The 56,461-nt window shown below is 71.4% G+C and carries 52 protein-coding genes (2 of these 52 only partly in view); 23 read left to right on the top strand and 29 right to left on the bottom strand.

Annotated elements, in window-relative coordinates:
• The 3 genes in view from ACGFNU_RS43080 to ACGFNU_RS43070 are tightly spaced (at most 13 nt apart) and all read left to right on the top strand, a layout consistent with a single transcriptional unit that may run on beyond the window.
• Nucleotides 1-5,324 carry the 3' portion of an SDR family NAD(P)-dependent oxidoreductase gene (locus ACGFNU_RS43080; RefSeq protein WP_392602422.1) on the top strand. It extends 517 nt beyond the left edge of the window, so the window shows 5,324 of its 5,841 coding nt (coding positions 518-5,841); its start codon lies off the left edge, out of view; its stop codon occupies nt 5,322-5,324.
• Complete coding sequence (locus tag ACGFNU_RS43075) at nt 5,321-5,755, top strand: acyl-CoA thioesterase (protein WP_392602421.1); 435 nt, start codon at nt 5,321-5,323, stop codon at nt 5,753-5,755. The genes ACGFNU_RS43080 and ACGFNU_RS43075 overlap by 4 nt, the downstream gene beginning before the upstream one ends.
• A 13-nt stretch (nt 5,756-5,768) precedes the next feature.
• Nucleotides 5,769-6,572, top strand: a complete 804-nt coding sequence (locus ACGFNU_RS43070) for a class I SAM-dependent methyltransferase (protein WP_392602420.1) — start codon at nt 5,769-5,771, stop codon at nt 6,570-6,572.
• Nucleotides 6,573-6,660: 88 nt separating this feature from the next.
• On the opposite strand, the gene ACGFNU_RS43065 is transcribed toward ACGFNU_RS43070, so the two are convergent.
• Together ACGFNU_RS43065 and ACGFNU_RS43060 are read right to left on the bottom strand one after the other, a co-directional pair.
• The gene (locus tag ACGFNU_RS43065) at nt 6,661-7,800 is read right to left on the bottom strand and encodes a hypothetical protein (RefSeq protein ID WP_392602418.1); all 1,140 of its coding nucleotides are present in this window, start codon (nt 7,798-7,800) and stop codon (nt 6,661-6,663) included.
• Nucleotides 7,797-8,333: a SigE family RNA polymerase sigma factor gene (locus tag ACGFNU_RS43060; protein ID WP_392602417.1), complete on the bottom strand. Its 537-nt coding sequence runs from the start codon at nt 8,331-8,333 to the stop codon at nt 7,797-7,799. Before ACGFNU_RS43060 ends, ACGFNU_RS43065 begins: the two co-directional genes overlap by 4 nt.
• A gap of 217 nt (nt 8,334-8,550) precedes the next feature.
• On the opposite strand from ACGFNU_RS43060, the gene ACGFNU_RS43055 reads away from it, so the two are divergent.
• Nucleotides 8,551-8,913 (top strand): cupin domain-containing protein, encoded by a 363-nt coding sequence (locus ACGFNU_RS43055; RefSeq protein ID WP_392602416.1) that lies wholly within the window; start codon nt 8,551-8,553, stop codon nt 8,911-8,913.
• A gap of 27 nt (nt 8,914-8,940) precedes the next feature.
• Here the strand turns inward: ACGFNU_RS43055 and ACGFNU_RS43050 are convergent, their stop codons facing one another.
• From ACGFNU_RS43050 to ACGFNU_RS43015, 8 genes are all read right to left on the bottom strand, one after another.
• Nucleotides 8,941-9,753 (bottom strand): SAM-dependent methyltransferase, encoded by an 813-nt coding sequence (locus ACGFNU_RS43050; RefSeq protein WP_392602415.1) that lies wholly within the window; start codon nt 9,751-9,753, stop codon nt 8,941-8,943.
• A gap of 97 nt (nt 9,754-9,850) precedes the next feature.
• Nucleotides 9,851-10,276: a DUF1330 domain-containing protein gene (locus tag ACGFNU_RS43045; RefSeq protein ID WP_392602458.1), complete on the bottom strand. Its 426-nt coding sequence runs from the start codon at nt 10,274-10,276 to the stop codon at nt 9,851-9,853.
• A gap of 193 nt (nt 10,277-10,469) precedes the next feature.
• Nucleotides 10,470-11,333: an acyl-CoA thioesterase II gene (tesB, locus tag ACGFNU_RS43040; protein ID WP_392602414.1), complete on the bottom strand. Its 864-nt coding sequence runs from the start codon at nt 11,331-11,333 to the stop codon at nt 10,470-10,472.
• Between the two features lie 52 nt (nt 11,334-11,385).
• The gene (locus tag ACGFNU_RS43035) at nt 11,386-13,461 is read right to left on the bottom strand and encodes an ATP-dependent DNA helicase UvrD2 (protein WP_392602413.1); all 2,076 of its coding nucleotides are present in this window, start codon (nt 13,459-13,461) and stop codon (nt 11,386-11,388) included.
• Nucleotides 13,462-13,639: 178 nt separating this feature from the next.
• The gene (locus tag ACGFNU_RS43030; RefSeq protein ID WP_392602412.1) at nt 13,640-14,422 is read right to left on the bottom strand and encodes a class I SAM-dependent methyltransferase; all 783 of its coding nucleotides are present in this window, start codon (nt 14,420-14,422) and stop codon (nt 13,640-13,642) included.
• Complete coding sequence (locus tag ACGFNU_RS43025) at nt 14,419-14,700, bottom strand: acyl carrier protein (RefSeq protein WP_392602411.1); 282 nt, start codon at nt 14,698-14,700, stop codon at nt 14,419-14,421. Before ACGFNU_RS43025 ends, ACGFNU_RS43030 begins: the two co-directional genes overlap by 4 nt.
• Nucleotides 14,701-14,707: 7 nt before the next feature.
• Nucleotides 14,708-15,721 carry an NAD(P)-binding domain-containing protein gene (locus ACGFNU_RS43020; protein WP_392602410.1) on the bottom strand — a complete coding sequence of 338 codons (1,014 nt, stop codon included), beginning with the start codon at nt 15,719-15,721 and terminating at the stop codon, nt 14,708-14,710.
• Between the two features lie 12 nt (nt 15,722-15,733).
• Nucleotides 15,734-16,321: an acyl-CoA desaturase gene (locus tag ACGFNU_RS43015; RefSeq protein ID WP_392602457.1), complete on the bottom strand. Its 588-nt coding sequence runs from the start codon at nt 16,319-16,321 to the stop codon at nt 15,734-15,736.
• 741 nt (nt 16,322-17,062) lie between these two features.
• On the opposite strand from ACGFNU_RS43015, the gene ACGFNU_RS43010 reads away from it, so the two are divergent.
• Nucleotides 17,063-17,350, top strand: coding sequence for a glutaredoxin domain-containing protein (locus ACGFNU_RS43010; RefSeq protein ID WP_392602409.1), 288 nt, complete (start codon nt 17,063-17,065; stop codon nt 17,348-17,350).
• Nucleotides 17,351-17,401: 51 nt separating this feature from the next.
• Here ACGFNU_RS43010 and nudC read toward each other — a convergent pair whose 3' ends face one another.
• Nucleotides 17,402-18,310 (bottom strand): NAD(+) diphosphatase, encoded by a 909-nt coding sequence (gene nudC / locus ACGFNU_RS43005; protein WP_392602408.1) that lies wholly within the window; start codon nt 18,308-18,310, stop codon nt 17,402-17,404.
• A gap of 9 nt (nt 18,311-18,319) precedes the next feature.
• Nucleotides 18,320-19,702, bottom strand: coding sequence for a dipeptidase (locus ACGFNU_RS43000; RefSeq protein WP_392602407.1), 1,383 nt, complete (start codon nt 19,700-19,702; stop codon nt 18,320-18,322).
• A gap of 75 nt (nt 19,703-19,777) precedes the next feature.
• Between ACGFNU_RS43000 and ACGFNU_RS42995 the strand changes: the two genes are divergently transcribed.
• Nucleotides 19,778-20,104 (top strand): DUF4031 domain-containing protein, encoded by a 327-nt coding sequence (locus ACGFNU_RS42995; RefSeq protein WP_392602406.1) that lies wholly within the window; start codon nt 19,778-19,780, stop codon nt 20,102-20,104.
• Here the strand turns inward: ACGFNU_RS42995 and ACGFNU_RS42990 are convergent.
• Nucleotides 20,085-20,693, bottom strand: coding sequence for a metal-dependent phosphohydrolase (locus tag ACGFNU_RS42990; RefSeq protein WP_392602405.1), 609 nt, complete (start codon nt 20,691-20,693; stop codon nt 20,085-20,087). The genes ACGFNU_RS42995 and ACGFNU_RS42990 overlap by 20 nt on opposite strands.
• 144 nt (nt 20,694-20,837) lie before the next feature.
• On the opposite strand from ACGFNU_RS42990, the gene ACGFNU_RS42985 reads away from it, so the two are divergent.
• The 4 genes from ACGFNU_RS42985 to ACGFNU_RS42970 all read left to right on the top strand — a co-directional run bounded on the left by ACGFNU_RS42985 (nt 20,838) and on the right by ACGFNU_RS42970 (nt 26,963).
• The gene (locus tag ACGFNU_RS42985; RefSeq protein ID WP_392602456.1) at nt 20,838-22,070 is read left to right on the top strand and encodes an acetyl-CoA carboxylase biotin carboxylase subunit family protein; all 1,233 of its coding nucleotides are present in this window, start codon (nt 20,838-20,840) and stop codon (nt 22,068-22,070) included.
• A complete protein-coding gene (locus ACGFNU_RS42980; protein ID WP_392602404.1) occupies nt 22,067-23,674 on the top strand; it encodes an IucA/IucC family protein in 1,608 nt (535 codons plus the stop codon). The genes ACGFNU_RS42985 and ACGFNU_RS42980 overlap by 4 nt, the downstream gene beginning before the upstream one ends.
• Nucleotides 23,665-25,299: an IucA/IucC family protein gene (locus ACGFNU_RS42975; protein ID WP_392602403.1), complete on the top strand. Its 1,635-nt coding sequence runs from the start codon at nt 23,665-23,667 to the stop codon at nt 25,297-25,299. Before ACGFNU_RS42980 ends, ACGFNU_RS42975 begins: the two co-directional genes overlap by 10 nt.
• A 65-nt stretch (nt 25,300-25,364) precedes the next feature.
• The gene (locus ACGFNU_RS42970) at nt 25,365-26,963 is read left to right on the top strand and encodes an AMP-binding protein (RefSeq protein ID WP_392602402.1); all 1,599 of its coding nucleotides are present in this window, start codon (nt 25,365-25,367) and stop codon (nt 26,961-26,963) included.
• 56 nt (nt 26,964-27,019) lie between these two features.
• Here ACGFNU_RS42970 and ACGFNU_RS42965 read toward each other — a convergent pair whose 3' ends face one another.
• The 11 genes from ACGFNU_RS42965 to ACGFNU_RS42915 all read right to left on the bottom strand — a co-directional run bounded on the left by ACGFNU_RS42965 (nt 27,020) and on the right by ACGFNU_RS42915 (nt 41,728).
• Nucleotides 27,020-27,409, bottom strand: coding sequence for a hypothetical protein (locus ACGFNU_RS42965; RefSeq protein WP_392602401.1), 390 nt, complete (start codon nt 27,407-27,409; stop codon nt 27,020-27,022).
• A gap of 52 nt (nt 27,410-27,461) precedes the next feature.
• Nucleotides 27,462-28,235, bottom strand: a complete 774-nt coding sequence (locus ACGFNU_RS42960) for a class I SAM-dependent methyltransferase (RefSeq protein WP_392602400.1) — start codon at nt 28,233-28,235, stop codon at nt 27,462-27,464.
• Nucleotides 28,236-28,323: 88 nt separating this feature from the next.
• Entirely contained in the window at nt 28,324-31,728 is a 3,405-nt protein-coding gene (locus tag ACGFNU_RS42955; protein ID WP_392602399.1) for an ATP-dependent helicase, read from the bottom strand.
• On the bottom strand, nt 31,725-34,850 hold the full coding sequence (locus ACGFNU_RS42950; protein ID WP_392602455.1) for an ATP-dependent helicase: 3,126 nt from the start codon (nt 34,848-34,850) through the stop codon (nt 31,725-31,727). Before ACGFNU_RS42950 ends, ACGFNU_RS42955 begins: the two co-directional genes overlap by 4 nt.
• A 182-nt stretch (nt 34,851-35,032) precedes the next feature.
• Complete coding sequence (locus ACGFNU_RS42945; protein ID WP_392602398.1) at nt 35,033-35,341, bottom strand: MGMT family protein; 309 nt, start codon at nt 35,339-35,341, stop codon at nt 35,033-35,035.
• Nucleotides 35,325-36,560, bottom strand: a complete 1,236-nt coding sequence (locus tag ACGFNU_RS42940; RefSeq protein WP_392602397.1) for a S8 family serine peptidase — start codon at nt 36,558-36,560, stop codon at nt 35,325-35,327. The genes ACGFNU_RS42945 and ACGFNU_RS42940 overlap by 17 nt, the downstream gene beginning before the upstream one ends.
• Nucleotides 36,554-37,273 (bottom strand): hypothetical protein, encoded by a 720-nt coding sequence (locus ACGFNU_RS42935; protein WP_392602396.1) that lies wholly within the window; start codon nt 37,271-37,273, stop codon nt 36,554-36,556. The genes ACGFNU_RS42940 and ACGFNU_RS42935 overlap by 7 nt, the downstream gene beginning before the upstream one ends.
• A 158-nt stretch (nt 37,274-37,431) precedes the next feature.
• Nucleotides 37,432-38,607, bottom strand: a complete 1,176-nt coding sequence (locus ACGFNU_RS42930; protein ID WP_392602395.1) for a S8 family serine peptidase — start codon at nt 38,605-38,607, stop codon at nt 37,432-37,434.
• Nucleotides 38,601-39,374 carry a hypothetical protein gene (locus tag ACGFNU_RS42925; protein WP_392602394.1) on the bottom strand — a complete coding sequence of 258 codons (774 nt, stop codon included), beginning with the start codon at nt 39,372-39,374 and terminating at the stop codon, nt 38,601-38,603. Before ACGFNU_RS42925 ends, ACGFNU_RS42930 begins: the two co-directional genes overlap by 7 nt.
• Before the next feature lie 111 nt (nt 39,375-39,485).
• Complete coding sequence (locus tag ACGFNU_RS42920) at nt 39,486-40,889, bottom strand: S8 family serine peptidase (protein WP_392602393.1); 1,404 nt, start codon at nt 40,887-40,889, stop codon at nt 39,486-39,488.
• Nucleotides 40,889-41,728 (bottom strand): hypothetical protein, encoded by an 840-nt coding sequence (locus tag ACGFNU_RS42915; RefSeq protein WP_392602392.1) that lies wholly within the window; start codon nt 41,726-41,728, stop codon nt 40,889-40,891. The genes ACGFNU_RS42920 and ACGFNU_RS42915 overlap by 1 nt, the downstream gene beginning before the upstream one ends.
• 243 nt (nt 41,729-41,971) lie before the next feature.
• Here ACGFNU_RS42915 and moeZ point away from each other — a divergent pair, with 243 nt between their 5' ends.
• The gene (moeZ, locus tag ACGFNU_RS42910; RefSeq protein ID WP_392602391.1) at nt 41,972-43,153 is read left to right on the top strand and encodes an adenylyltransferase/sulfurtransferase MoeZ; all 1,182 of its coding nucleotides are present in this window, start codon (nt 41,972-41,974) and stop codon (nt 43,151-43,153) included.
• Nucleotides 43,154-43,252: 99 nt separating this feature from the next.
• On the opposite strand, the gene ACGFNU_RS42905 is transcribed toward moeZ, so the two are convergent.
• Entirely contained in the window at nt 43,253-43,981 is a 729-nt protein-coding gene (locus tag ACGFNU_RS42905; protein WP_392602390.1) for a TetR/AcrR family transcriptional regulator, read from the bottom strand.
• Between the two features lie 148 nt (nt 43,982-44,129).
• Here ACGFNU_RS42905 and ACGFNU_RS42900 point away from each other — a divergent pair, with 148 nt between their 5' ends.
• Entirely contained in the window at nt 44,130-45,056 is a 927-nt protein-coding gene (locus ACGFNU_RS42900; RefSeq protein WP_392602389.1) for an MMPL family transporter, read from the top strand.
• Between the two features lie 28 nt (nt 45,057-45,084).
• Nucleotides 45,085-46,281, top strand: a complete 1,197-nt coding sequence (locus ACGFNU_RS42895) for an MMPL family transporter (RefSeq protein ID WP_392602388.1) — start codon at nt 45,085-45,087, stop codon at nt 46,279-46,281.
• A 43-nt stretch (nt 46,282-46,324) separates the two neighbouring features.
• On the opposite strand, the gene ACGFNU_RS42890 is transcribed toward ACGFNU_RS42895, so the two are convergent.
• Complete coding sequence (locus ACGFNU_RS42890) at nt 46,325-46,684, bottom strand: ATP-binding protein (protein WP_392602387.1); 360 nt, start codon at nt 46,682-46,684, stop codon at nt 46,325-46,327.
• Nucleotides 46,685-46,786: 102 nt separating this feature from the next.
• Here ACGFNU_RS42890 and ACGFNU_RS42885 point away from each other — a divergent pair, with 102 nt between their 5' ends.
• Both ACGFNU_RS42885 and ACGFNU_RS42880 read left to right on the top strand, forming a co-directional pair.
• Nucleotides 46,787-47,593, top strand: a complete 807-nt coding sequence (locus tag ACGFNU_RS42885) for a Scr1 family TA system antitoxin-like transcriptional regulator (RefSeq protein WP_392602386.1) — start codon at nt 46,787-46,789, stop codon at nt 47,591-47,593.
• Nucleotides 47,590-47,781 carry a DUF397 domain-containing protein gene (locus ACGFNU_RS42880; RefSeq protein WP_392602385.1) on the top strand — a complete coding sequence of 64 codons (192 nt, stop codon included), beginning with the start codon at nt 47,590-47,592 and terminating at the stop codon, nt 47,779-47,781. The genes ACGFNU_RS42885 and ACGFNU_RS42880 overlap by 4 nt, the downstream gene beginning before the upstream one ends.
• Before the next feature lie 13 nt (nt 47,782-47,794).
• Here the strand turns inward: ACGFNU_RS42880 and ACGFNU_RS42875 are convergent, their stop codons facing one another.
• Nucleotides 47,795-48,403: a SigE family RNA polymerase sigma factor gene (locus tag ACGFNU_RS42875; RefSeq protein ID WP_392602384.1), complete on the bottom strand. Its 609-nt coding sequence runs from the start codon at nt 48,401-48,403 to the stop codon at nt 47,795-47,797.
• Between the two features lie 120 nt (nt 48,404-48,523).
• Between ACGFNU_RS42875 and ACGFNU_RS42870 the strand changes: the two genes are divergently transcribed.
• From ACGFNU_RS42870 to ACGFNU_RS42855, 4 genes are all read left to right on the top strand, one after another.
• Nucleotides 48,524-49,234, top strand: a complete 711-nt coding sequence (locus tag ACGFNU_RS42870; RefSeq protein ID WP_392602383.1) for a DNA polymerase beta superfamily protein — start codon at nt 48,524-48,526, stop codon at nt 49,232-49,234.
• 98 nt (nt 49,235-49,332) lie between these two features.
• Entirely contained in the window at nt 49,333-50,829 is a 1,497-nt protein-coding gene (locus tag ACGFNU_RS42865; protein ID WP_392602382.1) for an MFS transporter, read from the top strand.
• Between the two features lie 289 nt (nt 50,830-51,118).
• The gene (locus tag ACGFNU_RS42860; protein ID WP_392602381.1) at nt 51,119-51,997 is read left to right on the top strand and encodes a helix-turn-helix domain-containing protein; all 879 of its coding nucleotides are present in this window, start codon (nt 51,119-51,121) and stop codon (nt 51,995-51,997) included.
• Nucleotides 51,994-52,182, top strand: a complete 189-nt coding sequence (locus ACGFNU_RS42855; protein ID WP_392602380.1) for a DUF397 domain-containing protein — start codon at nt 51,994-51,996, stop codon at nt 52,180-52,182. Before ACGFNU_RS42860 ends, ACGFNU_RS42855 begins: the two co-directional genes overlap by 4 nt.
• Before the next feature lie 361 nt (nt 52,183-52,543).
• On the opposite strand, the gene ACGFNU_RS42850 is transcribed toward ACGFNU_RS42855, so the two are convergent.
• Nucleotides 52,544-53,245, bottom strand: a complete 702-nt coding sequence (locus ACGFNU_RS42850; RefSeq protein WP_392602379.1) for an NAD(P)-dependent oxidoreductase — start codon at nt 53,243-53,245, stop codon at nt 52,544-52,546.
• 66 nt (nt 53,246-53,311) lie between these two features.
• On the opposite strand from ACGFNU_RS42850, the gene ACGFNU_RS42845 reads away from it, so the two are divergent.
• The 3 genes from ACGFNU_RS42845 (at nt 53,312) to ACGFNU_RS42835 (ending at nt 55,374) form a co-directional block, all read left to right on the top strand.
• Nucleotides 53,312-53,914, top strand: a complete 603-nt coding sequence (locus ACGFNU_RS42845; protein ID WP_392602378.1) for a TetR/AcrR family transcriptional regulator — start codon at nt 53,312-53,314, stop codon at nt 53,912-53,914.
• A gap of 84 nt (nt 53,915-53,998) precedes the next feature.
• On the top strand, nt 53,999-54,769 hold the full coding sequence (locus ACGFNU_RS42840) for an SGNH/GDSL hydrolase family protein (protein WP_392602377.1): 771 nt from the start codon (nt 53,999-54,001) through the stop codon (nt 54,767-54,769).
• An 89-nt stretch (nt 54,770-54,858) separates the two neighbouring features.
• A complete protein-coding gene (locus tag ACGFNU_RS42835) occupies nt 54,859-55,374 on the top strand; it encodes a superoxide dismutase family protein (protein ID WP_392602376.1) in 516 nt (171 codons plus the stop codon).
• Here the strand turns inward: ACGFNU_RS42835 and ACGFNU_RS42830 are convergent.
• The gene (locus ACGFNU_RS42830; protein ID WP_392602375.1) at nt 55,371-56,264 is read right to left on the bottom strand and encodes a Ku protein; all 894 of its coding nucleotides are present in this window, start codon (nt 56,262-56,264) and stop codon (nt 55,371-55,373) included. The genes ACGFNU_RS42835 and ACGFNU_RS42830 overlap by 4 nt on opposite strands.
• Nucleotides 56,265-56,376: 112 nt before the next feature.
• On the opposite strand from ACGFNU_RS42830, the gene ligD reads away from it, so the two are divergent.
• Nucleotides 56,377-56,461, top strand: the beginning of a protein-coding gene (gene ligD / locus ACGFNU_RS42825; protein ID WP_392602374.1) for a non-homologous end-joining DNA ligase. It continues 890 nt past the right edge of the window; only the first 85 of its 975 coding nucleotides appear in the window; the start codon lies at nt 56,377-56,379; the stop codon falls past the right edge of the window.

Genomic DNA, 56,461 nt, shown 5'->3' with positions numbered 1-56,461 from the left:
CGTTCCCGGTGCCGGACGGCGACTCGCTGGCGGGCGGGCTGTCCAACACGATCGCGGGCCGCATCTGCAACCACTTCGACTTCAACGGCGGCGGCTACGTCGTGGACGGCGCGTGCGCCTCGTCCCTGCTGTCGGTGATCACGGCCTGCAACGCGCTGCTGTCCGGCGACATGGACCTCGCGGTGGCGGGCGGCGTGGACATCAGCGTGGACGCCACCGAGCTGATCGGCTTCTCCCGCGCGGGCGCGCTCGCGATCGAGGAGATGCGGGTGTACGACCAGCGCTCGGCGGGATTCTGGCCCGGCGAGGGCTGCGGCATGGTGGTCCTGATGCGCGAGGAGGACGCGGTGGCCCGCGGGCATCGCGTCCACGGGTTCATCGACGGCTGGGGCGTCTCGTCGGACGGCGCGGGCGGCATCACGCGTCCGGAGACCGACGGGCAGCGGCTCGCGCTGGACCGCGCGTACCGCCGCGCCGGGTTCGGCCCGGGCGACGTCGCCTACTTCGAGGGGCACGGCACGGGCACCGCCGTCGGCGACGCCGCGGAGCTGGAGACGCTGATCGAGGCGCGCCGCGCCGCCGGCGCGGACACCCCGCCCGCGGTCGTCGGCTCGATCAAGGCCAACATCGGGCACACCAAGGCCGCGGCGGGCGTCGCGGGCCTGATCAAGTCGGTGAAGGCGGTCGGCGCGGGCGTGCTGCCGCCGACCACCGGCTGCGAGCGCCCGCATCAGCTGCTGAACGAGGGCGCGGACGCGCTGCGCGTGCTGCGCAAGGGCGAGCCCTGGCCGGACGGGGCGCCGCTGCGCGCGGGCGTCAGCGCGATGGGCTTCGGCGGCATCAACACGCACGTGGTCGTGGAGGCGCCGAGGGCGGGCCGCCGGACGCGCGTCGACAACCGCACCCGGTCGGTACTGAACTCCCCGCAGGACGCGGAGCTGTTCGTCCTGGACGCCGACTCCCCCGCCGCGCTCGCCGAGCGAGCCACCGCGCTCGTTCCCGCCGCGGCGGCCGCGGCACGCTCCGAGCTGCCCGACCTCGCCGCTCACCTGGCCGGACGCCTCGCCCGCCGCCCGTGGCGCGCGGCCATCGTGGCCGACGCCCCGGCGAAGCTGGCCGAGTCGCTCCGCCGCGTCGCCGAACTGGCCACCGGCGAACTCGCCGAGGACGCGAACGCGACCGGGCCGTGGCGGCACATCGACCCGGCGGCCGGCGTCTTCGTCGGCGGGCCGGGCGAGCTGCCGCGGATCGTCTACCTGTTCCCGGGCCAGGGCTCGGGCACCCGGTCGGACGGCGGGGCGCTGCGCCGCCGTTTCGAGGCCGTGGACGAGCTGTACGAGACGGCCGCGCTGCCGGCCGGCGGCGACCAGGTGGAGACGGCGGTGGCGCAGCCCCGCATCGCGACCGCCTCCGTCGCCGGGCTGCGGGTGCTCACCGAACTGGGCGTCGAGGCGCGGGCCGCCGTCGGCCACAGCCTCGGCGAGATCACCGCGCTGCACTGGGCGGACGCCCTCGACGAGGCGGCGCTGCTGCGGATCACGGCGGCGCGCGGCGCGACGATGAGCGCGCTGGCCGAGGACGGCGGCGCGATGGCGGGGATCTCCGCCGACGCCGCGACGGTCGCGGACCTGCTCGCCGAGCAGGACGACGGCGTCGTCATCGCGGGCCACAACGGGCCGCGGCAGACCGTGGTGTCCGGCCCGTCCGCCGGGCTGCTCAAGGTCATCGGCCGCGCCACCCGGGCGGGGCTCCAGGCGGTGCGGCTGCCGGTGTCGCACGCGTTCCACTCGCCGCTGGTCGCCCCGGCCGCCGAGGCGTTCGCCGGGCACCTGGAGGGCGAGGCGCTGGCGCCGGTCCGCCGCCGGGTGGTCTCCACGGTGACGGGCGAGCCGGTCGCGACCGGCACCGCCGCGGAGCTGCGGGAGCTGCTGCGCGCGCAGATCACCGCGCCGGTCCTGTTCGCCGGCGCGCTCGCCGCGGCGGCGCGGGACGCGGACCTGCTGATCGAGGTCGGCCCCGGCCAGGTCCTCACCCATCTCGCCCGCGAGATCACCGGCGTGCCCGCCGTCGCCACCCGCACCGACGAGGACACCCTCACCGGCCTGCTGGGCGCGCTCGGCGCCGCGTTCGCCGCGGGCGCGGGCGTCGAGGTCGCCGAGCTGTTCGCCGACCGGCTGATCCGGCCGTTCGACCCGGACGCCGAGCCTGGCTTCATCGCCAACTTCTGCGAGATCGGTCCCGAGGTGGACGCCGGGCTGCTGGCCGACGCGTCCGCGCGGGCGGCCGGCGCCGCGGGCGGCGCGCCCGCCGTCGAAGCGGTGGACACCGCGGACATCGACGACCCGCTGCTGCTCATGCGCACGCTCGTCGCCCGCCGTGCCGAGTTCCCGCTGGAGGCCGTCCAGGCCGACAGCAAGTTCCTCGACGACCTGCACCTCAGCTCCATCGTCGTGTCGGAGCTGGTCGGCGAGGCGATGCGCACGCTCGACCTGAACGAGCCCGCCGCGCCGACCGGCTACGCGACCGCGACGCTCGGCCAGGTCGCCGAGACCCTGCAGGAGCTCGTCGCGACGGGCGGCACGGGGACGGAGGACGCCGAGACGGCGGCCGCGCGCATCGTTCCCCCGGGCGTGGGCCCGTGGGTCCGCGCGTTCGCGCTCGACCGCCGCACGGCGCCCGCGCCCGCCCGGACCGCGCCGCGCGCCGAGGGCGCCTGGCAGGTCGTCGGTGATCACCCCGCCGCCGGGGCGCTGCGCGAGGCGCTGGAGTCGGCGCGGCTCGGCGAGGGCGTCCTGGTGATCGTTCCGTCCGGACGGGACGAGCGGCTCGCGACGCTGCGGTCCGGCGCCGACGCCGTCCTGGCCGCCAAGGACGTGAAGCACTGCGTCCTCGTCCAGGAGGAGCCGGGTGCCGCCGGGTTCGCCAAGACGCTGCACCTCGAGGCGCCGTGGGTGGCCACGACCGTGGTCACCGCCGCCCTGGACGACCCGGCGACACCGGAGCTGGTCGCCGCCGAGGCCGCCGCGACCGACCGGTTCCGCGAGGTGGAGCACGCAGGCGGCGTCCGCCGTGAGCCCGTCCTCGCGCCCGTCGAGCTGGACGGCATCGACCTGCCCCTCGGCGCCGACGACGTGCTCCTCGTCACCGGCGGCGGCAAGGGCATCTCCGCCGAGTGCGCCCTGTCACTGGCCAAGGAGAGCGGCACCCGGCTCGTCCTGCTCGGCCGGTCGGCACCGGACGGGGACGCCGAGCTGACCGCCAACCTCGAACGCATGGCGGCCGCCGGGGTCACCGCCCGCTACCTGCGCGCCGACGTCACCGACGCGGCCCAGGTCATCGCGGCCGTCACGGCGGCGGAGGCGGAGTTCGGGCCGGTCACCGCCGTCCTGCACGGCGCGGGCGGCAACGTCCCCAAGCTGCTGGAGGAGCTGACCGACGAGGACTACGCCCGCACGATCGACCCGAAGGTCGCCGGCCTGGAGGCGGTGCTCGCCGCCGTCGACACCGCGCGGCTGCGGCTCGTCGTCACGTTCGGCAGCATGACCGGGCGCGCCGGGCTGCGCGGCGAGGCGCACTACGCAATCGCGAACGAATGGCAGAGCGACCTCGTCGAACGGCTCGCCGCCGAGCTGCCGCACTGCCGCTTCCGCGCGGTCGAGTGGTCGCTGTGGTCCGGCGTGGGCATGGGCGAGCGGCTCGGCTCGGTCGAGAACCTGGCCCGCGCGGGCGTCACCACGATCACCCCGGACCAGGGCGTGAAGATACTGCGCGATCTGGTCGCCGACCCGACCGCCCCGGTCGTCGCCGTCGTCACCGGGCGGTTCGGCGAGATGCCCACCGTGTCGTTCGGCGCGGGCGAGCTGCCGCTGCTGCGGTTCCTCGAACGGCCCCGCGTCGGCTACCCCGGCATCGAGCTGGTCGCCGACGCCGAGGTCGGCTGGGACAGCGACCCGTACCTCGCCGAGCACGTCTTCGGCGGCGGGACCGAGGCCGTCCTGCCCGGCACCGTCGGCATGGAGATCATGGCGCAGGCCGCGGCGGCGCTGCTCGGCCTCGACACCGACGCCGGGGCGGACGCGGCGCCCGTGCTGACCGGCGTGGAGTTCCTGCGGGCGATCGCCGTCCCCGCGGACGCCACGGTCACCGTGCGGGTCGCCGCCCTGCGCACCGCTCCGGACCGCGTCACCACCGTCGTCCGGTGCAGCACGACCAACTTCCAGGTCGAGCACTTCCGCGCCGTCTGCGAGCCGCCCGCCGCCAAGCCCAAGGGCGCCGGGCTCGTCCGGCAGGAGAACGCGGCGCTGCCGCCCATGGCGATCGACCCGCAGACCGAGCTGTACGGGCCGATGTTGTTCCACGGCCCGCGGTTCCGGCTGATGGGCGACATCCGCCGGGCGGACGCCCAGCACGTCACGGCGCGGCTGCTGCCCGACACCCGGGTGGACTGGTTCGGCCGCTACCTGCCGGGACAGCTGCTGCTCGGCGACCCGGCGGCCCGCGACTCCTACATGCAGCCGCTCGCCCTGTGCGCCCCGACAGTCCTCGCGATCCCGGCGGGCGTCGACCGGCTCGTCCCGGGCCCGCACGCCGGCGCGACGCCCGCGTTCGTCCACGCCCGCTACCGGCGCGACGACACCTGCTGGGACATGGAGATCACCGACGAGGACGGCCAGCTGATCGAGACCTGGGAGGGGTTCCGGACCCGGATCGTCGAGAAGTTCCCGCTGCCCGGCGGCTGGGTGCCCGCCCTGCTCGGCCCGTACGTCGAGCACGCGCTCGTCGAGTTCGGCCTGGCCGGGCGGGCGACGCTGGACACCGACCCGGACGGCGCGTCCCGCCGCGAGGCAGCCGAGCTGGCCGTCCGGCGGCTGCTCGGCGGGGACGTCGAGCTGCGCCACCGCCCGGACGGCAAGCCCGAGCCGAGCACCGGCGGCACCGTGTCGATCGCGCACAGCGCCGGGATCACCCTCGCGACCACCACGCCCGGCTGCGACCTGGAGATCGTCGCCAACCGGGACCGCGACACCTGGGCCGGGCTCCTCGGAGCCGACGGGATCGCCCTCGCCGGAGCCATCGTCGAGGCCACGGAGGAGGACTTCGACACGGCCGCGACCCGCGTCTGGACCGCCGCCGAGTCCGCGGTCAAGGCCGGGCTGCCCGCCGGCACCCCGTTCACGCTCGACTCCGTCCACGAGGACGGCTGGGCGGTGCTCGCCGCCGGCGACGCGCGCGTGGCCACGCTCGCGGCCGGGATGCGGGGCGTCGCCGAGCCCGTCGTGCTGGGCGTCCTGACGCGGACGGCCGGCGAAGGGGCCACGGCGTGAGGGGCTACGAGTACCGGCACATCGTCACGATCGAGGACACCGACCTGCTGGGCAACGTCAACTACGTCAACTACATCCGGTGGCAGGGCCGCGCCCGCGAGCTGTGCATCCGGGAGTACTCGCCGGACGTGGTGGCGGGGTTCGGCGACGGCGTCCGGCTGCTGACCGTGAGCTGCCAGTGCGAGTACCTGCGGGAGCTGACGGTCTTCGACGAGGTCATCGTGCGGATGTTCCTCGGCGAGCTGGGCCAGACGCAGATGACCATGACGTTCGAGTACTGGCGGCAGCGGCCCGAGGGCGAGGAGCTGGTCGCGACCGGCGAGCAGCGCGTCGCCTGCGTCCGCGCCGACGAGCGCGGCCACATGAAGCCCGCCCGGATCCCCGAGTCGATGCGGCGTCTCATGGACGCCGCGACGGCCGGCCGCCGATGAAGGAGAGGACCACATGAACGGTGTTTCAGCGACGGCCCGCTGGACGGCGGCGGCGCGCGCCGACGAGACGCGCCGCGACGACGCCCTGTTCACCGACGCGCTGGCCGGGGACCTCGCGGGACCGGAGGGCGTCGCGCGGTACGAGCGCTACGCCAACCCCGGGACGACCGAGTTCCTCGCCATCCGCACCCGTTACCTGGACGAGGTCATCGGCCGATCGTCCCTCACCCAGGTCGTGCTGGTCGCGGCGGGCCTGGACACCCGGTCGGTCCGGCTGGCCTGGCCGTCCGGGACCGTCCTGTACGAGCTGGACCAGGCCGGCCTCATCGACGAGAAGGAGAAGCGGCTCGCCGAGCTGGGCGCCCGGCACGCCTGCGAGCGGCACGCCATCGGCACGGACCTGACCGGCCCGTGGGACGAGCCGCTCCGCGCCGCGGGCTGGGACCCGTCCGTCCCCACCCTGTGGATCGTCGAGGGCCTGCTGTTCTACCTGCCCGAGAACGACGCCCGGACGCTCCTGGCGCACCTGGAGTCCCTCTCCGCGCCGGGCAGCGTGCTGGCCGGCGATCTGCTGAGCCACCAGTCCATGGTCAGCGAGTTCAGCCAGGAGGGCCTGCGGCGGCTGCGTGAGGACGGCTGCCCGTGGCTGTGGGGCACCGACCAGCCGGAGGACGTCCTGACCGAGGCCGGCTGGACAGTGCGGGAGGTCAAGGTTCCCGGCGAGGAGGGCGCCTCGTTCGACCGCTGGCCCTGGCCGCCGCTCCCCCGCGGCACCGAGGGTTTCCCGATGAACTTCCTGTTCACGGCCTCAGCCTGAAAGCGGACGCGGCGAAGACAGCGGACGCGGCGGACGCGGCCCCAGGAAAGCCCTTGGGGCCGCGTCCCGGCACGCCGGGTCGTTCCGTTCAGCAGCCGACGGTCTGGCCGTCGAGCCCGTCCGGCTGGACCCGTGAGTCGATCTTTCTGGTCTGCAGGTCGAACCACTCCAGCTTGTCGCCGCTGAGCAGGACGTGCCGCGCATCAGCGGACCTGCAGCGGACACTGAAGGCGGGCCGGTGCCCCCCCAAGCCCGCGGTGGGCGGGCCATCGTCCGGGATCGACGGGTCAGCCAGGGGCGTGCGCCGCAGCAGGGTGGCGGTGACCTTGCCGGTGCCGGACGTGGCGAGGAGCCTTGTCTCGGTTCCCGCGGAGACCACGTAGAGGCCGTTTCGCCCCAGCCATGGATCGCGCACCTCGCCGGGCCGGCCGAACCGGAAAGCGATCCGGCGGCTGTGGCGGAGGACGTCGCCGGCCGGGGCACGAGTGTTCAGCGTCCGGACGCCGTCAGGGCTGTCGGCGGAGCCCATCCAGAGGAACGCCAGCCGGCGGCCGTCGGGGCTCAGGGACAGCTGCTCGGCCATGCCGTTCCCGCTCCAGGCCGTCCACCTTCCCGTCGACACGGTCAGCATGCGGATCTGGCTGACGGGCCGGCCGGGATTGGCGCTTGAGTCGACCACCACCGCGAGCGTGGCACCGTCCGCGGAGGCCACCAGCGAGTCGCTGGAATTTCCGGGCACGTCGCCGCCGGGCAGTCGCGCCAGCTCGACCACGCGCCCCGTGGGGTCGATGCGCAGCCGGTAGACGCGAGCACCGTCCGCGGCTTTGCCGAGGAGGAAGAACGCGCGGTTGCCGGCGGTGCCGGCCACGTCCAGCCAGTGATCGACCCCGCTGGGAACGGGCACCCGCCGGATCACCTGGCCGGAGAGCAGGTCACGTATCGCCGGAGGCTCGTCCGCACCGGGGGCCCCCTTCTCCTGGGGCGGCAACGTGAGGAGGTAGCGGCCGCTGCCCGCCAGCGAGCCGGCGTCGCCCTCCCCGCCGCGCAGGGCGTTCACCAGCACACCACCGGCCACGATCACGGCGATCGCGAGGGCCGCGATGGCGGGCGTCCACCGGCGGCGGCGGGCAGGGCGGACGGGGACCGTGAGCGGCGTCAGATCCTCGGGCCGCACCGTCGCGGCCGCGGTGCCGAACGCGCCGGCGAGCCGTTCCTCGACCTCGTTCATGAGTCCTCCAGCTTCTTGGCCAGCGCGGTGAGCGCTCGGGACATGGTCGACTTGACGGTGCCGGCGGACACTCCCATGACCTCGGCGATCTCGGCGTCGCTCAGGTTGAGGTAGTAGCGCAGGACCAGCACCTCCCGTCTGCGCCGCGGCAGGCCTCGGAGCGCTTCGAACACCTCGCGGCAGTCCTCGCCGAGCATGGCCGCCGCCTCGGCCGACCAGACCGGCGGCTCGTGGTGCTGATGCAGACGGCCGGCCAGCTTGCGGCGGCGCAGCACGGTCCGGCACCTGTTGATGACGGCCGTGCGGGCGTACGGCAGCATCGCGTGATGCTCGCGCAGCCGGTCCAGCCTGCCGTGCATGGCGGTGAACACGTCCTGGACGACGTCCTCGGCCGACGGCCGGTCGCCGACGATGAGCAGCGCCATGCGGACGAGCTCCAGCTGATGGTCGCGGAACAACCCGGTGAGCATGGCCACCGGATCGGAGGCGACCTCGGGTCCGCCCACGCCGTTGAACACCTCTTCAGTTCTCACACCTATGACACAAACGATGCGGGGCCGGGGTTGCTCACCACCGCCGGAAACCTCGGACCGCCTGATCGCAGCGGTAGGCAAAATATGCTGCTGACCTGCTGTTCAGCCATTGAAAGGGCATTTGTCCCAGTCGTAGGCTTGTCGACATCGGCAGGGCGCCCCGCACGCTCTCGATCCCGGCGACATGGCCACGGTAGGTAGATCGGGGGGAACCAGCATGGCTCAGCTTGAGATCAAGAACTTCCGGCATCCCGACGAAACGCGCGAGTTCCAGGGCAACGGCAAGGCCGACATGGTGACGCTGGCCGGCCAGACGGTGGGCCGGGCGGTCTTCGAGCCCGGATGGCGCTGGTCGAAGAACGTCAAGCCGATCGCCGGCACCGACCGGTGCGAGGTGTCGCACATGGGCTACTGCCTCGCGGGACGTATGCGGATCCTCATGGCCGACGGCACCCAGCGGGAGGTCGGCGCGGGCGACGCCGTCGCCATCCCGCCCGGCCACGACGCCGAGGTACTGGGCGACGAGGCGTGCGTCATGGTCGACTTCGGAGAGATCTCCGACTACGCCAAGCGCACCTGAGGCCGGCGAGCAGCGAGGGCCAAACCGCTAGCGGCCCGGGCTCGGCGTTCCCTGGCGGCGCCCGACTCCCGCGTACATCCACCGGGTGCCTTTGCCCGGGTGGACGGGCCGCCACTCCGGCACCCACACCACCCCGGGCTCCAGGAGGTCGAATCCCTCGAACAGCGCCGTGACCTCGTCGCGGGTTCGGCTGTGGATCTGAACGGTCGCGTTCTTCCAGGCCTTCGCGACCTCGGCGCCGCTCTCCGGATGCCCTTCGACGGTGCTGTGCGACATGATCAGGAGGCTGCCGGGCACGACGGCGTCGTGGAAGGCCGCGATGGTGTTCCGCGCCTCCTCGTCCTCGGCGAAGTGCAGGACCGCCAGCATGAGAACGGCCACCGGCCGGTCGAAGTCGATGAGCGCGCGGACGCGCGGGTTGTCGAGGATCTCCGCCGGTCTCCGGGCGTCGGCCTGGATGACGATCGTCGTGTCGGACGGCGGCAGCAGGGCCCGCGCGTGCACCAGCACGATCGGGTCGTTGTCGACGTAGACCACCCGGGCGTCGGGTTCGAGGGCCTGCGCGACCTCGTGCACGTTGCCCTGCGTGGGCAGCCCGGTCCCGAGATCGATGAACTGGGTGATCCCGGACTCCACGGCGAACCGCACGGCCCGTCCGAGATAGGCCCGGTTCTCCCGCGCCGCCCGCGGCACGTCCGGCCCCGCGTCCATCGCCACCTGCGCCGCCGCGCGGTCGACCGCGAAGTTGTCCTTCCCCCCGAGGAAGACGTCGTAGATGCGAGCGGGACTGGGGCTGCTCACGTCGATCCCGGGTGGCGCGTACTCCTCGTTCTTCTCCACCCCATGATCATGCCCGAGCAACACCCCGCAGGGGGACGAATTGGACCACGAACCGCCCCCGCCAAGCAGCTGACGAACGAACCCATACCCGCCGGCGTCAAGGTAGGGGTGGCGAGAGGATGAGGCGCTGTTCACGCATCGCCGCGCGGCGGTGCCGGTAAGCGGCCAGGTAGAGCGGGTCACGGAACAGTTCCAGCACCGCCGCCCCCGTCGGGTACTGGGCGACGACGACCAGATCCCAGCGTTCTGCCCGGCCCCAGATGGCATGTCCGCCAAAGCCGCGGTGCACGAAGCGCCCGCCGGCGGCCGCGAGCCGTGTCTCACTGACGGCCGAATAGCGCAACATCGCCTCGACCCCGCTGCAAGGCTTGTCGCGATCGTCGTCGTATTCGGCCTGGTCGCGCAGGGCGAACAGGTTCACCACGACCACCGGCCCGTCCATGTCCGCGACACGTTCCAACGCCTCGACGTCCTCGGCGTTCAGGCGCAACTCCGCCGCCCACTCATCCATCCCGGCCTCCATGATCACGGCATCTCCCCGCTCCGGGATACAGGCCCTCCACCCGGTCGCGGAGGGCGACTCCTCCTATTCGCGGCCGGACGTCGGCTGGATGAGATGAGTGACAGGAGCTCGCGACAAGGCACCCTTAGAGCCACCGGGCAGTTCAGTGGATCATGCCGGGCCCCTGAGGCGACCCTGGCCGTGTTTGGGCTGGTCAGGCGTCGGTTACGCGGACGAGCCCCTCTTGCATTACTGAGACGACCAGGTCGCCGTTGCGGGTGTAGACCTGGCCTCGGGCTAGGCCTCTGGCGCCGCCGGCGAAGGGGGTTTCTTGGTAGTAGAGGAGCCAGTCGTCGGCCCTGAAGGGCTTGTGGAACCACATCGCGTGGTCGAGGCTGGCGCCCATGGTGCGCTTGTCGCCCCAGGCCAGGCCGTGGTTGAGGAGGACGGTGTCCAGGAGGGTCATGTCCGACGCGTAGGTCATGAGGCAGACGTGCAGGAGGGGGTCGTCGGGGAGTTCGCCGTCGACCTTGAGCCAGACCTTGGACTCCGGGGTGGCGAGGGACGGGTCCTTCGCGGCCTCCCAGGTGAGGGGGGTCGCGTGCCTCACGTCGAAGGGGCGGCGGGCGACGAACTCGGTGGCGAAGCGTTCGCCGAAGAGGGGGGTCAGGCGGTCCTGGGCGAGGGGGATGCTCTCCGGGTCGGGGGCGTCGGGCATGGAAGCGTGGTGGGCAGGGCCGTCTTCCACGATCTGGAACGAGGCGGAGAGGCTGAAGATCGCCTTGCCGTGCTGAATGGCCAGGACGCGGCGGGTCGTGAAGGAGCGGCCGTCGCGGACGCGGTCGACGGTGTAGACGATCGGGACCGAGGGGTCGCCGGGCCGGATGAAGTAGGCGTGGAGGGAGTGCACCGGGCGGTGGGGCGGCACGGTACGGCCGGCGGCGACGAGCGCCTGGCCCGCCACCTGGCCACCGAACACGCGCTGCTGGCGGTCCTCGGGACTGCGTCCGCGGAAGATGTCGTTCTCGATCTGTTCGAGGTCGAGGATGTCCAGCAGTGCCTTCAGCGATTCCTTCACGTGGGCAAGTGTCCCAAAGAGGAGGGTGTGGTGCGGCTCTCACCCCCGGTTTTCAGCCTCGGCAGAGGGCCAGGACGGCCTCCCCGTACTTGTCGAGCTTGATCTTGCCGACGCCCGGGATCTGGGCCAGGTCTTCGATGGAGTCGGGGGTGCGCTCGGCTATGGCCTGGATCGTGGCGTCGGTGAAGACCACGTAGGCGGGGATCCGCTGGGTTTCGGAGACTTCGGCGCGCCAGTCTTTGAGGGCCAGGAGCAAGCCTTCGTTGAGCTCGGCGGGGCAGTCTTCGCAGCGGCCCAGCTTGCGCTCGATCGCGGCGGTGAGCGGACGGCCGCAGATACGGCAGGGTTGTGGCCCCTTGCGGCCCGAACGCTTGGTGCGTTCGGCGGCGGGCGGGGTCGGGGTGGCGGTCTTGGGGGTCAGGCCGTCCAGGAAGCGGGACGGGCGGCGGCCGCGGCGGCCTCCCGGCGAGCGGGCCAGGGCCCAGGAGAGCGAGAGGTGCTCGCGGGCTCGGGTGACGCCCACGTAGAGGAGGCGGCGTTCTTCTTCGATCTGCTCGGGCGTCTCGGCGTAGATGATCGGGAGCGTGCCCTCGACCAGGCCGACCAGGAAGACCGCGTCCCATTCGAGGCCCTTGGCGGCGTGGAGGGAGGCGAGCGTGACGCCTTCGAGGGTGGGGGCATGCTGGAGGGCGGCGCGTTCTTCGAGCTCGGCGACGAAGTCAGGGAGCCCAGCCTGGGGGTTGTCAGCCGCCATGTCTTCGGCGAGCTGGGCGAGCGCGGCCAGCGACTCCCACTTCTCGCGGGCGGCGCCGGTGCCCTCGGGGGCCTGGTCGGTGAAGCCCGCACCCGCGAGGACGTGCCGCACCGTCAGTATCAAGCCGAGGCCGTCGGTCTCGGCGTCGGCACCGGCACGGGCGGCGCCGCGCAGGCGGACGACGGCCTCGCGGACGGCGGGCCGGTCGAAGAACCGCTCGGCCCCGCGCAGCACATAGGGGACGCCGGCGGCGGCGAGCGCGGACTCGTAGGTCTCCGAATGCGCGTTGATCCGGTAGAGGATGGCGATCTCGCTGGCCGGCACGCCCTCGTCGACGAGCTTGCGGGCCCGGCGCGCCACGTCGTCGGCCTCGGCGACCTCGTCGTCGTACTCGCTGAAGAGGGGCTCGGGGCCGGCCGGGCGCTGGGCCACCAGCTCCAGTTTGTGCCGGCGCGCGGTCTCGCTGCGGGCCTGCCCGATCACCCCGTTGGCCAGCTGGACGACCTGGGGCGTCGAACGGTAGTCGCGGACCAGCTTGACCATCTTGGCGTTCGGATGGCGGCGGGTGAAGTCGAGCAGGTGGTCGGGGCTGGCCCCGGTGAACGAGTAGATCGTCTGGTTGGGGTCGCCCACCACGCACAGGTCGTCGCGGTCGCCCAGCCAGGCGTCGAGCAGCAACCGCTGCAGCGGGTTGACGTCCTGGAACTCGTCGACCACGAAGTAGCGGTACTGCTCACGGACCTGGTTGGCGACGTCGCGGTTGTCGGTCAGCACGGCGACGGTCAGCTCCAGCATCCCCTCGAAGTCGAGCAGGTTGCGCTCGCGGCGGAGCTGCTCGTACATCGAGTAGACCCGCGCCACGTCGACCACGTCGGCAGGCGCCTTGCGAGCCGACCGCTGGACGGCGGCCGCGTAGTCCTCAGGACGGGTCTGGGTGACCTTGGCCCACTCGATCTCCGAGGCGATGTCGCGCAGCTCGGTGCGGCCGAACGACAGCCGGCAGGCCCGCGCCGCGTCCGCGACCACCGGGATCTTGGACTCGATGATCTTGGGGGGATCGCCGCCGATGACGCGCGGCCAGAAGTACGACAGCTGCCGCAGCGCCGCCGCGTGGAACGTGCGAGCCTGGACGCCGGGCGCGCCGAGGGCGCGCAGGCGCCCGCGCAGCTCGCCCGCCGCGCGCGTGGTGAACGTCACGGCGAGCACCCGCTGCGGCGCGACGACACCGGTGAGCGTGGCGTACGCGATCCGGTGGGTGATCGCCCGGGTCTTCCCGGTGCCGGCGCCCGCGAGCACGCAGACCGGCCCCGAAACGGCCTCGGCGACCGCCCGCTGCTCCGGATCAAGCCCCTCGAGAACCCCCTCAGCCTCCATGGCCCCATCCTTGCAGCCGCGAGGGACGGAATCGGCCTCCTGTGCCAACTGTGGATAACGCGACCACGAGATCCTGGTCGCCCCCACACGCGGTCAGCCTCCGCACGTGGCCAAGTTCCGGACGTGGTCAGGCTCCACACCCGGTCAACCTCCGCACGTGGTCATGCTCCGCACGTGGTCACGCTTCGGGCGTGGTCAGGCTCCGGACACGGTGCGGACTGGCATTGTCTGGAATGAGCGGATTGTGCGGCGGGGGCGGAATGTGGGGCGGCCTGCCGGTGCCAGGTCGGGGACCCGCCGTAGCACCGTGCGGAGTGCTTCCCGTGCCTCCAGCCGGGCCAGCGCCGCGCCTGCGCAGAAGTGACTGCCGGAGCCGAAGCTGAGCGGGGTGTTGTCCGGCCTGGACGGGTCGAAGGCGTCGGGGTCCCTGACCCGCGAATTGTTGCCCTTGACGTTGGTCTGCAGGGCGAGCCGTCCGCCCGGCGGCAGCCAGGACCGGCACCGCTCGAAGAACCGCCGGTATCCGGCGACGCGATCGGAGCGCGGGGGCGTGGTCGATCCAGTTCTCCACGCGGACCTCGCAGCGGGCGAGGCCGAGGCCCGCCACCCAGTCGGCCTGCCGCGGGCTGAGCGTGAGGCCGACCGCCTCCCCGGCGTTGTGCTCGCCGGTGAGCCTGGCCAGCAGGCTGCCCCAGCCGCAGCCGACGTCGAGGACATGCCCGGCGCCGGCCGCCCGCGCCCCTTCGATCAGATGGTCGAGTTTGCGTTCCTGCGCCGCTTCGAGGGTGTCGCCCGCCGCCTCCCAGAGGGCGCACGAATAGGTGCGCCCGGCGTCCAGCCACAGGCCGTAGAACTCGTTCGACAGGTCGTAGTGCGACCGGATCGCCGCCGGGGACGTCCCGCTGTAGCCGCTTTCGGCGGTGGCACGCTGATCCCGCGCCCCGTCCAGCGCGGCCATCATCGGTGCGCCCCGGGCTCGGACTCGGGCGCGGGCCGGCCGACACGTGCCGACTCGTTCAAAACCCGGACCAGCGCGCCGATCGTCCTGATCTCCGCGGCCATGGACGGGTCGAGCTCGACGTCGAAGGCGTCCTCCAGCCCGAAGACGAAGTTGGCGAGTTCGAGGCTGGTCACGCCGAGTTCCTCGAAGGTGGTGTGCTCGGTGAGGACGAGGCCGGCCTCGCGAACGCGGCTCAGTCTCGTCCGCATCAGGTCGGTGATCTGCTCGACGGTGGCCATCCGGGCGTCAGCTCCTCGCAGTGGTGGGTGGCGGGGTGGTGGACGGCATGGTCGTCCCGAAGACGAACGCCTCGGGGTCGGGACGTCTCATACGCCTGCGGTACTGCCAGCTGTAGCCGGGCCAGAGGGCCCGGTTGGCGCCGCCGGCGTCGAGGTACCAGCTGCGGCAACCGCCCGTCTCCCAGACCGACGCGCCGAGCCGGCGGCGCAGCTCGCGGTTGTACTCGGCCTGGGCTCGGGCGGTCACCTCGATCGTGGCGGCGCCCCGGCGGTCCATCAGGCCGAGGCAGCGCACGATGTAGCGGGCCTGCGTCTCGATCATGAAGATGGCCGACCCGTGGCCCGTGCCGGGGATGCGCGGCAGAGCGGGGGCGCTGAGCGCGCCCATGGCGGCCACCAGAACCCGCGCTCGCACCTCACCGCGGCGGGTGACCACCCGCCAGCGGGCGCCGGCCTCGTCGAAGGCCGCCGAGACCATGGCGGCGTCGCCGCGGATGTGCCGTTCGAGATCGTAGGCGCGCACGCAGTCACGCAGGTACGACCAGATCTCCCCGCGCGGGGCGTACCGCCGGGTCCAGTCCGGAGCGGGCGGGAAGGAGTAGGAGTAGAGGGCCGACGGTGTGTCGCAGGAACAGCCGGGATAGCAGTTGTCCCGCCAGGTGCCGCCGATGCCGGACGCCTTCTCCAGGATGACGAAATCGCGCCTGCCCGCGCGGACGAGGCCGATGGCCATGCCGATCCCGGCGAATCCGGCGCCGATGATGGCCACGTCGACCGCCGCGGGAAGCTCGCCTCCGCCGGCCAGCCAGATCGCCAGCAGGCCGCGCACCGTGTGCGGCGAGTTGGTGAGGACGGCGGCCACCGGGACGCCGTCCCGCACGCCCGCGCCGCGGAGCGCTCCGGCCATCGTGTGCGCGTCCTGGACGATCGCGCGCCAGGTGACCTTCTCGTAGCGCCGGCCGGCCCACGCGTACAGCGCTCCGTGAGAGCTGCCGCTCGTCAGCGAGTCCCACAGGTGCATCCGCCGCCTCCCTCAGTTGCCCGAGGCCACGGTGAGGCCGCCATCGCGGCTCTTGCGGGCCGGCTGATCGCGGCCGACCCGGGTGACCTCGGACGCCAGCCGGACGCGTTCCAGGATCCAGATCAGCCAGGTGCCCATGTCGACCTGCCACCAGCGCAGGCCCAGCACCGCCGAACGCGGGAACGCGTGATGGTTGTTGTGCCAGCCCTCACCGAAGGAGAGCAATGCCAGCCAGGCGACATTGTGCGACTGGTCGGCCGTCGTGAAAGGACGGCGGCCGAAGTAGTGGCCGACCGAGTTGACCGCGTAAGTGATCTGGTTGACGAGCATGATGCGAATCACTCCGCCCCACAACATTCCGGTGAGCCCGCCCATGACGGTGCCCGAGAAGGCCAGGCCGAGCGCACCCGGCAGGACGATTCCGATGAGGACGATCAGCAGCATGTGCTCGCTGATCCAGCGCGTCGCGCGGTCCCGGAGCAGATCCGGGCAATAGCGCATCGGCTCCGAGGCGAGGCCGTCGCCGAACAGCCACCCCATATGGGCGTGCCACAGCCCCGTCCAGGCCCGGGCGGCCGCCCGCGTGCGGGCTGTGCGGATCGCCTTCGGCGTCGGCGTAACGGTGGTGGCGGCGATGGTGCGACACCCAGACGATGGGCGGCCCCTGGCCGGCCATCGTCCCGGCCGTGGCCAGGGCGACCCGGACCGGCGCGACCGCGGTGAACGAGCGATGTGCCAGCAGCCGGTGAAATCCGACGGTGATGCCGGCCAGGAACACCGAATACATGATCACCATGACGGCGAGATCCGACCAGAAGAATATGCGGTTCCAAAGCAGGACCGCCGCGGCCGAGATTCCTGCCGGCGGAGCGATCGCGGTGGCCAGAACGAACCATCGGAACTGCCGTCGGCTCATTATTCCTCCCGTGCCCTACAGACCAGCCGAGTACCAGGGAACGGGCGCGGCGTCCATTAAAACGTCAGCATTCATCCAATGTAACCGGCTGTCCGGACTACCCGTAACGCCCACACATGAATGTCACCCGGAAAGGCGCCGGAGCTAACCTTCGATCGACCTTTGGCCCACAAACATCTGATTTATCCGTAGGAGTAATGCCTAATTTTGCGGTGTTTTGCTCACCTATGTTCGCGTCGGGCCGTCCCCACCCGCACTGCGCCCAGCACGCACGCCCGCGCGGCGCCCAGCGGCCAGGCCCGCGCGCGCGGCCCCCGGAGCCCGGCCCACGCGACTGCGGATAACCTCTGGAATGCGACGCGGTCCCCGGATGTTGTTCCGATCGGCCGCAGCAACCAGATCTTTGACAGGGAGACAGTGCACCGATGGCGACGCCGACCACCGAACAGGCCAAGGGCCCGATCGGCCAGCTCACCATGTACACGACGACCTGGTGCGGCTTCTGCCGCCGCCTCAAGAGCCAGCTCGCCCGCGACGGCATCGGCATGGCGGAGATCGACATCGAGCGTGACCCGGCCGCGGCGGAGTACGTGATGAGCGTCAACGGCGGCAACCAGACCGTCCCGACCGTGACGCTGGTCGATCCGGCCGGCGAGAAGCACGTCCTCACCAACCCGAGCGCCAAGACCGTCAAGCGCCTGCTCGGCGTCTGAGCGCCCGCGGCGCGGCGCCGCGTCTGATCCAAACGCCCCGCGCGAGGAGCGTCAGAACGGGGGCATGTTGGGGAGTTCGTCCCCGTACCAGCGCATGATCAGCTGCGCGGCGATCGACAGCGGGCCCGGCGCGATGATCTCGCCCGCCTCGATGGCCGCGCGCAGCTCGTCGCGGGTGTACCAGGCGGCGTCCAGGATCTCCTCCGGGTCCGGCCGCAGCTCCAGGTCCCCGTCCGCCCGCGCGAAGAAGCCGATCATGAGGCTCTGCGGCAGCGGCCACGGCTGGCTGCCCAGGTAGCGGATGTCCCGCACGGCCAGGCCGACCTCTTCGCGCACCTCGCGCGCGACCGCCTGCTCCAGCGACTCCCCCGGCTCGACGAACCCCGCCAGGATCGATCGCCGATCTTCGGGCCACTGCGGCCCGCGGGCCAGCAGGATCCGCTCGTCGTCGTCCTGGACGAGCATGATCACGGCAGGGTCGACGCGCGGGAACTGCTCGGACCCGTCGGCCGGGCAGACCCGTACGTGGCCGGCCGCCGCCAGCCGCGACGGCCCTCCGCAGCGCGGGCAGAAACGGTTGGTGGCGTGCCAGTGCTCCAGCGCGACCGCGTGCGTCAGCAGCCCCGAGTCGAGGTCGTTCAGCACCGCCCCGACCCGCCGGATCCCGGCCTTCTCCGTGCCCTCGATCACCGGCAACGGCCCGGTCACCGCGAAATAGGCGACGCCGTCATCGTCCACGCCCAGCAGGTAGCGGTCGCCGTCCGGCGCGCCGGCGGGCGGGAGCAGCAGCAGGGAGGGGCCGCCGTCGTCAAGGACGAGCGCCCGCCCCTCCTCGATCACCAGCACGCGGGTACGGGGGTCGGCCCACGCGGACTCGACCCAGGCGTCGTCCTTGCGCCGTTCGGCGACCCGGTCGAGGGTGCCGCGCGCCAGGGCCAGCCACTGCAGTGTCTCGGACAACGGACTCCTCTAACGCAGCGTGGTGGCGAGCTCTTCCCACAGGTAGGCGGCCGCTTCGGCGCCCTTGAGCAGCAGCGGCATCTCGACCTTCTCGTTCGGCGCGTGGATCTGGTCGTCGTCCAGCCCGACGGCGACGAAGACCAGCGGCGCCTTCAGGATGTCGGCGAGGTCGGCCTCCGGGCCGCTGCCGCCCTCCCGGGTGAACATGATCTCTTTGCCGAACGCCCGTTCCATCGCCCGCCGCGCCGCCCGGACGGCCGCCGAGTCGATCGGCGAGAAGCACGGCCGCACGCCCGCCGAGGGGATGTGCACCTCGCTGCGGATCCCCGCCGGCGTGTGCGCCGCCACGAACACCCGGAACGCCTCCTGGACGGCGCGCGGCTCCTGCCCGGCCACCAGCCGGAACGAGACCTTCGCGTGCGCCTCGCGCGGGACGATCGTCTTGCCGCCCGGCCCGGTGTGGCCGCCCCACATGCCGTTGATCTCAGCCGTCGGCCGCGCCCAGACGCGCTCCAGCGTGGTGAAGCCCTTCTCGCCGTACGCGGCGCCGCTGTCGCCCGCCGTCTTCAGCCACGCCGCCTCGTCGAACGGCAGCCGCGCGAAGAGCTCCCGCTCCTCGTCCGTCAGGGCCACGACCCCGTCGTAGAAGCCGGGCAGCGTGACGCGCCCGTCCTCGTCGTGCAGGCCGGCCAGGAGAGAGGCCATCGCGTGCAGCGGATTGGGCACGGCACCGCCGAACGACCCGGAGTGCAGGTCGATGTCGGGCCCGTACAGGGAGACCTCGGCCTCCGTCAGGCCGCGCATCCCGGTGCACATGGACGGGACGTCCGCGCCCCACATCGTCGTGTCGCTGATGACGATGACATCGCACTCCAGGCGATCGCGGCGTTCGCGGAGCAGCTCGGGGAAGTGCACCGAGCCCGACTCCTCCTCGCCCTCGACCAGCAGCTTGATGGTCACGGGCGGCGCGGCGGCGCCGGACGCGGCGAGGCCGGCCCGGATGCCCAGCGTGTGGAAGAAGACCTGGCCCTTGTCGTCGGACGCCCCGCGCCCGTACAGCCGGCCGTCCCGCTCCACCGGGCCGAACGGGTCGGTGTCCCACTCGTCGAGCGGCTCGACGGGCTGGACGTCGTGGTGCCCGTAGACGACGACCACGGGCGCGTCCGGGTCGGCGGCGGGCCACTCGGCGAAGACGGTGGGCAGCCCCGCCGTCTCCCACACCTCGACCGTCGGGAACCCCTGCCCCCGCAGGTATCCGGCCAGCCACTCGGCCGACCGCCGCACGTCTCCCTGGTACGCCGGATCCCCCGAGATCGAGGGGATCGCCAGCCACTCCTTGAGATCGGCGAAGAACCGCTCCCGGTTAGCCTCGATATACGCCGCTACGTCCACGTTTCCCGTGCTCCCTTGCACATCGTTTCCCATGGCACTGTAAGGGATCGGAACAACGACCCCAGGAGTCCCCCTGTGATCCTCATCGACCCGCCGTTGTGGCCCGCGCGCGGACGCGTGTGGTCGCACATGGTCAGCGACGTGTCGTACGAGGAGCTGCACTCGTTCGCGCGAGATCTGGGCATGCCGCCGCGCGCGTTCGAACGCGACCACTACGACGTACCCTCGCAGCTGTACGAGCAGGCCATCGCCCTGGGCGCCCAGGCGGTCGGCTGCCAGGAGCTCGTCGCCCGCCTGATCCGGGCGGGCCTCCGCCACCGCAAGTTCAAGGGCCCGGTGAACCCGGAAGAGACGGCGGAGGCGGAGGACGAGACTGCGGCCGTCAGGCCCTCAGGAGCATGAGCTCGGTCTCGATGTTGTGCCGGGCCGCCGCCTCGAAGCGCTCCCGCGCCGGAGCGGTGTGGAAGAGCGCGGGCAGCTCCAGCAGCCCCGCCAGCACGCCGGCCCTGCCCGGCTTGAAGAACTCGTCCGGCACGAAGGCGTACTCCTCGCGGACGGCGGCGGCGTACGCGGCGTACCGTTCGGGCCCGGAGCCGAGGATCGCCAGGTCGGCGTCGCACAGCACCTGGCCGTTGCGGTCGCCGTCCTCGGGCGCGTGGGTCTCGGTAAGGACGACGAGACGGGACACCTCGGCGACACGTCCGGGCGTGAGGTCGGTGTCGGCGAGCATGCGCTCGGCGAGGCGGGCGCTGCGCTCCTCGTTGTCGGCGCGCTCCGGGTCGTACACCGCGTCGTGGAACCAGGCCGCCAGGCGGACGGCGTCGGCGTCGTCCGCGTGGTCCGCCAGCTCGTCGACGAGGTCCAGGACGGCGGTCAGGTGCTCGCGGGTGTGGTAGCGCCGGTGCGCCTCTGCGTAGCGGGCGTCCAGCTCCGCGCCGATGTGCCGCGTCTGCGCCCCGGCGAGCCCCACCCAGCGGTCGACAAGATCCATGCACCCATCCTGGCGGAAAGCCGGGACGGCGGAGGACACGCGGTGGCATCGTTCTTCCGCCCGCCGAGCGGCCCGCGCCGCTAGGGTGGGCACTTCTATTTAGGCAAGCCTTACCTTATCTACTGCCGAAGGAGATGGGTGGCCGTGGCCGCCTCGCTCTACCTCGCCGCCGGCAAGGTCACCGACTCGGTGACGCACGGGTTCCTCCCGGCCGCCGCGCGGCTGGGCCTCGACGTCGTGATCCTCACCGACCGGCCCGCCGACCACGCCGAGGTGTTCCCCGGCCGGATCGTGGCGTGCGACGTCACCGATTTCCGGGAGATCGTCGCACACATCACCGCGCACGGCGACACACAGGCCGATTCGCACGCTGATATACGCGCCGACCCGCACACCGCCGCGCACAGCAACGCGCACACCGCCGCCAAGCCCTTCGCCATCTTCACCAACAGCGACTGGCTCCAGGCTCCCGTCGCCCTGGCGGCCGCCTACTTCGGCGTGCCCGGCAAGGATTGGCGTGCCGCGACCCGTACGAAGAACAAGGCCCTGATGCGAAGCCACCTCAGGCGCCTCGATCCGGTCTTCACAGCGGACGCGGACGACCACCCCACTGACGCGCCCTATCCCCTCGTGCTCAAACCACGTGAAGGCGTAGCCAGCGAGGACGTCTTCCTGGTGCACGACGCCGCCGAACTGACCGCCAGGCGCGAAGAGATCCGCGAGCGCCGCAAAGATCCGCTCCTCGTCGAGGAGTACCTCCCGGGCCAGCTCCACACGCTCGAAACCCTCGGCGACGCCCACGGCGAGCTGCGCGTGCTGGGCTCGTTCCGCACCCGGATCTCCCCGCCGCCCCACTTCATCGAAGAGCGGCTCGAATGGGCACCGCCGCCCCCCGAGACCGGCCAGGTCGTCGAGCAGCTCCGCGCGCTCGGCGTGGGCTTCGGCGCCTGCCACACCGAATTCGTCGTCCACGAGGGCAAGGCGCGGCTGATCGAGGTGAACTACCGGGTCATCGGTGACCACTGCGACTTCCTGATGGCCGACCTCCTGGGCGTCCCGCTCTTCGAGCAGATCCTCCGCCTCCAGCTGGGCGAGCCGCTTCCTCCGCCCGCCCAAGCCCGGCCCGGGCATGCCGTCGCCGAGGTCGTCATGGCCGAACGCGCCGGGACGCTGGTCGCGGCGCCCGAGGCGCAGGAGCTCACCCACGACCGCGTGCGGGTCGCCTACCGGCCGCAACGCGCCACGGGCGACACCATCGAGATCACCAACACCAACCGCGACTATCTCGGCACGATCCGGGCCATCGGCCCCGCCGAGGACGAGGTGGAGGCGGCCATCGCCCGCTTCCGGGCCGCACACGACTGGACGATCGCGTGAACGAGGGGCCGTTGGCCGCGCGGGTGCTGGACACGCTGCTGCGCGAGGACTACGCCGGGATGCGCCGGTACGTCGATCTCGACCACCGCGTCCTCGACCTGCCGGGTGACCTGCCTGGCGACGCGCAGAGCGTACGGCTGCGCCAGGGCGGTTTCCTGGCGGACCTCGTGGTCGATCCGGCGCAGAACCTCCGCCTGGACGACGTGTTCTCGGTGGTCCGGCGGATCGCCGATCCCCGCGACGACGTGAGGGCGTTCGAACGTGAGTGCCGCGAGGCCGCCGCGACCCTCCGCCTGCACGAGGGCGCCCACCGCGAGGTCCTCGACCGGCTCGGCCAGGCGCCCGCGGACGTCCGGCACGGGCCCGGCACGTTCTACGAGACGCTCGCCGCGTACACCGACCATCCCGTCTACCCGACCGGGCGGAGCCGCGCCGGGCTGAGCAGCGCCGACCTGCGCCGCTACGCGCCCGAGTTCGGGCCGTCGTTCGAGCTGCGCTGGGCGGCCGTCCCGCGTGAACGGGTCACGTCGGCGGGTGTACGGCCCGAATGGTGGCCGCAGCCCGCCGAAACCGGCCTCGATGACGCTTTGGCCAGCACTCACGACCTTTTCCCAGTGCATCCTCTGACCGCGCCAGCGATCCGGAGCGATCCGGAGATCCTGCTGAGCCCCGAACGGCATCTCCGCGTCCGGCCCACGCTTTCCATGCGCACGCTGGCGGTCACGTCGCTCACGCACCTGAAAGTGCCGCTGACCACCAGCACGCTAGGCCTGCGCAACAGGCGCACGATCGTGCCAGGGACGCTCTCGGACGGCGCACGCGTCGAACGGATCCTGCATCAAGTACTGGAACGCGAACGAGCCCTGCCGATCCTTCTCGCCGACGAGCAGACGTACGGTCACGCGGGTTCGCCGTTCCTCGGCCATCTCGTACGGCGGTTCCCTGCCGAGACCGCACGCGCGCACGTCATCCCGGTGGCGGCGCTGCTCGCCGAAGACCCTGACGGCGGGTACGTCATCGAGCGGTGGGACGTCCAAGCCACCTTCGGCGCCTACCTGGACGCCCTCCTCGCCTGGAACGTCACGCTCTTCCGCTACGGCATCGCCCTCGAAGCGCACCAGCAGAACGTCTCCCTCGTCCTCAACCGGCGCGACCCGTTGAAGCTGCTGCTCAAGGACAACGACGGCGCCCTGATCGACCCCGCCCGGCTGGCCACCGCCCTGGGCATCAGCCCCTACACGGCCGGGGCGCTCTGCGACTTCAACGACCGGCGCATGACCACGACGGACCAGGAGGCGCTCGCCCGCGTCTTCGTCACGATCACCCTGCATCTGTGCGCCGCCGCGCCCGCCTTCGGGCTCGCCGAACGCGGCCTGCTCCCGCTGCGGACCGGCCTGGCGATGCTCCGCGACCGGCTCGACGCGCTGCTCGGCCCCGGGGACGCGTTCCTGCGCGCGCGCACGCTGGACGCGGACGGCCTGCCGACCAAGGCCATGGTCACCGCCGGGACGCTCGTCGACAAGACCCGCACCGGCGCCGCCGACATCAACAAGCACTACGGCCCGCTCGGCCCCAACTATCTCAGGGACGACCCTTGCTCCTGACAGGACGACCGCTCAGGGCCGCCGACGCGTCGGCGACCGCCCTCCTCAACTGCCTGATCCGGGAGGTCTGCGCCCCCGAGCACCAGGTGTGGCCGGACGGCGCGCACCTGCTCGTCCGGCTGCCGAGGGTCGGCGTGATGTTGCGCGCGGGCCTGAGCCGGCCGCCGTGCGGGCCGACGTTCCGGATCGCGCCGCCGTACGAGGAGCGGCGCGGGAAGGCGTGGATCCCGGCGGCCTGGGACCGGCTGGCCGACCTGATCGCGGGCGAGCTGGAGCTGGCGACGGGACGGGCCAATCCCGAGTTCCTTGGCCAGGTCACCGATGGGCACGCCGCGCTGGAGGCGATCCTCGCCACCCGCACCGAGGTCCCTGGGGCCGTCGACCGTTACGTGGAATCAGAACAGTCCCTCATCAGCGGCCACCGTTTCCACCCTTCCCCCAAGGCCCGCCAAGGAGCGCCTGCCGACTGGCTGCCGTACGCACCGGAAACACGGTCGCGGTTCCAGCCGCGCTGGCTGGCCGTACGCGAAGACGTTCTGGCAGAGGAAGGCGACCCTGCCGCGTTCGCGCATCTCGAATCGTTCGGCCCCTCCGTCCCGGACGGCTTCCGCCTGCTTCCCGTCCACCCGTGGCAGTTGCGCCTCCTGGCCGACCGGCCCGCCCTGCGACGCGCGTTCGCCCAAGACCTCATCCGCGACCTCAGCGGGGAAGCCGACAACGCGGAAACCAGCGCCGAGGCCGTCCCGACCTCGTCCGTCCGCACCGTCTACCTGCCCGCCGCCGACACGTTCTGCAAGTTCAGCCTCGACATCCGCATCACTAACTGCGTGCGCAAGAACGCCTGGTACGAGCTCACCGGAGCCGTCGTCCTCGACCGCCTGGTCCGAAAGGTCTTCGAGGGCATCCCCGCCACTTTCCTCGGCGAGCCCGCCTACCGCAGCGTCGCGCTGGCGGACCGGAAACTCTACGAAGGGCTCGGCGTGATCCTGCGCCAGGGCGTGCAGAACCTCCCCGGCACTCCGCTCCTCACCGCCGCCCTGGCCGACCCTTACGGATCCCTGCTCGCGAGCCTGCCCGCCCTGGCCACTCCAGAAGGCGCCATGGCCTGGTGGAAGGCGTACGTTCGCCAGGTCGCGCCACCCGTACTGCACGCCTGCCTGGAGCACGGGATCGTCCTCGAACCGCATCTCCAGAACGTCCTGGTCTGCGTCGACGACGACGGGATGCCCGTCCACGCCGCTTTCCGTGACCTCGAGGGCACCAAGCTGGTCGGGGGCCGCTGGGACCACCTCACCGGCCTTCCGCCCCGCGTGCGCGAAGCCATGACGTACGACGCCGACCGTGCCTGGAACCGGGTCGTCTACTGCCTGCTGGTCAACCATCTGACCGAGACGGCCGCCGCGGTCGCGGACCTGCACCCGGCGCTCGACGCGCGGCTCTGGCCGGCCGCGCGCCGCCACTTCGCCGGCTACGAACGCCACCCCGAGGTGAGGGCCCTCCTCGCCGGGGTGCCGCTGCCCGCGAAGGCCAACCTGCGTGCGCGCTGGGCCCGTAGCGCCGACCGCGCCGCGACCTACGTCCCGGTGCCCAACCCGCTCGCCCCGCCCGCGCCACAACTCAACTGATCCGCCTATTCGACCACAGAACGGGTATGTCGCTGACTCGCCGCGGACATGAAGGGGAGACGACCGTGCTGGGACGGGTACGAACGTTGGCGGGTCTGGGGGTCCGGGCGACCCGGGCGGTCTGGGACGGCGGGATGTTGCGGCCGGTCCGCCCCGACCGGGCGGCACGGCTGCCCTTCCAGTACTTCCGTTTCGGCCCGGTGCCGGCCACGGTCGGCGCGATGTCGGCCCTCCGCTACCCCGGCCGCACCGCGCTGATCGACGAACGCGGGTCGCTCACCTACGCCGAGCTCGAACGCCAGGTCGCCGCCTTCGCCACCGCCCTCCGCGCCCGCGTCTCCGAGGACGCCCGCGTGGGCGTGCTCTGCCGCAACCACCGGGGCTTCGTCACGGCGGTTCTCGCCGCGTCCCGCCTGGGCGGCGACGTGGTGCTGCTCAACACCGACTTCGGGGCGCGGCAGCTCGGTGAGGTCGCCGAACGCGAGGGGCTCGGCCTGCTGATCCACGATCAGGAGTTCGACCAGGTCGTGGACGAGTCGTCGGTCACGGCCGAGCGCGTGCACGCCTGGGTCGACGGCTCGTCCAAGTACGACTCGATCGACGACCTGGCATCAACGACCGAGCCAGAGACGCTGCGACCGGCCTCACCCAGCAAGGTCATCGTGATGACGTCCGGGACGACAGGCACCCCCAAGGGCGCCAAACACGACATCTCACTCACGTCACTCGCGCCCGTGGCGCTGAGCCACCTCATGCGCATCCCGCTGCGCTCGGGCGCCCCCATCGTCATCGCGCCGCCGCTGTTCCACGTGCTCGGTTTCGCCTACACGTCGGTCGGCCTCGGCATGGGCATGCCGCTCGTGCTCCACCGCCGCTTCGACCCCGCCGAAATCCTGCGCTCGATCGACGACCAGGAAGCCGAAGCGCTGGTAGCGGTCCCGGTCATGCTCCAGCGCATCCTGGACGTCCCCCAGGGCGGCCGCCCCGCCTCCCTCAAGGTCGTGATCTGCGGCGGATCGGCCCTGCACCCGCACCTCTCCGAGGCGTTCATGGACGCGTTCGGCGACGTGCTGATCAACCTGTACGGGGCGACGGAGACGGGCTGGGCGACGATCGCGACCCCCGAGGACCTGCGGGCGGCACCGGGCACCGTCGGCAAACCGTCGTTCCGGCTCACCATCAAGATCCTGGACGAGGACGGCGCCGAGCTGCCCACCGGCGAGGTCGGCCAGATCTACACCGGCGGCGGACTGCGCTTCAGCGGCTACACCGGGGGCGGCGGCAAGGACGTGCGCGACGGGCTCACCGGCACCGGCGACCTCGGACACTTCGACGAGGAGGGCCGGCTGTTCATCGACGGCCGCGCCGACGACATGATCGTCTCCGGGGGCGAGAACGTGTTCCCCGGCGAGGTGGAGGACCTGCTCGGCGGCCACCCCGGCGTCGCGGAGGTCGCGGTCACGGGCACCGACGACGAGAAGTTCGGCCAGCGCCTGGTCGCCCACGTCGTACGCGCCGAGAACACCGACATCTCCGAGGACGACCTCAAGACGTACGTGAAGGAACACCTGGCTCGCTACAAGGTCCCCCGCGATGTGCACTTCGTCGACGACTTGCCCCGCACGAGCACCGGCAAGGTGCGTTCAAACTCACTAAGCGACTGACCCACCCGGCCGGCCCCCAGGAGCCGCTCCCAGAGGCCGACCGGTGCACTACGCGGTCAGGCGGCGCCGGCGCGCTGGCGTTTGGCGGCCATGCAGATGCGGGCGAGATCGTTGAGGGCGTCGGCGCGGCGCTCGTCGAGCGACCGCCCGTCGTCGCCCGCAGCCTCGGCGAGGGTGTCGATCACCAGGGAGAACACCGGCCACTCGGCCGGGCCGATGTACCCCTGAAAGTCGACCTCGCCGTCGGCGAGGTCATCGAGGTCGAGGTTGCGTGCGAACGTCGCGAGAGCCGCCTCTGCCGCCACCAGGCCGATGCGCATGGCGAGGGCGGCGGGCTCGCGATCGGCCGGGCGCCTGCCCGGCGGCGAAGCCGCCTCCTCTGCGCCGCGGGGGGCGTGGGGGGTCGTCCCCCCTCGGGGGGAGCGGAGAGTCGCAGTAGAACCCATGTTCGACAGGATACTGGAGTGACATCGATCCGGTCGAACGTTTGAGCGAAATTCAGGGTGCTATCGCGCTGAAGAAGGCGTTGGCATGGGTGAAGTGCAGTTCGCCGTCCACCTCGCTGGGGCGCATGCCGGTCTCCGGGCCGCCCGCCAGCTCGTCGGCCAGTTCCTTGCGGATCTGCGCGGCAATCTCGGGCGGCGTGCCCGTCTGCTCCAGCCACGGGTCCAGCGGGCGGACGAGGTCGAACAGGTCGGTCCGCTTCACCTCGGCGCCCGCCGAGGTCAGCAGCTCGGAGATCTGGTCGGCGGGCAGGATCGCGCCGTGCGACGGGTCGCGCAGCCGCTCGATCCGGTCCACGTCGGCGCCGCCCGCCCGGACGAGGTCGGCGACCACCACGGCCGCGCCGGGACGGCTGACCCGCACCATCTCGCGCACCACCGCCGCCGGGTCCGCGACGTGGTGCAGCGCGAAGCGGATGACGACCAGGGTGAACGAACGGTCGACGTAGGGCAGGTCGGAGGCCTCCCCGCGCGTGAACGTGATGTTGGTCAGCGTGTCCACGTCCGCCTCGCGCTTGCCCTGCTCCAGCATGGCGGGGGTGAGGTCGAGCGCCGTGACGTGCCGCACGCGCCGGGCGATCGCGCGCGAGACCAGGCCGGTCCCCGCCGCGACCTCCAGCACGACGTCCTCCGGGTCGAGCTCGGGCTCCATGAACTGCGCGAGCCTCGCCAGGTTGACGGTGAACTCCATGTTCAGGCGCGGATCTCCGAACGCGGCCGCCTGCTTGGAGAACTCACGTACGACCTTCTCGCCATGGGTCACCGTCACGCCGCCTCCTTAGTGGGGTTTCCCGGGATACTCCCCGAAACCACGCAACGTGAACAGTGTTGAGTGGCCTACATCACTATGGCGATCCTCAGACGGACGGAATCTGCTCCAGCAGCGCGGTGAGCCCGGCCTCGTCGAGAAGGTCGGCGGGCCGCACGGTGACGTTCGCGCTCACGTAGTGGAACGCCGCGCTGACCTGCTCGACCGGCACGTCCATCAGCTTGGCCCAGGCCAGCCGGTACGCGGCGAGCTGCACGGACGCGAATCGCGCGTCGTCGCCGGACGGCGGGCGGCCGGTCTTCCAGTCGACGACCTCGTAGCCGTCGCCGTCGCGGAACACCGCGTCCATCCGCCCGCGCACGAGCCGGTCGGCGAGGATCGTCTCGAACGGCACCTCGATGTCGAGCGGCTCGCGCCCGGCCCACTCGGACTCCTCGAACCGTTCCTGCAGGTGGGCCAGTTGCGTGTCTTCGGCGGCGCCCTCGTCGGCGGCGCCCGGCAGCTCGTCGGCGTCGAGGAGGCGCTGCTGCCCCCAGCGGCCCTCCAGCCAGGCGTGGAAGGCCGTGCCCCGGCGCGCGTACGGGGCGGGCGGGCGCGGCATCGGGCGGCGGATCTGGCGGGCCAGCGCGGCCGGGTCGCGGGCGAGCGAGACCAGCGACGACACCGACAGATGCGCGGGCAGCTCGACCTGGAGGCCGTCGCCGCCGCGGCCCCGGTCGCGTTCGGCCAGCAGGAGCTCGACGTCGCGCGCCCACGCGGTCATGCGGGCGCGGTCGGCGTCCGCCAGGCCGGCGTCGCCTGCCCAGTGCAGGTTCCGGCCGGTCGGGTGGCCGGACAGGGCGTCCTCGACCATCCGGGCGCCCTCGACGATCGCCTCGTAGCGTTCGCGCTCGGAGATGTCAGAACGGCCCCGGTCCCCCGGCCCGGCGGGCCACTGCGCCTCCTCCGCCTCGGCGAGCAGCGGGTTGGGCGTGCCCTCCTCCGGCGGATCGGCCCAGACAACGACCTGCCCGGCATTTCCCGACATGCACGTCTCCCGCACCTCCTCCAGGAACGGGGACGGCCCGAGCGGGCGGCCCGACGACCCCCACCAGTAGCCGGTGGTGATGAGCAGGCTCGATGCGCGCGTGACGGCGACGTACGCCAGCCGCCGTTCCTCGCGCAGGTCCCGTTCGGCGCAGGCCTGGTCGAACGCGGCCAGATCGTCCTTCTCCAGCCCGCGCAAGTCAGGCAGGTCGGCGCGGTCACCGCGCAGCATGAACGGCAGCACGCGCGGGTTGGCCGTCCAGCGGGTGGCGTTCGCCGGCGGCGAGGGGAAGATCGACCCCTTGGCGGGGCCGCCGCTCTTCTGCGGGGTGTACGACAGCCCCGGCACGATGACGACCGGCCATTCCAGGCCCTTGGACGCGTGGACGGTGAGCAGCTTGACGCTGTTGGTCTCGCCGACCCGGCCCGCCTCCAGCCCGAACTCCTCGGTCTCGGCCGCCTTGAGGTAGGCCAGGAACGCGCCCAGCGTCGGGTCCTCGGCGTCACCGGCGAACGTCGCGGCGGCGTCGATGAACGCGTCGAGGTCGGCCCGCGCCGTGACGGGATCGAGCCCGGACCGGGCCGCGACCTCGATGTCCAGGCCGAGCGCCCGTTCCACCTCGTTCACCAGGTCCGGCAGCGGCAGGCCGACCTGGGAGCGCAGCCCGCGCAGCTCGTCCCGGAGCCGCCGCAGCCGCCCGTACCCCTCGGGCGAGTACGCGTCCGGCGAGCCGAGGTCGTCGAGCGCGTCCACCAGGCTCCCGGTCTCCTGGTTGAGCTCGCTCACCAACTGCCGCAACGGATCGTCCCCGTTGGCAGCCGCCTCATCCTGCCCAGTCCCAGACTCCCCGGGGGGTGGCTCCTCGGGCGTCGCGGGCTCCTGCTGGCGTTCGGGTGGGGTGATGTCGCGGGAGGCCTCTTGCGCCAGGGAGCGGGCTCGGCGGCCCAGGGCGACCAGGTCGCGCGGACCTAGGCGCCAGCGCGGGCCCGTCAGCAGCCTCGCCAGCGACGCGCCGGACGTCGGGTCGTGCATCGCACGCAAGGTGGCGACGACGTCCTGCACCTCGGGGACGGTGAGCAGCCCGCCGAGACCGACCACCTCGACCGGGATGCCACGGCTCTCCAGTGCCCGCCGGACCAGCGGGAACTGCGACCGCTTGCGCGCCAGCACCGCCACGTCCGAGTACTGCAACGGCTCGGCCTGCGGCGCGCCGTCCGGGGCGATCTCGGGGTCGGCGGCCATGAGCCCGGCGATCCGGGCGGCGATCCGGTCCGCCTCGTCCTCGACCGTCTCGAAGAGCGCGCACTCGACCCGGCCCCGGCCCTCCCGCCCCGCGCCCGGCACGAGCCTCGGCACGGCCGCCGTCTCGGCCCGCAGCTCCTCCTGAATCCGCGCGGCCGCGTCCAGGATCTGCTCGCCGTTCCGGAAGCTCCGGCTCAGCTGGACGACCGGCGCCTTGTCCGGCTGCCGCCCGGCGATCGGGGCGTTCAGCGGGAAGTCGTAGGCGAAGCGCAGCAGGTTGCCCGCGCTCGCCCCGCGCCACCCGTAGATCGACTGGCACGGGTCGCCGACCGCCGTGACCGGATGCCCGCCCGCGAAGAGCGACTTGAGCAGGACGAGCTGCGCCTGGCTGGTGTCCTGGTACTCGTCCAGCAGCACGACCGAGAACCGCGACCGTTCGATCATCCCGACCTCGGGATGCTTGTAGGCGATGCGCGCGGCCAGCGACATCTGGTCGCCGTGGTCGACCACCTCGCGGTCGGACTTGGCCTTGGAGTACGCCTCGATGAGCGGCATCAGCTGCTCGCGCACGGCGTGCTTGGCGAGGATGTCGCGCTGCGGTTTGAGGGCCTTCTTCAGCCCGGCGAAGCGTTCGTCCAGCCACGCCCCGACCTTGCGGACGTCGTTGGCGGTGCGCAGGTGCTCGGAGAGATCTCCGGACAGCTCCATGACGGCCTTGGTGACCGTGTCCGGCTGCCAGTCGATCTTGTCCATCGGGCCGCCGTAGGCGTCGACGACGCGCGAGCAGATCTGCCACGCCACCGCCGGGGAGATGAGCCGCATCGTCGGCTCCAGCGCCTCGCGGAGCGCGTGGTCGCCGAAGAGCCGGGCGGCGTAGGAGTGGTACGTCGACACCATCGGCTCGCCGTCGAAGAGCTGCTCACCGCCGAGCCGCTCCAGCTCGTCGCCGGGGAGCATCTCCTTGAGCTTGTCGAGCCGCTTGCGCACCCGGATACCGAGCTCGGCGGCGGCCTTGCGGGTGAACGTCAGGCCGAGCACGCGTTCGGGCCGCACGAAGCCGTTGGCGACCAGCCAGACCACGCGCGCGGCCATGGTCTCGCTCTTGCCCGACCCGGCGCCCGCGATGACCGCCATCGGCGCCAGCGGCGCCTCGATCACGCGCGCCTGTTCCTCGGTCGGTTCGGGGATCTCCAGCAGCCGCGCCAGCCCGGCCGGAGTGATCATGGACCGACCTGCCCCCCTTCCTCATGCACCGGGCAGCAGGACCGTACCGGGCAGGTCCGGCATTTGTCGTTCGCGCGGGCCTGGAAGACGTCGCTCGCCATGCCGGTGGCGACGATCTCGACGAGCTTCTTGGGCCACTCGGGATCGGCGTCCTCGCCCGGCGGCGGCTGCTCCTGCTCGCGCGCCTTGGCGGTGAACGCGGCCTTGCCGACCTGGATCAGCTTGGCGCCGCCCGGCTCGATCAGGCCGTGCCGCTCGAACGCGCCGAGCATCACCGCGTACTGGTAGACGCCGAGCTGCGGGTGCCGGGCCAGGTCGTCCTTGGGGACGGCGGTCGACGAGGTCTTGATGTCGATGATGACGGCGCGCCCGTCGGCGTCGCGTTCGGCGCGGTCGATCCGGCCCTTGATCACGACCCGGCCGAGGTCGACCTTGAACGACTCCTCCAGCGCGACGATCTCGTTGGGATTGTCGTGGTGCCAGGTCAGGAACTTGTCGACCATCGCGGTCGCCTGGTCGCGCTGCTTCTCCGAGTACCAGGCGCTGCGGAACTCCAGGTCGTTCCAGATCTCGTCCAGCCGGTGCGCGACGTCGACCTCGGTGATGCCGTCGTCGGCACCGGCCATCTCGGCCACCGCGTGGATGACCTTGCCCATCGTGCTGTACTCGTTGGGCCCGCCGTCCTGCGCGCCGACCGCCGAGGCCAGCAGCCAGCGCAGGCCGCACGTGGTGAACGCCTCGACCTGTGACGGCGAGATCGTGATCTGCTCGTCCTCGGCGAACGCCGGGCCGGAGTCGGACAGCGCCGTGATGGCGTACCAGTTCTCCGGCTTGGCGCCGCGCACGCCCGCCCGCGCCAGCCGGGCGAGGTGCCCGGCGGCGGCGCGGCGCAGCGGCTCGGGCCTGGACGGGTCGGCGACGACCGAACGCAGGTCGGCGACCAGCGCGGCCATCGACAGCCAGCGGGTCTTCTCGTCGAGCTGCGACTCCTCGATCGCGCCGGGCAGCAACTCGTTCAGGAATCGCGACGGCCGCTCCTCGCTGTCGTCGCCGCCGACCGCCGTGACGATCAGGCGCTTGCGCGCGCGCGTGACGGCCACGTAGAAGAGCCGCCGCTCCTCGTCCATCATCTTGGCGGCCATGGACGCCCCGGCGGCGGCGTTCGCGACCCCGCCGGCTCCCTCGGGCTCGCTTCCGGCGGCGTGCTCGATCAGCTCCTCGATGCCGAGCAGCGAGCCGCGCAGGCGCAGGTCGGGCCAGACGCCCTCCTGCACTCCGGCGACGATGACGACGTCCCATTCCAGGCCCTTGGACCGGTGGGCGGTCAGGATCCGGACGGCCTCGCCCTGCGGGGCCTGCTCGGCGAGCGTGTCACCGGCGATCTCCTGCGCGGCGATGGTGTCGACGAACAGCTCGGGCCCGGCCTGCGGCAGCCGGTCGACGAACCGTGCGGCGTGGTCGAACAGCGCCACCACCGCGTCCAGGTCGCGGTCGGCGGCCGCGCCCCGGGTGCCGCCCTTGACGCTCTGCTCCAGGAGTCCGTCGGCCTGGCCGCTCTCGCGCCACACCTCCCACAGCACGTCCTCGGCGGTGCCGCCCCGGTCGGTGACGTCCCGCGCGATCTTGATGAGGCGGGCGACGCGTTCGGCCGGGGCCCGCACCTTCTCGTGGACGAGGGTCAGCTCGCGCGCGTCGTCCACCGCCGCGATCATCAGCTCGTTCAGCGGGCGGTTACCGCCGGACAGGTCCTCCAGGTCGCGCAGCGCGCGCTTGAGACGCCGCAGGCCGAGCGCGTCGGCGCCGCCGAGCGGCCCGGTGAGCAGGTCCTCGGCGACGATCTCGTCCAGGAAGCCCTTCTTCAGCGCGGCCCGCAGCAGCACCAGGATGGGCCGGACGGCGGGCTCGGCGATCAGCGGCACCTCGTCGCCCGCGACCACGACCGGCACCCCGGCCTGGGCGAGCGCCCGCCGCAGCGCCGGGACCTGCCGGATCGCGCTGCGCACCAGCACGGCCATCCGCGACCACGGCACCCCGTCCAGCAGGTGGGCCCGCCGCAACTCGTCGGCGACGAGCGCCGACTCCTGCGACTCGCTGTCGGCGATGACGGCGTGGACCTCCCCCTCCTCGATCTCCTCCAGGTGCCTGAGCGCGCGGTGCTCGGCGGACAGCGGCCCGGCGGGGAGGCGCCGGGCGATGCGGCGCGAGGCGGCGAGGATCTCCGGGCCCATCCGGCGGCACGTGCGCAGCGCCACGACCGGCGCGGGATCGCCGTCCAGCGTGCGGAACCGGTCGGGGAACTGCAGGATCCCGCGCACGTCGGCCCCGCGGAATCCATAGATCGACTGATCCGGGTCACCGACCACGACCAGGTCGCGGCCTTCTCCGGCGAGGTGCATGAGCAGCGCCTCCTGGGCCGGGTCGGTGTCCTGGTACTCGTCGACGAAGACGGCGTCGTAGGCGTTGGCCTCGCGGATCCGCACCTCGTCGTCCGCCAGCGACCCGGCCGCCATCTGGATCAGCTCGGCGTAGTCGTAGGTGGCCACCGGGTCGACCGCGAACCGGTCGAAGTAACGCTCCATGAAGTGCCCGATGGCCGCCCAGTCGTCACGTCCCCGTGTCTTCCCCAGCGACACGAGATCCTCGGGGAGGAACCGGCGTTCGGAGGCGCGCAGATAGAAATCCCGAAGCTCCTCAGCGAACCCACGCGTGCCGAGGGTCTCGTGCAGCCGATGGGGCCAGCCCTGAGCGCCGTCCGCCCGTTCGCCCTCCAGCAGGCGCCGGACCTCCAGCAGCTGCTCGGGACCGGAGAGCAGGCGCGGCGTCGGCTCCTCGTTCAGCACCGCGTCGCGGCGCAGCAGCGCGTAGGCGTAGCTGTGGAAGGTCAGCGCCAGCGGCGTGCGCGTCGTCCGCTGGAGGCGGCCGGTGATGCGCTCGCGCAGCTCCCCGGCGGCCTTGCGGCTGAACGTGAGCACCAGCACCCGCTCGGGATCGACGCCGCGATTCTCGATCCGGTCGACGACCGCCTCGACGATCGTGGTGGTCTTGCCGGTGCCCGGACCTGCCAGGACGAGCATCGGCCCGCCCGCGTGCTCGACCACGCGCCGCTGCTGCTCGTCGAGCACGGGCGATACCGCGCGCGCCGGACCGGCGCGGCGGACGAGGCGGTACGAGGCTGGGGAAGCTGGTGGCACAACATTTCATTGGAGCAGATGAACGAGGCGGATCTGACCACATCGGCCGCATGTCGCGGATGTGGCGTTCGATAAGATATTCGATAGGAGTGACAGCCGCGATTTGTGAGCGGTCAGCCCAGCCCGTCCCAGCGCGCCCGGCGCATGTCGACGCGGCGGCCGTCCGGGCGGACGGGCGTCCCCTCCACGCGGTACTCCTCGAACGCCCGCACCTCGTGCCCCTCCGCGGGCCGCCCGTCGGCGCGCACGACCCGCCACCAGGGCACCCCGCCGCCGTAGAGCGACATGACCCGCCCGACCTGCCGCGGCCCGCCGACGCCGACCAGCTCGGCGACGTCACCGTAGGACATGACCTGCCCCTCGGGGATCCGCTCCACCGCGTCCAGCACCATCTCCGCGTACTCGTCAGGCTCGGGTCGCATCCCTGGATTCTGGCCGCAGCAAGACCCGGATCGCCACTCCGATCAAGATCAGCCCCACCAGCACCAGCCCCCCGAACCCACCGAGCCAGGTCCAGTCATACGGCACCGCCTTGACCTTCCCGGCCCGGTTCCCACCAAAGTGCGAGCCATCGGCCACCGCCGACTCACCCGTGACCTTCAAGGGTCTCTTCGAGATCCGCCCGGCCTCCTTGAGCGCTCCCGCAGGATTCACGACCCCGAACCCCAAGTCGGTGTCATACCGCCCCTTCCCCTTCGGATGCCGCGCCGACACAGCGATCGCGTGCACGACCTGGGCGGACGTGAGCTCGGGGTATTCGGCCTTGACGAGAGCGGCGGTGGAGGCACCCCACGCCAGCGCAGGTCGTGTGCCCCACATGGTCCATGGACGGCCGCCGGGACCGGTGGTCGGATGCTTGACGCCCGGCGCGCTGACCAGGATGCCGGTATTCGCCTTGGTCCATTTCCTGTCCCGCCGCATATCCCCGATGAACGTGCCCATCGAGATGACGCCGGGCAGGCCTTGCGGGTGCCCCGGCTGCTCGACGGTCTGATCCCCGCCGGCGGCCACGACCACGACGCCTTTCTGGTGCGCGTAGGACACCGCGGCCTCGGTCCGGTCGCCGCGGGCGGCCACGTACTCGTCGACGGCGATCACGTCGGCTCCACGGTCCACCGCGTAGCGGATGCCCGTGGCCATGATCCCGTCCCAGCCTCCGTTCTCCGGCCGCCAGGCGTCCTCGCCCGGATCTTCGGTGTCCGGGTAGATCCGCACGGGCAGCAGCTTCACCCGGGGCGCGTATCCGCGGATGCCGAACAACGAGTCGTCGCCCCGGCCGGTTCCAACGATCAACGAGGCGATGAGCGTACCGTTCAGTCTCTTCGCCTCGGGCAGGCCGACGAGGTCTTTCTCCTTTTCGAGCGCGCCCGAGAGCGCGGATACGTCCCGTGCGACCCCGGACGAGAGCAGCGCGATGGTGGCGCCCTTGCCACGGGTGACCCGGTGCGCCTCCGCGAAGTCGCGAACCAGATCCACTTCCCACCCGCGCGGCCCGGCGTGCGGCTGGACGTACGGATTCGCTCGGGCACCCGCGTACGAGTTCGCCTGCGCCGGGCCCGTCATGGGGGGCGCGGGCACGACCGTCATCCCCGCGGCCGCCGTTGTCGCGACCAGCGAGCCCACGATCCGGCGGGTCAGCATGCGATGTCTTTCCTCTGGCAGGGTGCGTCCATCGTGGAGAACCGCCGCATCACCCGGCCGAGCGCCACGTCCGCGAAGGGAAACGTCTCCAACATACGGTTCCGGTCGACGCGGCCCCGGTCGAGCAGCCAGCCGCTCGTGCGGAAGAAGAGATACGGCGTCTGGTTGGTGCCCACATGGAAGAACCGGCGCCGGGTGTCATCGAACCGTTCCGTGCCCGTTCCCGCGGCGGGCACCGCCCGTACTCCCTCGCGGTCCCGCAGCGAGCCGAGGGCGGAGTAGGCGTTCGACGCCGCGTCTTCATCGGCCATCACCGCCACACCGAGCGTGGTGGCCATCGTGCCGGTGGCGTCCACATAGGTCGCCCTGAGGCTGGCGCGGCACCCATGTCGGCCGAGGGCTTCCGCGACCTTGGGATCGAACGCGTCTCCGCAAGGCGCGGCGGGCACCACGGCCACCCGGCGGATCCGCTGCACCGGGGTGTCGTTTCTGCCGCCCTCGGCCCATGACGGCGTCCCGGCGTAGATAGGTCCGTGCTCGAAGGTGGGCGGGAAGATATCGGCGACCTTGAGGTTCTGCCAGCGGATCGCGATCTCCTTCGCGCCCGCCTCCTTGATCTCCGTGCGCGTCGGCTCGCGGGTCAGATCCGCGACGATCGCGACGCTGCCGCCAATGATGGCGGCAAGGCCGAGCAATGCCAGGCTGAACGCCATGAACCGGCGACGTTTGGCCGGGACGGGAGCCGGGGCCGGATTCGCGGCTGGCATTTCCAGACATTCCGGCTTTTCAGATGTTTCGGATACTTCGGACACGACGGTCGATTCAACCGAGCGCTGATCTCGCTAAGGTCGCGGGGCAGTGTCGCTTTGCGTCAGCGGCGGAGGACCAATACGAGCGAGAAGACCAGGATGGCCAGGGCCAGGGTGGCGGTTCCCGCGGACGTGACGATCAGGTCGCCGTCGCGGTGGACCACGCGGATCGGCCCCGTCTCGCCGCTGCCGAAGGGTTGCGCGGCGGGCAGGCCGAGGCCGGTCAGGCGGGCGGCGGCGAGGCGGTCGGACTCGGTGACGGCGGCGTGCGCGTCGACGGCGCCGAAGCCCACGCCGAGGTCGTAGCCGCCGGACGGGCGGTGCCGGGTGCCCGTCACGATCGCCTGGGTGACCAGGGCGGGCGCCAGCCCCGGATGGCGGGAGCGGATGAGCGCGGCGACGCCGGAGACGAACGCGGTGGCCGGGCTCGTGCCGTCGCCGATCCAGTACTGGTCTCCCGGGCCCGCGCCGATGACGCGCACGCCGGGCGCCGAGATGACGACCGAGGAGTTGCGGTTGGAGAAGCCCGCGTGCGCGCCGTCCTTGTCGACGGCGGCGACGGAGATGACGCCCGGGAACGAGGCGGGGTAGGAGAACGGGGCGTGACCGGTGCGGCGGGCCTTCTCGGTGGCGCCCGCGTTGCCCGCGGCGGCCACGACGACCACGTTCTTGCTGAGCGCGTACGCGACGGCCTCGCGTTCGGCCTTGGTGGCGGCGGACCGGCCGAGCGACAGGTTCACCACGTCGGCGCCGTTGTCGACGGCGTAGCGGATGCCGCGGGCGATCGTGTCCTCGTAGCGCTCGTCGTTGACGAACGAGGAGTAGCCGGGCTCGTCGTTCTCCACGATCACGCGGAGGGCCAGCAGGCGGGCCTGGGGGGCGATGCCCAGCACGCCGTCCCCGCCGCCCGGGCCGTGCCCGTGGCCCGCGATGATCGACGCCATGTTGGTGCCGTGCAGGCGCCGGGGCTCGGCGCCGGGCGGGTTGGCGCCCTCGGTGTAGTCGGGGCCGACGGTCACCGAGCCGGTCAGGTCGGCCTGGGACGGGTCGACGCCCGAGTCGAGCACGGCGACCGTGACCCCGGAGCCCTTGGAGAGCTCCCAGGCGCGCGGAACGTTCATCGATTCCATCACCGGCGCCGTCTGGTCGCGGATCTCGTCCGACCGGGCGGGAGCGGCGAGGAGCGCCGGGAGGACGAGGAAAGCCACCGCGCCCGTAGCCGCGAGATGTCTCAGCATGTCCACGCCCCTGAGTCGCAGTCGACCGGGATCGGGGCGGTGAGCGGATTGAGGACCGCGACGGTGAGTTGCGGCGCCAAGGCGAAGAGGTCGTTCTGCCGTTTCGCGCCGCGCACGACCGGCCTGCCGTCCACGTAGCCGACGGTGGCCGCGACCACATAGGGGCCGCGCTGCCGTACCGCGGCGGCCTGCCTGGCCGAGTCGGCGAAGCGGGCGGTCACCGAGTTCGGGAACGGCACCGTGCGCAGGCCCGGCCTCGGATTCCGGGCCGGGAACCCGGCGGCGGCCGCGCGGGCGGCGGGCTCGTCGGGGAACACCGCGACGCCGACCGCGATGGCCAGGCCCTGCGGCTCGTCGAGGTAGACGGCGCGCAGCACGGCCCGGCACCCGTGCCTGCCGAGGGACGCGCCGAGCTGCGGGTCCACGGCGGTCTCGCACCGGGTGTCCGGGGAGATCCCGACGCGCCGGGCGGTCTCGTCGCCGCCGACGTCCAGGGTGTAGGGGATCTGCTCGGGGAAGACGCGGCCCGACGGCCAGGTCATGTAGCGGCGGGCGATCTCCCTGGTGGCGGCGTTCCGGCGCTCGGCGGCCGTCGGCTCGCGGGTGAGCTCACCGGCCAGCCGCACCGCCATGGGGACGAGCACCGCGAGGCTGCACGCGGCGGCGAGCCCGGCGAGCAGGGGCGTGAGCCGCGGGCGCGCCGTGCCATGGGATCCCGGCTCCTCCGGTTCCGGTTCGAGGTCCGGGGATGAGATCTGGACGCGCACGGAGCGGAGCGTAGCTGAGAAAGCCGCCAGTAAGAATGCCCCTGGCCACCGCGACCGCCCAGACGCCCCAGCAGCGCAGCCTGGTAGGGGTACTGGCGGGCCGGGCGAGTACTAACCCGGCGGGCCGGACGGGTACGGGCCCGGCTGCCCGGCTGGGAACGGGCCTGGCGGGCTGGACGAGTATGGGCCTGGCGGGCCGGGCGGGTATGGGCCTGGCGGGCCGGGCGGGTATGGCCCTGGTGGGCCGGACGGGTATGGGCTTGGCGGGCCGGACGGGTATCCGGCTGGCAGTACGGGCTCGTAGGGGGCCTGTGGGCGCGGGTTGCGGCGGTGCAGGGCCACTGAGATGACCACGGCCGCCGCCGCGCCGCCCGCGCCCAGTACGACGATCGTGCCGATGACCGGGCGCAGCCAGGCCGGGCGGTCGATGATCGCGACCGGTCCGGGCGGCGAGCCCTCGCCGAACCGCTGCCCGCCCGCCTTTCCGGCCAGGCCGCCGCGCGGCGTCGTCAGGGTGTTCGCCGCGGAGAGGGCGCGGACCGCGTTCACCTCGCCGAAGCCCAGTTCGGGGTTGTACTTGCCGGACGGGCCGTTCTTGGCGCTGTCGACGAGCGCCTGAGCGACCAGCGCGGGCGGCAGCTTGGGGTGCTTCGAACGGATCAGCGCCGCGACCCCGGACACGATCGCGCTGGCCGGGCTCGTTCCGGCGCCGACGCCGTACTCGCCGCCCGGCAGGCCGAAGACGATGTCGTCGCCAGGGGCGCCGACGACCACCGAGTAGTTGCGGTTGGAGAACTTGGCGCGGTCGTGCCCCGGCGTGGTCGCGGCCACCCCGATCACGCCGGGATAGGACGCCGGGTAGGAGTACGGCGCGAAGCCGTCCCTGTCGAGCTTGCGCTTGCGGTCGCCGTCGTTGCCGGCCGAGGCGATCACGACGACGCCCTTCTTGATGGCGTAGCCGATGGCCTCGCGTTCGTCGCGCTCCTCCTCGTACTGGCCGAGGGAGAGGTTGATGATGTCGGCGCCGTGGTCGGCCGCGTACCGGATGCCGTCGGCGACCCCGTCGCCTTCGCTGTCGGACTTGTAGCGCCCGTAGCTGGCGTCCTCCTCCTCGGCGATGGCACGGATCGCCAGGATGCGGGCCTTCGGCGCTATCCCGATGATCCCGGAGCCGCCGCCGGGGCCGTGGCCGTGCCCGGCGATCAGCGCGGCCATCGCGGTGCCGTGCAGCCGCTTGGGCTTCGCGCCCCGGTCGACGTCGGCGATCATGTTGGGGCCGGTGATGACCGAGCCCCTGAGGTCGGGCTGCTTCGGGTCGGTCCCCGAGTCGACGACCGCCACGGTCACCCCGGCGCCCCGGGTCTGCTTCCATGCGGCCTGGACGGAGAGCGTCTCCAGAACGTCGCCCTGCAGCTGACGGATCTGGTCCGCGTGGGCGGACGGGGCGGGCGCGAGCAGGGGCGCGGCGCCGATCGTCAAGGCCACCAGTGCCGCCGCGGCTCTCCGGACCCCCATCAGCACTTCCACTCGCTGCCGGAGCAGTCCGGCAGCGACTGCTGGGACAGGGCCTTGGCGACCTGATGCCCGAGTTGCGGCGCCGACTCGAACGGCAGACCGGGCCGCACCTTGGTGATCGCGGTCGCGGGACGGCCGTCGGACTGGCCCGATGTGGTCAGCACCACGTACGGGCCGCCGCGGTCGGAGCTCCGGTCCTGCCGGGCGGCGTCGTTGAACCTCGCGCCCGCCGTGCCCGGGAACGCGGCGGCGCGCAGCGCGGGCCGCACGCCCAGCGAACGTTTGGCGTTGACCGGCGTCGACTCCGGGATCTCCTTGTACGCCCGGTCGGCCGCCCACGCGTCCGGGAAGACCACCACGCCCACCGTGATCACGACGCCCTGGAGCTGGTCGGCGTACGTGGCGCGCAGGACCGCGCGGCAGCCGTGCCTGCGCAGGATCGCCCCCAGTTCCGAGTCGACGGCGGGCTCGCAGTCGGTGCCCGGGACGATGCCGAGCCGCCCCGCGAACTCGCTGTGCCCGCCTTGTGTCGTGGCGTACGAGAGCCGCTCGGGGAAGATCCGCCCGGCGGGCCAGGTCTGCCAGCGGCGGGCGACCTCGGTGGCGGCGGCACGCTTGAGTTCGGCGTTCGTCGGTTCCCTGTTGAGGGTCGCCCAGGCGCCGGTGAGGGCCGCCGCGGTCACCATCAGGTAGACGGACGCGAGCACGATGGCGACGACCATCCACTGCCGGGCGCGCAGGCCGAGCACGACGCCGGGGCGGTGCGTCGGTTCCACCAGGTGGCCCGCCGGTGGGCCCGGCTGGACCGGCGGCTGGTGGGAGGGGGGCTGGAACGCCACAACCAACAAGGTTATCGGGGGATCGCTACATTCCGCCCTCCACAGGACAGGTCCGGCGAAGGCCCCAACCCCTGGCGTCCCTTGCATTTCCACCGCGTTCCCGCCGCGAGACGCGGGCTGACGTTCGGGAATGCCACGCGGCATGGCAGGGTTGTGGGCTGAAGGACCGCTCGGAGGACAAAGGCGTCCCGCCCCGTGAACCTGAGCCCGTAAGAGCACCGCGTCAACACAGGAGCACTCACCGTGTCGTTGCCACCTCTGGTCGAGCCCGCAGCGGAGCTCACCCGTGACGAGGTCAATCGTTACTCGCGACACCTGATCATCCCCGACGTCGGGATGGCCGGGCAGAAGCGCCTCAAGAACGCCAAGGTCCTGTGTGTGGGCGCGGGCGGCCTGGGCTCACCGGCGCTGATGTACCTCGCGGCCGCCGGCGTGGGCACCCTGGGCATCATCGACTTCGACGTCGTGGACGAGTCCAACCTGCAGCGCCAGATCATCCACCGGCAGTCGACCCTCGGCAAGCCCAAGGCCGAGTCCGCCGCCGAGACGGTGCGCGAGATCAACCCGTTGATCGACATCAAGGTGCACAACACCTCGCTCGACCGCGACAACGTGCTGGAGATCTTCGCCCAGTACGACCTGATCGTCGACGGCACCGACAACTTCGCCACCCGCTACATGGTCAACGACGCGGCGGTGCTGCTCGGCAAGCCGTACGTGTGGGGCTCGATCTACCGGTTCGACGGCCAGGCCTCGGTCTTCTGGGCCGAGCACGGGCCGTGCTACCGCTGCCTCTACCCCGAGCCCCCGCCGCCCGGCATGGTGCCGTCCTGCGCCGAGGGCGGCGTGCTCGGCGTGCTGTGCGCGTCCATCGGCTCCATCCAGGTGAACGAGGCGATCAAGCTCATCACCGGCATCGGCGACCCGCTGGTCGGGCGGCTGACCGTCTACGACGCCCTGGAGATGAGCTACCGCAACGTGAAGGTCCGCAAGGACCCCGAATGCCCGCTGTGCGGCAAGAACCCGACGCAGACCGAGCTCCTGGAGGACTACGACGCGTTCTGCGGCGCGGTCTCCGAGGAGGCCACCGAGGCCGTCAAGGGTTCCACCATCTCGGTGCACGACCTGAAGGCCATGCAGGACCGCGGTGACGACATCTTCCTGGTGGACGTGCGCGAGCCCAACGAGTACGAGATCGTCTCGATCCCGGGCGCGACGCTGATCCCCAAGGGCGAGTTCCTCAACGGCTCCGCGCTGGAGAAGCTCCCCCAGGAGAAGAAGATCGTCCTGCACTGCAAGTCGGGCGTGCGGTCCGCCGAGGCCCTCGCGGTCGTCAAGAACGCGGGCTTCGCCGACGCCGTGCACGTCGGCGGCGGCGTGGTCGCCTGGGTCAACCAGATCGACCCGAGCCTCCCGCAGTACTAGAACTCAGCGGCACCACAGAACCGAACAGCACCACGGCCATCGCCGGCCTGACGCGCCCGGGACGCCCCGTCCCGGCGCGTCGGGTCGGCGTTGCGCGTTTCACGCAGGCCCTCGGCGGGGCGGGGCGTACGTCAGGCCGAGCACCCGCGAGATATCGACGAGCATGAGCTCGAAGATCGGCTCCGGATCGTTCAGGGCGAAGTCGAGGTGCCCGAAGACCTCCAGGCTGACGCTGCCCTGGAGCAGGACCCAGCACTGCAGGAACCGCTGGATGACCCCCAGCGGCAGGTCGACGCCGAGCGCCTCGTCCCGGTAGCGGCGCAGCTGCTCGCGCAGGCCGGGATCGATCTCCTCGTCGGTCATGATCGTAAATTGGCGCTTCTGCCACAGCTCCAGGAAGAGGACGAGGAACGTCCGGCCGAACTGGCGCGCGCACTCCTCGGCGAAGTCCATCTGCTCCTGGTGGCCGAGGCCGGGCAGCGGGGCCCCGAAGAGCAGCGCGTACTCGCGGCGATGGGCCAGCGACCAGTGCCGGAAGCAGCGGGCGGCCGCCAGGAACTTGCCGCTCATGTCGCCGCCGGGGACGGCCGCGATGTCCTTGTGCAGCTCCTCGGTGAGCTCGGTGAAGATCTCGCCGACCAGATGCCGGAGCAGCTCGCCGTGGCTGCCGAAGTAGCGGTAGAGCGCCGGCGCCGTCATGCCCATCTCGCGCGCGATCGCGCGCAGCGTGACCGCCTCGGGCCCCTGCTCGACCAGGATGCGCCGGGCCGTCTCGGAGATCTCCCGCATGGTCGCCGCGCGCAGCCTGTCGCGCCGTGACTCCGCCACCGTGCGACCTCCTTCTCCTAGACGCCTCGAATGATTCCCCAAAAACACCCTTGACGGAAGTGAACCCTGCATGCAAAGTTAACGCCGTAAGCAGTTAACGGCATTCATGTATGTTAGCGCAAGTAACTCAGCGTCAGGGGAGCACACGATGTTCGAAAGCTGGGGCCGCCTCGTACACCGGCGACGGCGGTCGATCCTGGGCCTGTCCCTCATCGCGGTCGTCTTCATGGCCGTCTGGGGCACGGGCGTGTTCGGCGCCCTCACGTCGGCGGGCGGTTTCGACACGCCGGGCAGCGAGAGCGCCCGCGCCGCCGAGACCGCCGAGCGCGCCCTCGGGCGGGACGGCGCCGACGTGGTCGTCCTTTACAAGAGCACCGACGGCCGGACGGTCGACGACCCCGCGTACCAGCGCTCGGTCGATCAGGCCCTCGCCGCGATTCCCGCCGGGAAGACGGCGGGCGCCACCACCTACTGGAAGTCCAAGTCGCCGCAGCTCGTCAGCAAGGACCGCACCGCCACGTACGCCGTCCTGCAGCTGGCCGGCGCCGACGCCGAGACCCGCGAGAAGAACTACGACGCGATCGCGGACGACCTCACCAGGACACCGGGCGGCCTGACCGCCAAGGTCGGCGGGCAGCAGGGCACCGAGACCGCCGTCAACGAACGCGTCTCCGCCGACATCGCGCGCGCCGAGGGCATGGCGATGCCCGTCCTGCTCATCCTCCTGGTCATCATCTTCGGCAGCCTGGTAGCGGCGAGCCTGCCGCTGCTCATCGGCGGCCTGGCCGTGCTCGGCTCGTTCACCGCCCTGCACGCCCTCACCTACACCACCGACGTGTCGATCTTCGCGATCAACATCACGACGTTCCTGGGGATGGGCCTGGCGATCGACTACGGCCTGTTCGTGGTGGGCCGGTTCCGCGAGGAGCTCGAACGCACCGGCTCCACCGAGGACGCCATCGCCGCCACGATGTCCACCGCCGGACGCACCGTCGCCGTCTCGGGCGTCACCGTCGCGGTCTCCCTCGCGGGCCTCCTGCTCTTCGACCAGAACTTCCTGGTCTCCATGGGCTAACGGCGGGATCGCGACCGTCCTCGTCTGCATGGTCGCCGCGCTCACCGTGCTGCCCGCGCTGCTCGCGGTGCTCGGCCCGCGCGTCAACGCCGTCTCGATCCGCCGGAAGAAGCGTCCGGCCCGCACCAGCGACCGCTGGCTCCGCCTGGGCCACAGCGTCATGCGCCGGCCCGTCCGCTACGCCGTCGCGGCCACCACGATCATCCTCGCGCTCGGCGCCCCGTTCCTCGGCATCAACTGGGGCGGCGTGGACGCCAAGGTCCTGCCCACCGGCACGGACGCCCGCGTCGTGGCCGAAACACTCGAAAGCGACTTCCCGCGCAACGCCACGAGCCCGATCGAAGCCGTGGTCACCGGCGACGCGACCTCGATCAAGACCTACACCGACCGCCTGGCGGCGACCCCCGGCATCACGTCCGCGACCGTCACGGGCGCCGAGAACGGCACCGCCCGCATCGCCCTGCTCTACCAGCCCGACCCGGCCTCCGCCGAGGCCCGCGCCCTGGTCGAACGTGTCCGCGACGTGCCCGCACCCCCGGGAACCACAGCCCTCATCGGAGGCCCCTCCGCCGACATCGTCGACCAGCTCGACAGCATCGGCGCGACCCTCCCCTGGCTGGCCCTCACCGTCGGCGTGGCGACGTTCGTCCTGCTCTTCCTGGCCTTCGGCTCGGTGGTCCTGCCCCTCAAGGCCATCGTGATGAACCTGCTCTCCCTCTCCGCCGCGTTCGGCGCGATGGTCTGGATCTTCCAGGACGGCAATCTCTCCGGAGCGCTCGACTTCACCGCCACCGGCTCCATCGCCCCCGCGATGCCGATCCTCATGCTGGCGATGCTCTTCGGCCTCTCCATGGACTACGAGGTCTTCCTCCTCTCCCGCATCCGCGAGCAGTACGACCTGACGGGCGACAACACCAAGGCGGTGGCCATCGGCCTGCAACGCACCGGCGGCATCATCACCAGTGCGGCCCTGCTCTTCATCGTGGTGATCGGGGCCTTCTCGACCTCGGGCATCACGTTCATCAAGATGACCGGCGTCATCATGGCGATCGGGTTCCTGGTGGACGCCACGATCGTTCGCGCGATCCTCGTTCCCGCGACCATGCGCCTGATGGGCCGCGCCAACTGGTGGGCCCCGCCCGGCCTGGCGAAGCTCTACAGCCGCTACGGCATCCGCGAGTCCGACGAAGCTCCGGCCAAGACCCTGGAACCCGCAGGCGTCTGACATGAACCACATGGGGCGAGGGCACACGGCCCTCGCCCCACCCTCATGCCATCACGGCCCACACGGCCTTCCCACCCCCGTCCAGCGGCCGGACGCCCCACTCCGCCACCAGATCATCGATGATGAAGAGCCCTCGCCCGCCCTCCTCCTCGGGCCCGGCCGCCCGCAGGACAAGCGGCTCATCACTCTGATCCCAGACCTCCAGAAGAACCTTCCCCCGCGCTCTTCCCACCCGCACGACCACGGGCTCCCCCGACACCCGCGCCGCGTTGCTGAACAGCTCGGTGATCACCAGCCGCGCCTCGTACGACTCCAGCCCCCACTTCCCGAACGCCTCCGCCACAAGATCACGTGCCGCCTTGGCCGCCTCGGGCGCCGGTTCGAGCACGAGAGTGAAGTCCATGGTCGCTCCCTTTCGGATATCGACCTCGACTCTGCGACCGGATGACTACTCTCTGTCCTGGAACCGACTCGACATGGCTCGACAGAACCGGGGGCCGACTCGATGAACCGCAAGAAGCTCCAGCCCACGAAGTCGGCCAAGACCCACTACGGCCACCGCCTCCGCAAGTACCGCGACAAGAAAGGCTGGTCGCAACCACAGCTCGCCGAGAAGGTCTTCTGCACCGGCGACCTCATCTCCAAAATCGAGACCGGCGTCAATACCGCCACCCCCGACATGTCCAGGCGCTTCGACGTCCTCTTCGAACTGGACGAGGAGTTCGAAGACCTCCAAGAACTCGCCGCCGAAGAAGGCATCCCGCTGTGGTTTCGGCCCTACGTCGAGTTCGAACGCAAGGCAACCTGCGTCCGCGTATTCGACCCGCTCGACGTTCCAGGATTGCTGCAGAACGAGGCCTATGCGCGAACGATCCTCAGCTCGCGTTACGAGGGCGACGAACTCGATGAAGCCGTAGCCGCCCGCCTCAGCCGACAGTTGGTTCTGGCCCGCAAACGCCCGCCCTGGGTGCTCGTCCTCGTCTCCGAGTGGGCCCTGCGCCGTCCCATCGGTAATCCGGAAGCCCAGCGCGGACAACTTCGATACCTACTCGACCTGGGTAAACGCCGCAACATCACCATCCAGGTCGTGCCGATAGATGCCTGCATCCATCCGAGTGGTGCTTTCACCCTCTTCAGCTTCGCCGACGAGCCAGACATCGCGTACGTAGACAGCGTGCGCACCTACGGGCGGCCTCTTGCACGGCACGAGGAGGTGGAAGACCTTAAGGTGGAGTTTGATCGGATCCGGTCTGAAGCCCTCTCCGTCAACGAGACGGTGGCAGTGATCCAGGCAGTGCTGGAGGATCTTTGAGCGGCATCGAAGTCCATTCCGCGAACTGGCGTAAGAGCAGCTACAGCGGTGACTCAGGCGGGCAGTGCGTCGAGCTCGCGGATCTCGGAGACCGTGTCGGCGTCCGTGACAGCAAGGATCCTGAGGGCGGCGTTCTTGTCGTCACGCGTCGAACCCTGCTGAACGGACTCCGCGACCATCTGGCGTGATCGCGAGAGATCATCATCGTTGGCCTGCGCGGTCCACGATCTTGGTTATGAGGCGGGTCAGGGAGTAGGTGACGGTGCCTACCGGGGCCTTGGGTGCGGGGCCGGCGGTCTTTGAGATCGGGGTGTTGTGGCCGTTGCTGACGGTTCGCTGGGCGACCATCTGGTAGGTGGCCGGGTCCAGGAGGAACTGCTGACCGTAGCCGCGTGACACCGCGATGGCCGGACGGCCGGCGACGTCCTCGACGCTCTGGTCCTCCCAGTACCGGAGGACCAGCACGGCGCGGTCCTGCACGGGGAGCTCGGCCAGCGCGTTCAGGAGCGTCATGCGGAGAGCCTGGTCGGGCTCCGCCGCCGCCGAGTCCGGCAGCCTTTCCCGAGGCGTTTCGTGGCTGCTGCGCTTGCGCACGTGAGACAGAAAGGTCCGGGTCAGAACCGTGCGGGCGTAGGCCTCGGGGCTGTCCGCGCGCTGAACCTTCCGCCATGAGGCGTACAGCTTGCCGAGCGTCGTCTGCACCAGGTCTTCGGCCAGATGCCAGTCGTCGCAGAGCAGGCACGCGGTCCGGAAGAGGCCGGCGCTGCGCGCGGCGGCGAATTCTTGAAACCCGTTCGGATGTTTGGCCATCGGCCTTCCCAAAGCGTCGTCCGTCGTTCTCTACACCCAAAGACGCCGCGGGTGGCGCCTCGCGTCACGGGCCACGGAAATGAGGTCGCGGGCCACCCGGCGGTATGCCACGTTTGATCCATGAACGTGCTGCTGTCCGGGATCGTCGGATCGACCGCGTACGGGCTGGCCACGCCCGAGTCGGACGTGGATCGGCTCGGGGTGTACGCGGCTCCGACCGAGCAGTTCCATGGGCTGCACCTGCCGATCGGCAAGAAGGCCAGCAAGGTCAGCAACGACCCGGACGTCACGCTGCACGAGGCGGGCAAGTGGGCGGGCCTGGCGCTCGGCTGCAACCCCACGGCGACCGAGCTGGCCTGGCTGCCGGACGACTGCTACGAGGTCCGGACGCCGCTCGGCGAGGATCTGATCGGCATCCGCACGTCGTTCCTGTCCGCGGGGAGGGTGCGCGACGCCTATCTGGGGTATGCGGTGGCGCAGTTCAAGCGGCTCGAGAATCGCGGCGACGGCTCGTTCTCCGCCGACACGCGCAAGCGGACCGCGAAGCACGCGCGGCACCTCTACCGCCTGGTCACCCAGGGCGAGCTGCTCTACGCCACCGGGCACCTCCAGATCCGGGTGGACGACCCGGAGAAGTTCCGTTCGTTCGGCGAGCGGGTGGCCGACGGGGGCGTGGAGGAGGCGCGCGCGATGCTCGCCGCCGCCGAGGAGCGCATCGACCGGATCCGGACGCCGCTGCCCGACCGGCCCGACGAGCAGACGGTCGAGCGATGGCTGCACGCCGTCCGCGCCGCCCATTACTCCGTTCCGGCCGACCGGAGTTCTGGTTAGGGACAATCCAGTGGATTGCTCCTTTTAGAACAGAATTCTACTCTGCAATCACCTGTCTCTCGGGGGATCCCGTCGTCACCCGGACAGAGGTGAGAAGCATGGCCACCCGCCGACTCCTGGACCGCGAGCTCGCCCACTTCCCCGAACAGCCCGCCCGTATCCGCTACCTCGCGCTGGTCGTGCTCAGCACGATCGTCCTCTACTACGTCCAGTACGAGCCCGGCGGAGTGTCGCCGCTGCTCCTGCGGCACTACGACATGTCGTTCACCTACTACGTGAACGTCATCGTGGTCGCCAACATCCTCGGCGCCGTCGCGTCCTACGTGGGCGGCCTCTCAGATCGCATCGGCCGCGCCAACCTCGTCATCTGGGGGCTGCTGGTCGTCGGCGTCCTCACGACGTTCGTGATCCCGGCGATGCCCAACAAGGCCACCTTCGCCATCGTGTTCATCGTCATCGGGTTCGTCGAGGGCGTCATCCTGGTCGCCACGCCCGCGCTCGTGCGCGACTTCTCGCCGCAGCTCGGCCGGGCGAAGGCGATGGGCTTCTGGACGATCGGCCCCGTCGCGGGCAGCCTGGTCGTCGCCATCGTCACCCGCCGCACGCTCGAACACCTGTCCTCGTGGCAGGGTCAGGTGCGTGTCTCCGGCATCGCGTGCCTGGTGATGTTCGTCGTCGCGCTGCTCTGGCTGCGCGAGCTCAGCCCCGCCCTGCGCGCCCAGCTCATGGTCAGCGAACGCGACCGCGTCGTCCTCGAAGCGCGCGCCGAGGGCATCGACGTGGCCGCCGCCCAGCGCGATCCATGGCGGCAGATGATCCGCTGGGACCTCATCGGGTCCGCCACGGCCGTCTCGGTGTTCCTGCTCTTCTACTACTCGGTGGTGGCGTTCTCGACCATCGTGCTGACCACGATCTTCGGACTCAGCACCGACGAGGCGAACGGCATCAACCAGTGGTACTGGGGCGTCAACCTGGCCGCGCTCGTCCTCACCGGCTTCGCCTCCGACCGGGTGCTGGTCCGCAAACCGTTCATGCTGGCCGCCGCGGTGGCCCTGCTGCCGCTGCTCATCTACTTCCTGGTGCTGACCGACCGTCCCGACACGAGCTACACGACGCTCGCCGTCGTGATGTCGCTGATCGCGGCGTGCATGGGCGTCGCCTACACGGCCTGGATGGCCGCGTTCACCGAGGCGGTCGAACGGCACAACCCGGCGCTGATGGCGACCGGGCTCGCGGTCTGGGCGACGATCCTGCGCACGACGGTCGCGGTGTCGCTCTTCCTCGTCCCGTTCATCGTCGACACGGTCACCAAGCTCGTCGAGGCGCCCGCCGTGCTCGCCCTCGTCCCCAAGGACGGCTCTCCCCCGCCGCCCGCGATCCTGCGCGAGCTCGCCGAGATCAAGAAGGCCGCGGCCGAATCTCCCGACCAGTGGCAGACCTGGTGGTGGATCTGCATCGCCGGCGTCGTCGTCTTCATCGCGTTCATCTTCACGATGAGCGGCCACTGGCGTCCGGCCGCCGCCCGCGCGGCCGCCGCCGAGCACGAGGCCCGCATCGAGGCCGAACGCGAGCGCCTGGAGTCGGCCACGAGCTGACCGGCCGATCACTTGCCGGGCCCGGAGGCGCGACCGGGCCCGGCTTCACTGTCCCGGCTCGCACGGTCGCTGCCCGCACTGTCGCTGCCCCCACTGTCGATACCCACGCCCCAGAAGCCCCCTGACCACACCATCATCGTCCGACAGCCGACCTGACAAACGAAACGATCGGAGTCTGGGCCGCGAAATCTGTCAGGTTCCGGTTACGGAGTGCGGTCGCACGGCGTACGCTCGCAAACGCACGCAGGTCTTGCACGGTTCACACTCGACCCTGGTTCGGGAGACCGGCATGATTAGCCCCTACGTACGTCGCCGTCGGCTGGCCATCGAGCTCCGCGCGCTCCGCGAGGACGCCGGGCTCACCCACGAGCAGCTCGCCAAGAAGATCGGCGAGGCCCGGACCAAGCTCAGCCGGCTCGAGAACGGGCACATCGCGCCCGATCAGAACGACATCATCAAGCTCCTGGACGTCCTGCAGGTCGACGGCGAGCGGTGGACGAAGATCGTCACCATCGCCCAGGAGGCCGCGGCCAAGGGCTGGTGGGAGTCCGACATCAGGGCGATGGGCGAGCGGCAGGCCCTCTACGCCAATCTCGAAGCAGGCGCCGTCACCATCCGCGAATACCAGCAGACCTACCTGCCGGGTCTGCTCCAGATCCCCGAGTTCACCCAGGCCGCCGCCGAGGCCCTCAACGCGCTGCGCCCCGGCCGGGCTGACGTCCGGGGAGTCATCAAGGGCAGGGCCGGCCGCCAGCGCATGCTGCGCCGGCCCGGGGGGCCCACCTACCAAGTCATCATCGACGAGCTCGCGGTGCGCCGCCCCGCCGCACCGCCCGCCGTCGCCCGCGCCCAGTTCGAGCACCTGGTGCGGCACACGGCCGAGTCGCCGCGCGTCTCGCTCCGCGTGTTGCCGGTCAACGCCCTGATCGCGGGCTACTCGCTGCCCGGCTCGGCGTTCTCCGCCTACACCTACGCCGACCCCGACGATCCGACGGTGGTCGCGATCGAGACGGTCGACGCCGACCTCGTGCTCACCGAGGCCGAACAGGTGGCGCCGTACGACGAGCTCTACCAACGGCTGCACGACGCGGCCCTGACCGAGGACGAGAGCCTCGAACTACTCACCCAGGCAGCGAAGGAGCTGCCGGACCATACGGAGGAACAATGATCTCCGATCGATTCGCCTGGCGCACCGCCAGCCAGAGCGGCGGTGGCAACTGCGTGGAGGTGGCCGGCGTCCCCGACCTCGTCGCCGTCCGCGACTCCAAGGACCGGGCCGCGCAGCTGCGGTTCACCGCGACCGAGTGGACGGCCTTCGTGGCACGTGCCAAGCGAGGCGCCTTCGACCACTGACGCCGGCAGGTGAACCGGCGGACCTCGCGGCCAGAGGGCCGGAACCCCCTCCGGGTTCCGGCCCTCCGACATGTCATGAGAGTGAGCGCGAAGTTACGGAAAGTCCTTGTGATCTATCTCACTCCGGGCCACACTGGCTGCACTGTCGAGATACCTGAACTGCATCAGATCCAGCTCAGTATCCCCAGGACCCGCGGCGGCGCGGTGCGGAGGACCCGCGTCGCCGCGGCCTGCGGAGATCCGACGCGGCCCTGCGGGCACGATCCTGCGGGCACGATCCTGCGGGCACGATCCTGTGGGCACGATCCTGTGGGCACGGTCCTGTGGGCACGGTCCTGTGGGCATGCTTGCCGATGTGCGCTCATTTGCCGATACGCAGCGCCTCCTTGAGGAACACGCGGGCGTAGCCGGGGGTGCCCCGCGTGGTGATCACTTCGATGCAGGTCCGCACGTGCCGGTCGTCGACGGCTTCACGCACCAAGGCATCGGCGAGGTCGGCGCGAGAGGTGAACATCCCGGGCAGTCGTTGCGGCTCGACCGCGACGCGGTAGTCGCTGACGGTCTCGGTGTCGAACAGTCCCGACGGGCGGACGATGGTCCAGTCGAGATCGGTGGCCCGCACGATGTCCTCCATGCGCCGCGCGTCCTCGTACAGCGGGCGGCCCATCGCCAGCAGGAGCGGTCCGATCACCTTGCGGAAGATCAGCTTCTCCTCGGGCGGCAGCTCGGGGTGCACGCCGATCGAGGTCACGCACACCAGCCGCCGCAGGCCGTGCCGGGCCATCGCCGCGGTGATGTTGCGCGCGCCCTGGGAGTAGATGGTGACCGTTTCCTTGGTGTACGGGACGCCGAGCGTGGAGATCACGCGGTCGTGCCCGGCCACCACCCCGTCGACCCGCGCCGCGTCCAGCGCGTCGGCACCGGCCACGCGCAGCCGCGGGTCGCGGATCGGGAAGGCATCGGGATCGCGGGTCACCGCGGTCACGGCGTGGCCCTCGGCGAGCGCCTGCCGGGTGACGAGCCGGCCGGTGGGACCGTTGGCTCCGAACACGACCAGCTTCATCCGTCTCCTCCAGTAGCATTAGAACATCGATCTATTACTTGGAACAGTGTTCCAACTGGAGGGTACATGACCGATCTGCCCGGGATCGTCCGGCTGCGGGATCGGCGGGAGGCGCTGACCCTGCACACGGTCCTCACCGCGGCCCGCCGGTTGTTCGCCGACACGGGGTACGCCCGCACACCGATCAGGACGATCGCCAAGGAGGCCGGCGTCTCGCCGCAGACCATCTACGCCCACTTCACCTCCAAGGCCGGCGTTCTGGCCGGGCTGGTCGATCTGATGGACGAGGAGGCCGGCCTTCCCGATCTGATGGCCGAGGCCGCCGAGCTGACCGATCCCGTCGAGCTGCTCGGGCTGCTGGCCAGGGCGAGCCGCCAGGTCCGGGAACGCTGCGGCGACATCGTCGCGATGCTGGCCTCGGGCGCCGCGGTCGACCCGCAGATCGCCGCCACCCAGGCGGAAGGGGCCCGGCGCAACCGGCTCGGCGTCGAGATGGTCATCGACCGGATCCGCGGCATGGGCCGTCCGCTCGATCCCCGGGCCACCGACATCGCCGTCGCGCTGATGAGCGCCGGAGTCCACGACAGCCTCGTCGTCGACTCCGGCTGGTCCTACGACGACTACCAGGCATGGCTCAAACGCACTCTGGTGTCGGCCTTGCTCGACTAGAGCCCGTCCGGGGGCTGTCGATATCCGCCTTCGGCGCACCGGCCCCGTGCTTCAGGTGTCGGCGCTGGTCAATAGCATGTGGGCATGGCTTGGACGCGATATGTAGCGGTCGGTGACTCGTTCACGGAGGGGCTCGGCGACCCCTATCCCGATGGAGGCTGGCGAGGATGGGCCGACCGGGTGGCCGAGGGGCTGGCCGCCGCGAACGACGGCGTCGCCTACGCCAACCTCGCGATCCGCGGGCGCCTGCTCGACTCGATCGTGACGGAGCAACTGCCCGCCGCGCTGGAACTGAAGCCCGATCTGGTCTCGATGTCGGGCGGCGGCAACGACATGCTCCGGCCGGGAGCCGACCTCGACGCGCTCGTCGCGAAGCTCGACGACGCCGTCGGACGGATCCGCGCGACCGGCGCGGACGTGGTGCTCTTCACGGCCGTCGATCCGGTCGGGTCGCCGGTGATCCGGCTCACCCGGAGCCGGGTGGAGGCGTTCAGCGACCACATCCGGCTCGTGGCCGCCAAGCACGGCGCCCACCTCGTCGACCAGTGGCAGATGGACGTCCTCCGCGACTGGCGGATGTGGAACGTCGACCGGCTCCACATGTCGCCGGCCGGGCACCGCCGGGTGGCGCTGGCCACGCTCGAGACGCTCGGGGTGACCGCCGACGACTGGCGCGATCCGGTCCTCGACCCGCTGCCGGAGCTCGGCCGGGGCGCGCGGATGTTGTGGAACGCGCGCTGGGCGCGCGGCTACCTCGCCCCCTGGGTGGGGCGGCGGCTCCGCGGCCGGTCGTCCGGCGACCAAGTCACGGCAAAGCGGCCCACGCTCGAACCCATGAATGAACGGTCCGGATGAACATCGCGCTAAGTAGGGCGCGCGAGAGCTGAACGAGCGGGCGCCGACGGGCAGGATCGTCGCGTAGGTCCAGCGACGAAAGGGATGTCATGGCATTGCTGAGGCGCGCGGCAACCACGGCGACTGCGGCGGGGGCCGTTCTGGGGCTGTCGGCAGCCCCGGCCCTGGCCTGCCCTAAGCCCATCACGGCGAAGGGGCCGACCTACCGCTACGACGCTGCTTTCGCCAAGGCGAAAACCTTGGTCGTGGTCACAGGCGGGAAGACGACCACGGTGCGGCTGGCCGTGTCGGGGCTCCCGTCCTCGACGGTGGGCAAGACGCTCGGTGCCCACGTCCACAAGAACGCGTGCGGCCCGAAGCCCGCCGACGCCGGCCCGCACTACCAGAACCCGAACGCCGCCCCCGGCGCTCCGCCGCACGGCAAGGAGATCTGGCTGGAGCTCAAGGTCGGCAAGGGCGGGCGCGCGGTCGCCAAGGCCCAGGTGCCCTGGACGATCGCCAAGGGCTCGGCCGGGTCGGTCGTCGTCCACGCGAACCCGACCGACCACAAGACGGGTGACGCCGGGCCGCGCCTGCTCTGCACGACCGTGCCCTTCGGCTCCTAGGCGGATTTGCGGCTGCGTGACTTCGCCGGGGCCTTCTTCGCGGGGCTCTTGCGAGCGGTGCTCTTGCCGCTGGTGCTCTTGGCGGCGGGCTTCTTCGTCCCGCCGTCCTTCTCGCCACGGCTCTTCTTGGCGGCCTCCACGCTGGCGCGCAGGGCGCTGAGCAGGTCGGCGGCGGGCTCCTCGCCCTCCTCGGGCTCGGGCCGGGTGACCTCGCGGCCCTCGACCTTGGCCTCGATGACCGACTGGAGCGCCTCGCGGTAGGCGTCCTTGTACTCCGTCGGGTCGAAGTCGCCCTCCATCGACTCGATCAGCGAGGTCGCCATCGAGAGCTCCTGCTTGCGGATCTCGATGTCCTCCTCCAGGAACGGGAAGTCGGGCTCGCGGATCTCGTCCGGCCAGAGCATGGTCTCCAGGACGAAGATCCCCTCCCGGACCCGCAGCGTCGCCAGCGACTCGCGCTGGCGGAGGGCGACCTTCACGATGGCGACCTGGCCGGACTGTTCGAGGGCCTCGCGCAGCAGCACGTACGGCTTGGCGCCGGTGCCGTCGGGCTCCAGGTAGTACGTCTTGGCGAAGTAGATCGGGTCGACCTCGGACTGCTCGACGAACTGCAGCACGTCGATGCGGCGGCTGGTCGAGAGCGGCAGGTCGGCGAAGTCCTCGTCGGTGAGCACGACGATCTCGCCGCCGGGCAGCTCGTAGCCCTTGGCGATGTCGGCGTACGGCACCTCCTCGCCGTCCACGGTGCAGACCCGCTTGTACTTGATGCGGCCGCCGTCCTTGCGGTGCACCTGGTGGAAGGAGACGTCCCGCTGCTCGGTGGCCGAGTACACCTTCACCGGGATCGTGACCAGGCCGAAGGAGATCGCGCCCTTCCAGATACTGCGCATGATCTGTCCCTACCCGCAGACGCTTTCCCCTAGCATCGCCACGTCGTTCGATTTCCGCCAGATCGGCGGCTAGATCCTTTTCCCATGAGCGGGCAAAGGGTAAAGAGCGGTTATGACCATGCCGTGGCCGGTGCAGCCGATGATGGCCGACACCGGGGAGCTGCCTGAGGACGCCGACCGCTGGGGCCTGGAACTCA

Origin of the sequence: Spirillospora sp. NPDC048911, assembly GCF_043198015.1 — a bacterium.
Taxonomy (GTDB): domain Bacteria; phylum Actinomycetota; class Actinomycetes; order Streptosporangiales; family Streptosporangiaceae; genus Spirillospora.
The sequence above is the reverse complement of the archived record's forward strand: the minus strand, read 5'-3'. Positions and strand labels throughout refer to the sequence as shown.

What these genes read in the sequence shown, in the direction of transcription:
- ACGFNU_RS42855 (WP_392602380.1), top strand. Translation starts at nt 51,994, where the DNA reads ATGATCTCCGATCGATTCGCCTGGCGCACCGCCAGCCAGAGCGGCGGT.
- ACGFNU_RS42955 (WP_392602399.1), bottom strand. Translation starts at nt 31,728, where the DNA reads ATGATCACTCCGGCCGGGCTGGCGCGGCTGCTGGAGATCCCCGAACCG.
- ACGFNU_RS42845 (WP_392602378.1), top strand. Translation starts at nt 53,312, where the DNA reads ATGACCGATCTGCCCGGGATCGTCCGGCTGCGGGATCGGCGGGAGGCG.
- ACGFNU_RS42885 (WP_392602386.1), top strand. Translation starts at nt 46,787, where the DNA reads ATGAACCGCAAGAAGCTCCAGCCCACGAAGTCGGCCAAGACCCACTAC.
- ACGFNU_RS42965 (WP_392602401.1), bottom strand. Translation starts at nt 27,409, where the DNA reads ATGGGTTCTACTGCGACTCTCCGCTCCCCCCGAGGGGGGACGACCCCC.
- ACGFNU_RS42860 (WP_392602381.1), top strand. Translation starts at nt 51,119, where the DNA reads ATGATTAGCCCCTACGTACGTCGCCGTCGGCTGGCCATCGAGCTCCGC.
- ACGFNU_RS43045 (WP_392602458.1), bottom strand. Translation starts at nt 10,276, where the DNA reads ATGGAGGCCGGGATGGATGAGTGGGCGGCGGAGTTGCGCCTGAACGCC.
- ACGFNU_RS43020 (WP_392602410.1), bottom strand. Translation starts at nt 15,721, where the DNA reads ATGCACCTGTGGGACTCGCTGACGAGCGGCAGCTCTCACGGAGCGCTG.
- ACGFNU_RS42945 (WP_392602398.1), bottom strand. Translation starts at nt 35,341, where the DNA reads ATGCGACCCGAGCCTGACGAGTACGCGGAGATGGTGCTGGACGCGGTG.
- ACGFNU_RS43010 (WP_392602409.1), top strand. Translation starts at nt 17,063, where the DNA reads ATGGCGACGCCGACCACCGAACAGGCCAAGGGCCCGATCGGCCAGCTC.
- ACGFNU_RS42865 (WP_392602382.1), top strand. Translation starts at nt 49,333, where the DNA reads ATGGCCACCCGCCGACTCCTGGACCGCGAGCTCGCCCACTTCCCCGAA.
- ACGFNU_RS42930 (WP_392602395.1), bottom strand. Translation starts at nt 38,607, where the DNA reads ATGCTGAGACATCTCGCGGCTACGGGCGCGGTGGCTTTCCTCGTCCTC.
- ACGFNU_RS42835 (WP_392602376.1), top strand. Translation starts at nt 54,859, where the DNA reads ATGGCATTGCTGAGGCGCGCGGCAACCACGGCGACTGCGGCGGGGGCC.
- ACGFNU_RS42895 (WP_392602388.1), top strand. Translation starts at nt 45,085, where the DNA reads ATGGTCGCCGCGCTCACCGTGCTGCCCGCGCTGCTCGCGGTGCTCGGC.
- ACGFNU_RS42935 (WP_392602396.1), bottom strand. Translation starts at nt 37,273, where the DNA reads ATGGCGTTCAGCCTGGCATTGCTCGGCCTTGCCGCCATCATTGGCGGC.
- ACGFNU_RS42890 (WP_392602387.1), bottom strand. Translation starts at nt 46,684, where the DNA reads ATGGACTTCACTCTCGTGCTCGAACCGGCGCCCGAGGCGGCCAAGGCG.
- ACGFNU_RS42900 (WP_392602389.1), top strand. Translation starts at nt 44,130, where the DNA reads ATGTTCGAAAGCTGGGGCCGCCTCGTACACCGGCGACGGCGGTCGATC.
- ACGFNU_RS43035 (WP_392602413.1), bottom strand. Translation starts at nt 13,461, where the DNA reads ATGGAGGCTGAGGGGGTTCTCGAGGGGCTTGATCCGGAGCAGCGGGCG.
- ACGFNU_RS42840 (WP_392602377.1), top strand. Translation starts at nt 53,999, where the DNA reads ATGGCTTGGACGCGATATGTAGCGGTCGGTGACTCGTTCACGGAGGGG.
- ACGFNU_RS42850 (WP_392602379.1), bottom strand. Translation starts at nt 53,245, where the DNA reads ATGAAGCTGGTCGTGTTCGGAGCCAACGGTCCCACCGGCCGGCTCGTC.
- ACGFNU_RS43030 (WP_392602412.1), bottom strand. Translation starts at nt 14,422, where the DNA reads ATGATGGCCGCGCTGGACGGGGCGCGGGATCAGCGTGCCACCGCCGAA.
- ACGFNU_RS42940 (WP_392602397.1), bottom strand. Translation starts at nt 36,560, where the DNA reads ATGCTGACCCGCCGGATCGTGGGCTCGCTGGTCGCGACAACGGCGGCC.
- ACGFNU_RS42870 (WP_392602383.1), top strand. Translation starts at nt 48,524, where the DNA reads ATGAACGTGCTGCTGTCCGGGATCGTCGGATCGACCGCGTACGGGCTG.
- ACGFNU_RS43055 (WP_392602416.1), top strand. Translation starts at nt 8,551, where the DNA reads ATGGCTCAGCTTGAGATCAAGAACTTCCGGCATCCCGACGAAACGCGC.
- ACGFNU_RS42990 (WP_392602405.1), bottom strand. Translation starts at nt 20,693, where the DNA reads ATGGATCTTGTCGACCGCTGGGTGGGGCTCGCCGGGGCGCAGACGCGG.
- ACGFNU_RS43025 (WP_392602411.1), bottom strand. Translation starts at nt 14,700, where the DNA reads ATGGCCACCGTCGAGCAGATCACCGACCTGATGCGGACGAGACTGAGC.
- ACGFNU_RS43065 (WP_392602418.1), bottom strand. Translation starts at nt 7,800, where the DNA reads ATGAACGAGGTCGAGGAACGGCTCGCCGGCGCGTTCGGCACCGCGGCC.
- ACGFNU_RS42875 (WP_392602384.1), bottom strand. Translation starts at nt 48,403, where the DNA reads ATGGCCAAACATCCGAACGGGTTTCAAGAATTCGCCGCCGCGCGCAGC.
- ACGFNU_RS43070 (WP_392602420.1), top strand. Translation starts at nt 5,769, where the DNA reads ATGAACGGTGTTTCAGCGACGGCCCGCTGGACGGCGGCGGCGCGCGCC.
- ACGFNU_RS42830 (WP_392602375.1), bottom strand. Translation starts at nt 56,264, where the DNA reads ATGCGCAGTATCTGGAAGGGCGCGATCTCCTTCGGCCTGGTCACGATC.
- ACGFNU_RS42920 (WP_392602393.1), bottom strand. Translation starts at nt 40,889, where the DNA reads ATGGGGGTCCGGAGAGCCGCGGCGGCACTGGTGGCCTTGACGATCGGC.